Here is a 57,671-nt window from a genome sequence, read left to right as displayed (position 1 = left end):
AAAGGGCTACGTTCGGGTGCGGATGATTATCTGGTCAAACCCTTCTCGTTCCAGGAACTGCATGCGCGAATCGAGGCGCTGCTGCGCCGCCCGCAGGACGCCGAAGAAACACCGACCCTGACCTGCAAGGACCTTGAGATGGATTTGCTGACCCGCAAGGTCACACGCGACGGGCAAGAGATCTCATTGACCCCGCGCGAATTCCAGATCCTTGAATTCTTCCTGCGCCGCAAGAACCGCGTAGTGTCACGGACCATGCTGCTCGAGGGCGTTTGGGACTATCACTTCGACCCGAACACCAACGTCGTGGACGTCCACATCTCGAAACTGCGGCGGCAACTGGACGAAGGCGGAGATGTACCGCTGATTGAAACCGTCCGGGGCGCGGGTTACATGATGTCTGATGGATAACCTTCGGCTTTCGGTAAATAATTCCAGAACAAGACTTGTCGTCGCCAGCATGGTTCTCAGCACCATTCTGACGGCGACGGTGCTGGCTTTGGTCTATGTGACGGCCAATCGCAGCATCGAATCCGAAACACGCTCGGTCGTCTCGGCGGAACTGACCGGGCTTGCCGATGAATATGAGCGGCGCGGTCTCATTGGCCTTATCACCGCCATTGAACGCCGCCTGCCCAGTGCCCCGGAACGCGACGCGCTTTATCTTTTGACCGACCGGTTCGGCAACAAACTGGCGGGCAATCTCAAGCAATGGCCCGAGGACATCACGGCAGGCAGTGGCTGGGTCGATCTTGAGGTGCGTCGCGCCGACAATGACGAGCTGGTGCCCGTTTCTGCCGCCTCGATCCGCCTACCCGGTGGCGAGCGCCTTATCGTCGGGCGTGATGCCGTTGCCCGTCAGCAGTTCGATCGCGTCTTGCTGCGCTCGGTCGCGCTGGCGCTCGGGATTGCCCTGCTCCTCAGCCTGTTGACCGGATGGCTGTTCACCCGGCTGGTGTTTTCGCGCCTGTCCGACATCGCCAGTACGGCAGAGAACATTGTCTCGGGTGATCTTTCCCGTCGGATGCCTATACGCGGCACCGGAGATGAGTTCGATCAGGTCGCCGGGACCTTGAACACCATGCTCGACCGGATTGAAGAGTTGATCAGCAACCTGCGCACGACCTCCAACTCGATTGCGCATGACCTTCGATCCCCTCTTTCCCGGTTGAAACAACGGGTTGAGGCGCTGTCCGACCCCAACAAGAGCGATCTGGATCGCGAGATCGACATCGCTCGGGCCACCACCGAGGTCGATCATGTCCTACGTGTGCTTGGGCAATTGACCGAAATCTCACGCGCCGAGGCCGGGCTGGGGCGCGAACAGTTTGAGGATGTCGATCTGCACCAACTGGTTGCGGATGTCGTGGACCTTTATGAGCCTGTTGCGGCGGATCAAAATGTTCGGCTTGAGGTTTCAGGTCAAGCCAAGCCCATTCAGGGCCACCGCCCCCTGCTGTCGCAGGCCTTGTCCAACCTTCTGGACAACGCATTGCGCTATGCGCCTGAGAACTCGACCATCACCGTGACCCTCGCAGAGGACATCGCCTGCACCCGCGTCAGCGTGCGCGATGAAGGGCCGGGCGTTCCGGAACAGGACCTTCCTCGCCTGCAGCAGCCATTCGTAACACTGGACCCCGCGCGGACAGAGCGCAATGCCGGGCTGGGCCTTGCCTTGGTGGCCGCAATCTCACGGATGCACGGCGGCGCGCTCAAAGCGCGCAACTGCGATCCCGGCCTCGAAACCACGCTGAAACTGGCGCGCTAACTCGGGCGTCCGTTGATCGCCATGTTCTTGTTCTTATAGCGCTTATCCTCGGTCACATCCGCACCGAACCACGCAGGCGGCGTGTAGTTCTGTGCATCTTGTTCCGAGGTGAATTCGACTTCAACCAGACACAGCGGCGCCAGATCGCCTTCGAACACATCCAATTCAAACACATGCCCATCCGGCAGCGTGCCTGTGTATCGCACCTTCTCAACCCGACGCCCCTCGGTCTCGGGCCAGAAGGTTTCGAACTGATCGGCCGAAATCTCGGCCTCCCGCTCAACCCGAGCCAGACCGCCCGCTCCTTTGAGGGTCAGAAAAAAGCTATCATTCTTCTGCCGCAGCCGCATCTCCACCGAGTCCTCACTGGCCGTCAGATAACCCTGCCGCACCACGGCCTTTTTGGTTCCACCCAAATCTGGCAGTTCAGCGACCAGAAACTTGCGTTCGATTTCGATACTCATTTCGATGCAACCACCCCGTTCTCCAATTCATCATAGAGCGCCTGATAGGCCGCGCTGGCGGCACTGCGCGCGGCATAAGTGCTGACCGGAGCGCGGTGCTGGCCCATTTTCTCGATATCCGCGGTGAAGGGAATCGAGGTCTGCAAAAACCGTTTGCGGTACAGCCCGCGCATCTTCTCCATCGTGTCCTGATGCAAAATCTTGCGCTTCTGCACCATTGAGAAGAACGCCCTCAGCTTCCCTTTCCGTAACTTGTGCTCCTCGAAAAAGCCGACCAACTGGTCGAAGGTGCGTTCCGAGAGCGTCGTCGGGATCACCGGCACGACAATCTCATCAGCGGCGCGGAAGATGTTCTCGGACAGGGTCGAGAAGTTCGGCGGGCAATCCAGAAAAATCACGTCATAGTCGCTGCCTGCCGCGACCAGAGCCTTCTTCAAACGCGAGCGCTTGTTGCGCATCCGGGATAGGAACACGTCGAAGTCACGGAATGTCAGGTTAGCGGGCAACACATCCAGACCTTCGAAGTCACTGGCCCGAATGGCCTTGGTAAACCGTTCAACATCCTCAAAAAAACGCGCGTCTTTCAGTTTTTTCGACGGCTTGACCCGGAAATAAAACCCCGAGGCCCCCTGCGGATCAAGATCGCATAAAAGCACCTGCTGACCCGCCTGCGCGTAGGCATAGGCAAGGTTCACCGAGGTCGCGGTCTTCCCGACCCCGCCCTTGTTACTGTAGCAGGCAATGATCTTCATTCCTCACTCCTTTGTGTGGTGAAACAGGCTGCGGAAAAGATGCCGAATCTCCGGGCTGTCGAAATGCTGAAAGTTTGAAATCACGCGCGCACGCTCGGCCTTTTGGCGTTGGTCGAGAACAGCGATTAGGCCACCAGCGGCCAAACCAAGCTGCGCATCCACGCGGCCTTGGGCGGTGCTTTGGTCGGAAACAAACGCCAGCAGCGCCTCTTGCTGGACGGAGTAATCGTTGAACAGACCCAAGTTATCCTGCAGCTTTTTCAGAGGCTTGAGGATCGTTTTGAAATCCTTCGCATTGAACAGAGGCCCGAAGAACTCCATCAGATAGCGCAGTTTCTTGCAGTCGATCCGAAGGTCGTGAACGGTTTGATCCGGCGTCTCTTCGCTGATGCTGCGGGCGAGTTTGCAAGTCTTGCGATAGCGTTTCCAGATCAGCGCGCAGGCATAGCTATAGGCGCCTCGTTCCGCACTTGGGCCAGGCATCAGGGCTTCAGGGGTTGAGAATTTCTGCGCCAGATCGGTCATCGCAATTTCGTAGGCGGAGCTGCGCAAATGGCGGGTCAGACGGGATAGTTCCCTGGCGCGCTCTTGCTCGAACCGGTCGAACATGGCCTGTACACCCGCATGAAGATTTTCCGGTACAAGTCTGAGATACATATCTTTTTCCAGAAGATATACATCCAGATCCCGCAATCGCCCGGTTGGGGCCATAAGGTCCGAGAAGACGCGTTTCAATTCTGCCGTCTGCTGGTCTGAAAACACCCCTTTGAACAGGCTAACGACTGAGCGGATGCGCCGCAAAGACACTCGGTAGTCATGCAGAAATTCGGTATCAATATCCGCCACTATGCCAGCTTCATTCTGACGCGCGACGCTGAGATAGGTCCGGATCAGGTCGGTCGCGACCTCCAAAGAGGGTTCTTGCGTGCCAAGCGCAATCTCGGGCTTGGCACGGTAACGCATCATGTCTGGAAACAAAGCGTCGAACAAGTCGTCAAAACCGCCCGAAGTCATCCCCTCAAGACTCTCACAGGCCGAAACAAAAGCACGATCATAGCCGCGCAGATTTTGCAGCCAGACAAAGGCTACCTGCCCGCGATCCGTGCGCAGCGACAGGATATGCCCCCGAACCTGCGTCTTTTCCAGATCGTCGAGAATCGTGAGCGTGCCTTTCTCAACCTCGCCGGTGCCAATCGGCGTCAGGGCGCGCAAAGTAGGAAAGCCGCTCAGCGCCGCCTTCACTGGTCCTTCAGGCAGGTTCTGTACGAATTGCCCCTTGCCCCTTGCCTGCTGCTCGGAGACCTGCCCCTGCATGGAGACAAGCCGCAAGCTCCCTCTGTTCTCGAGCAATACCCGGCCGGAGCTGCGCAGCGACTGATCGTGACAATCGAGCATAAGGACCGGCGCGGCGGTGCCCATCTGAATATCGACTGAGTGATTGGGCAAAGCGCTCTCGAACGCGGCCTGATCAAGCCCGCCGGGGAGGATGAAGAATCCGTTTGTTCCCTGCGACACGTCTGACCCCTGCCCGATCCTTCTACATATCGTCATGAGACCGTGAATCGCGCCCTGCATCAAGAACAAGATCAACCAAACCGGGGATTTGTGCGGGTGACAGGTCAAAACCGTCCGGCTAAAACCAAGACATGTCTGATCCGGTCTCCTCCATCCGCAACCTCGGCCCCGCCTTTGAACAGGCTTGCGCCCGCGCAGGCATCCATTCGGCGCAGGAGCTGCGAGAGCTGGGCGCCGACGCTGCCTATGCCAAGCTGCTGGTAGCAGGCACAAAGCCGCATTTCATCGGCTACTATGTGCTGGTGATGGGGCTGCAGGGCCGCCCTTGGAACGACTGCAAGGGCGATGAGAAAAAAGCGTTAAGACAACGGTTTGACACGATCAAATCCGGCACCAAGGCAGCCCCGGAAAGCCAAATGGTCTCAGACCTGGATGCCATCGGGGTGCGGGTTGCGGCGCACGATCTGAAGCAGATCTGAAACGAAAAAGGCCGCCCCCAACAGGAGCGGCCCAATCTGTTCACCAAAGTGGCGGCTTAGCCGACCAGTTCGATGCCCGAGAAGAAGTAGGCGATCTCCACGGCGGCGGTTTCCGGAGCGTCCGAACCGTGGACCGAGTTTTCGCCAACCGACTCAGCGAACTCAGCGCGGATGGTGCCAGCTGCTGCGTCTGCGGGGTTGGTTGCGCCCATGACTTCACGGTTCTTTGCAATGGCGCCCTCGCCTTCCAGAACCTGAACAACGACCGGAGCCGACGACATGAATTCGCACAGTTCGTCATAGAACGGACGCTCGGCATGAACTTCGTAGAACTTGCCAGCTTGTTCTTTGGTCATGTGGATGCGCTTTTGCGCAACGATGCGCAGGCCAGCTTCTTCGAACTTGGCGTTGATTTTGCCAGTCAGGTTGCGGCGGGTTGCATCGGGTTTGATGATCGAGAATGTGCGTTCCAGTGCCATGTCGGCCTCTCCTTACAATGTGGCGCGGGGTGTGCGCCGAAATCCATCGCGCGCCGCGTAGCACGGTCTTGGCCATAAGAAAAGGACTATGATCGCCGGATGCTCAGATCGTGTCCGGCAAAGGGTCGCGCCGGTCGACCCAGCGCACATAGAGGATCGACACAAGCCCCGCAAAGCTGCTGGCCCCCATCATCCCCAACACCACGAATGGCGCGTTTTCCGCACTGACCAGCGCGCCGGTGGCCGAGGTCAGCAGCGCCCCCAGCAAAACGGTCAAGGCCCCCGACAGACCCGCAGCGCTGCCTGCAAGCTGAGGCCGGACCGACATCAGCCCCGCCGTCGCATTTGCAACCGTCAATCCGTTGCCGAACCCCACAAAAACGGCCGAGCCAAAGAACGTCCAGACAGTGCCGAAACCGCCCAGGAAGGTCAGGAGGCCGATCATCGGACCCAGCGTGGCGATGCTGCGTCCGATCAGGATCATGGTGTTGAGTTGAAAACGGGCCGCGAACCGTCCGGTCAGGAAGCTGCCCGCCATGAACCCCATGGTGATGATCCCGATCCCCAGCCCAAGCAGGGCCGGGTTCAGATCGAACCACGCACCGGCAACCAGTGGAGCGCCGGTGATGAAGGCATAGAACCCTCCGATCGAGAAGGCCGCGCAGAGGGAATAGCCCCAGAACCGCCGTGCGCTGAACAGTTGCGGGTAAAGCCTCATCTGCGCGGCAAAGGTTGGGGTGGTGTTTGAGTTGGTCTCGCCCATGTCGGCCCAGACGAGCGCCAGAATGCCTGCGCCCAGCAGCGCATAGAGGACAAATGCAGCGCGCCAGCCGAACGCCATCTCAAGCACGCCGCCCAGCATCGGGCCCAGCATCGGCGCAAGCGCCATCGCCATTGAGATATAGCCCAGTTTGCTGGCGGCCTCGTTGGGCGGATACATGTCACGTACCGCCGCGCGGGACAGCACCTGCCCCGCAATAATCGCGCCCTGCAACATGCGAAACCCTAGGAAAACCCAGATCGACTCGGCCAGCGCACAGCCCACCGAGGCAGCGACGAAGATCACCATGCAGAGCAGCAGAACTGGCCTGCGCCCGAACCGGTCCGACAACGGCCCCATGATGAGCTGCAGCACCGCGGACAGGGCCAGATATCCGGCAACCGACAGATTGACTACGCTGTAGTCGGCTTGCAGGTCCTCTCCGATATGCGCCAAGGACGGCAGGAACATGTTCAGCGACAGCACCGACAGCGCGGTCAGCAAGACCAGCGTGATCAATGTCGGGGGTGAGTGTGCCGGACGCATGCGGTATCTCCTGAACCTGTGAACCGCGCTAACACATCGCTGGTCAGTTGAACATGGTTAGCCGCTGGCGGCGGCATCACGGCTCTGCTAAGAGCGCGTCATGCTACGGATCGAAGACATCACTTATGCCGTTGAGGGCCGCCCTCTGTTCGACGGGGCCAGCGCAACCATCCCTGATGGCCACAAGGTTGGTCTTGTGGGCCGCAATGGCACCGGGAAAACCACCCTGTTCCGCCTGATCCGGGGGGAGTTGGCGCTGGAATCGGGCAATATCGCGGTCCCGAAACGCGCCCGGATTGGTGGCGTGGCGCAAGAGGTGCCCTCCTCCGACGTGTCGCTGATCAATACCGTTCTGGCCGCCGACACCGAACGCAGCGCATTGATGGCCGAGGCTGAAAGCGCCGAAGACCCTGCCCGCATCGCAGAGATTCAGACCCGCCTTGCCGATATCGACGCCTGGTCGGCTGAGGCGCGCGCCGCCTCGATCCTCAAAGGTCTGGGCTTTGACGACGACGACCAGCTGCGCCCCTGTTCCGATTTCTCGGGCGGTTGGCGGATGCGCGTCGCTCTGGCGGCGGTGCTGTTTTCACAGCCCGATCTGCTGCTGCTGGACGAACCGACCAACTATCTCGACCTCGAAGGCGCGCTTTGGCTGGAAAGCTATCTGGCGAAATATCCGCATACGGTCATCATCATCAGCCACGACCGCGGGCTGTTGAACCGGGCTGTTGGCTCGATCCTGCATCTGGAAGATCGCAAGCTTACCTATTACGCGGTTCCTTATGACAAGTTCGCCGAACGCCGAGCGGAACGTCTGGCGCAGGCGGAGTCCGAGAATGCCAAGGCCAAAGCCCGCATCGCGCATCTGCAAAGCTTCGTGGATCGCTTCCGCTACAAAGCGTCCAAAGCGGTACAGGCTCAATCGCGCCTGAAGATGATTGAACGCATTCAGCTGGTCTCAACCCCGCAAGAGGCTGCTTTGCGCGCGTTTTCCTTCCCCGAGCCCGAGGAACTGTCGCCGCCGATCATTCAGATCGAAGGTGGCGTGACTGGCTATGGCGAGACCGAGGTTCTGCGCCGCCTGAACCTGCGCATTGATCAGGACGACCGGATCGCGCTGCTCGGCAAGAACGGTCAGGGTAAATCGACCCTGTCCAAGCTGCTGTCCGATCGTCTGCCCCTGATGGCCGGCAAAATGGCCCGCAGCAACAAGCTGCGGATCGGTTACTTCGCGCAGCACCAGGTGGATGAGCTGTATGTGGATGAAACCCCGCTGGACCACCTGCGCCGTCTGCGCCCGGATGAGGCACCGGGCAAATGGCGCTCGCGTCTTGCCGGGTTTGGTCTGAACTCCGATCAAGCCGAGACAGTGGTTGGGCGCCTGTCCGGTGGGCAAAAGGCCCGACTATCGCTGCTGCTGGCTACGATTGATGCGCCGCATATGCTGATCCTCGACGAGCCGACCAACCACCTCGATATCGAAAGCCGCGAGGCGCTGGTTGAGGCGCTGACCGCCTATTCCGGGGCGGTTGTTCTGGTCAGCCACGACATGCATCTGCTGTCGCTGGTGGCGGATCGGTTGTGGCTGGTCTCGGACGGGACGGTCAAGCCGTTCGACGACGACCTCGAGGCCTATCGCGCGATGCTGTTGGCCCGGGACAAACCGGTGAAAGCAAAGCCGCAGGTTACGAAGCCTAAGCGCCCCTCGCGCGAGGCGATGCTGGCCTTGCGCGCCGATCTACGTAAATGCGAAGACCGGATCGAAAAGCTGACGGATATGCACGAAAAACTCTCGGCCAAGCTGGCGGATCCAGCGCTGTACGAGGATGATAGGATCAACGATCTTGAGACCTGGAACCGCAAATTCGCCGAGGTCTCGGAAGCCATGCAAAAAGCCGAGGCCCTTTGGGTGGCCGCAGCGGAACGCCTTGAACAAGCCGAGAATGCCGCATGATGGATCTGGCCTTTTTCATTACCGCCTTCACCACCTTGTTCGTGGTGATCGACCCGTTTGGCACCACGCCGATTTTCGTGGCGCTGACACAGGACATGGATGCGAAGACCCGGCGCAAAACAGCCATTCGCAGCTGCCTGACGGCCGTCTTTATCCTGATCGCCTTTGCCGCTTTTGGCGAGGCGCTGCTGGGCTTTGTCGGGATCTCGATGGCCGCCTTCCGCGTTGCAGGCGGGGCGTTGCTGTTTCTGACCGCGTTGGACATGCTGTTCGACCGCCGCACCAAACGCCGCGAAGACCGGGCCGAGGAAGAGGAACATCCTGACCCGTCTGTCTTCCCTCTGGCCATTCCGCTGATCGCGGGGCCGGGTTCGATCGCGACGATCATCCTGCTGGCCGGCCAGCATCCCGGCGTGCTGGGCATTGTCGAGGCCTGCATCGTCATGCTGGCGGTGATGTCTGTTGTCCTGATCTTCTTTCTGGCTGGCGGGTTGATCGGCCGCATTCTGGGCAAGACCGGGCTGAACGTCCTGACCCGGCTGCTGGGTATGTTGCTGGCGGCCTTGTCGGTTCAGTTCATTCTGGATGGCCTCAAGGCCTTTGGATTCGCGTCCTGACCCCCCATATACTGCTGTGTAGCGAGTAAGGATTTGGGCATGGACACCGACAATGTAATGCGTTTGGTCTACCTCAGCGTGCTGGGCACAGCCGTTGTGTTTTGGTTCCTGGCGCAGAACCGCCAATCGCTGAATAAAACCCTGCAGCAAGTCATGGCCTGGGTGTTCATCTTCGTGGGCGTCGTGGCCGTGGTTGGCCTGTGGGAGGATATCCGTACAACGGTCGGCCCTGCTCCGCAGATGACGGTGACAGGTGAGTCGATCGAGGTGCCCCGATCAGCCGACGGGCATTACTATCTGCCGGTTCAGGTGAACGGAGAACCGATCACCTTTCTGGTCGATACCGGAGCCAGCCAGATCGTTCTCAGCGACAAAGACGCCAGACGTGCGGGGATCGACCCGAACCAGCTGAACTACTTTGGCCGTGCCCTTACCGCCAATGGAGAGGTTCGGACCGCTCCGGTACGGCTGGACACGCTGACGGTGGGGCCAATCACCGACCAGAATGTCTCGGCCTGGATCAACGAAGGTGATTTACACAAGTCGCTTCTGGGCATGGACTACCTGCATCGTTTTTCGAACATCCAGTTCACCGATGGACGTATGATCCTTTCGCGCTAGGCATGTGTAGTGCTTGAGAACAAAATGAGAACATGATATGAGTTACTCATGTCTGTTCAGCTTCTTGGTCAAAAGCCCGCGCGCGCCGCGCCAGGGGTTACGTTACAGGATGGGATCACCCTACAACTGGGGCGTGTACATGAAGGCTGCGGTCCCGCGCGGCGCAGCTTTGCCATGTGGCTGGCCGGTCAGATGCAAGGGCCGGTCCTATGGATTTCCCCAGCTTGGGAACCCGGGCAGCTGAACCCTGACGGGATGATGCCCTTTGCCGATCCCGCCCGGTTCATCTTTGTCCGCCCCACCCGCGCCGAAGACCTGTTGTGGTGCATGGAGGAAGCGCTGCGCAGCGGAGCCATCCCGCTGATCGTCGGGGATCTGCCCGGCGCGCCGGGGCTGACGCCCGTGCGTCGGATGCATCTGGCCGCCGAACAGGGCGGCTCTATGGGGCGGGCCCCGCTAGGCCTAGTGCTGACGCCCGGTGATGGAGGTGCGCAAGGGATCGAGACCCGCTGGCACATGGCCGCCGCGCATCAGGGCGAGGCCCGCCGCTGGACCCTGACCCGCCGCCGCGCCCGTGCTTTGCCTCCGGTCAGCTGGACGGCCACGCAGATCAAACCGCGCGCCGGGCTGCAGCTTGACCAGATCGCCGCCGTGGACTGAGCGCACCTGATCACGCATTTTTTTGTTGGTCCAAGGGGCCGCGCGCCCTAGCGTCCGGTCATGAGAGATTTGACCCGACGTGCCGTTCTTGCGGGGCTGGCGACCCTACCATTCGCCCAAACGCTGCATGCAGCGCTCAGCCCCTATGCCCTGTCGGAAAGCGATACGAAGGTTGGTTTCAGCTTCGATCTGTCCGGCGTCGCGCAAAGCGGTACCATGCCGATCCGGACAGCGGATGTTCAAGTGGATACGACCCGCCTGCAGAACAGCCGGGTTCAGGTGGCATTGGACGTGAGCAAAGCCAAAACCCGCCTGCCCTTTGCGCGCGCGCCCATGCTCAGTCCCAGTGTACTGGACGCCGAAAGCCATCCGACCATCACCTTCGTCTCAACCGAGATCGAACTTGGGCAGGATGGGCGCATCTCGGACGGGGCCCGTATCACCGGGGACCTGACAGTTCGGGGTGTGACGCGTCCGATCACTTTGGAAGCCAGCCTCTACCGGCCACAGGGAACAGCGGCGGGTGATCTGGATCGCCTGTCGATCAGCTTGAAGGGGGCGCTGAACCGGCACGACTTTGGTGCCTCGGGCTATCCCGATCTGGTGAATGACACCGTCACTTTGGACATTCGCGCCAAGATAAGCCGCCTTTGACCAAAGGCGAAAGTTCAAAAACGACTCCTTGACGTCGAATAGCTGCGCGCATTGTCTGAAAGCCTCGCCAAGGTGGACCCATCATGCGCACGATCATTTCCTTTGCCGCCCTATTCCTTTCTGTCATTCTGCTGCAACTGTCGACTGGCGGTGTTGGGCCGCTTGATGCCATTTCCGGCATCACGCTGAATTTCACGACCGAACAAATCGGTCTGTTGGGCTCGGCGCATTTCATCGGTTTCTTTGTCGGCTGCTGGTGGGCTCCGCGTCTGATGGGCAGCGTCGGGCATTCCCGCGCCTTCGCCGTCTGCACCGCGCTGGGCGCGATGGGCCTGATTGGCCATACCCTGACCGAAAACCCCTATACCTGGGCCTTCCTCAGGATTGCGTCCGGCACCTGTGTCGCCGGGTGCTACACGGTAATCGAGGCATGGCTGAACGCGAAAGTCACCAATGAGACCCGTGGGCGTGCCATGGGCACCTATCGGATCGCCGATATGGGTGCATCGCTGTGCGCGCAGCTGATCATCGCAGTGCTGCCGCCCGCCTCTTACGTCTCGTACAATCTGCTGGCGATCCTATGTTGTGCCTCCTTGCTGCCGCTGACCCTGACACGCGCCAGCCAGCCTGCAACCCCCGACGCGCCGCGCCTGCGCCCCAAACTGGCCTGGCGCAGCTCTCCTCTGGCGGTTGCCGGAGTGATCGTTGCGGCGCTCAGCTCTGCCTCGTTCCGTATGGTCGGCCCCGTCTACGGGCAAGAGGTCGGGCTGGGCATAGATCAGATCGCCTTCTTCCTCGCCTCATTTGTTCTGGGTGGCGCGATGGCGCAGTATCCGATGGGATGGCTTGCGGATAAATACGACAGGCGCTGGGTGCTGATCTGGCTGTCCGCCGCTGCGGTGTTGAGTTGTGGGATAACCATGATGGCCAGCAACACAGGAACACTCGGAGTGATGCTGGCGGCATGGGTATTCGGCTTCACCACCTTCCCGATCTTCTCGGTCTCCTCGGCTCACGCCAACGACTTTGCCACCACTGAACAGCGGGTCGAGCTGTCTGCAGCGCTGATGTTCTGGTACGCTCTAGGCGCGATTGCCTCGCCCTACATCTCATCCACACTGATCCAGAAATTCGGCCCGGGTGCGCTGTTTGCCTTTGTCGCTTTTGGTCATTTGGGTCTGATCGTCTTTGGTCTGGCCCGGATGCGTTCACGCCCCACACCGGACGCGCGGACGAACTATGTCTATGCCCCCCGAACATCCTTCACGATCGGGCGCTTGCTGAAACGCTCGCGCGAAGAATAGAGAAAGGGCCGGGAAATCCCCGGCCCTTCAGTTTTTTTACGACTGGTTTGCTGGCGTTTCGTCTTCAACCAGAACCTCGACCTCCGGCTCCGGCGTCGCCTCAAGCGCGCCGTTCACGACGCCACCGACACCGTTCTCCATAGACAGACCCAGCTCTTCGCCCAGCTTTTTCAGGGCCGGCATCTGGACCGCCATTCCCATGATCGAATCCAGTGCCTGATTGACAACGGGCTTGTCGCTGTTGGCTGCCCTACCTGTGGAACCCGCACCGATCCCGCCAACCTGATGGATCTTGATCGAGTCGATCTTTTCAGCAGGCTTGACCATTTCCGAGATGATCGACGGCATGGTCTCGATCCGTGCCATATCGACTTTCATGCGAATCTGAGCGGCGGACAGAGCATTGTCGGCCTCAACAATCGCGCGCTTACCTTCCGCTTCGGCCAGCATGTCGTTCTTCTTGGCCTCGGCGCGAATGTTCAGCGCATCCGCTTCGGCCTGAGCCTCTTCACGACGGGCTTCCGCACGGTCGGCGGCGGCCTCTTTCTCGGCCTGGGCAGCCAGTCGGATCGCGGTCGCCTGGCGTTCGGCCTCACGCGTGGCTTCGATCAGAGCGATTTGCTTGTGACGCTCGGCCTCGGCAACTTCGCGAGCAGTTGCCACGGCTTCGGTCGCTTTGGTCGCTTCGGCCCGGGCCAGATCGGCAGACGCACGCGCGCGGCTTTCTTCCTCGGATTTCTGCGCAATGATGATCTGACGCTCTTGCTCGGCCACTTCGATCTCACGCTCTTTGGCGATCTCTGCATCGCGGATCTTGCGCTCACGCTCAATCTCAGCGGCACGAATGGCCTCTTCGCGGGCAATCCGGGCGCGTTCGGTTTCACGTACCGAGTCTTCGGTTCGCGCCGCGATCTCCGCCTCTTGCGCCACACGCAGGGTTTCAACCTTTTGCGTCTGCTCAATACGGGCCTGCGCCTCGTCCTGCTCGATCAGTAGCTTCTGACGCTCGGCTTCCATCGCTGCGCGGCGCACTTCAACCTCCGCTTCCGCATCAATCTGTGCGCGTTCTTTCTTGGACACGGCGATGACCTCAGCCAATTTGCGCATACCAACGGCGTTGAAGGCGTTGTTCTCGTCCAGAGCTTCAAACGGCGTCTGGTCCAAAGCCGTCAGCGAGACCGACTCCAGCGAAAGACCGTTCTTCAACAGGTCCTCGGACACTGCGTTCTGAACCTCCTGCACAAAGTCAGCGCGGTTTTCGTGCAGGCCATCCATGGTCATCTGAGCGGCCACGGCACGCAGACCGTCAATCAGCTTACCTTCGATCATTTCGCGCAGTTGCTCGACGTCAAAGGTGCGATCACCCAGAGTTTGCGCCGCACGGGCGATGCCCTCTTCGGTTGCCATGACCGAGACGTAGAACTCAACACCAACGTCGACTCGCATCCGATCTTTAGTGATGAGCGCGGCCTCGCCGCTGCGCTGCACCTCAAGGCGCAGGGTCTTCATGTTGACAGGGCTGACCTCGTGCAGCAGCGGAACGATGATGACACCGCCATCCATGATGACTTTCTTGCCACCCGCCCCGGTTTTCACCAGGCTGATTTCGCGGGTTGCGCGTCGATAAAGGCGGCCAAGCACAAGGCCAATAAACAAGAGTACCGCTAAAATAGTCACAACTGTGACGGCCAGGAATGGAAGTTCCATGCAATATCCTCCGGATTGGGGTTGAAAATTGGGTTAGTTAGACATGCCGACCAGAACGAACCGGTCGCGCCGTCGGTCACGTAGAACAAGCACTTCGGTGCCTTGCTCCAGCGAATCTTGGTCCTGAAAAGGTTCTGCGCGCAGGTAGTGTGTGTTGCCGAACCGGTCCATCACGCGCACCTCCGCCGGGCGTCCGCGTGAGGCGGTTCCTTGAGTGATCACACCACGACGACGGGCCAGCATCCGTTCAGACATCGCCTCAGTCTCGGTTTTTGGCAGCAGGCGGGCAAAGACGCCACCAAAGCCACGCGCAAACCACAGGCCAAACGCGCCCGCAGGGATAGCAGCGATCCAACTGGGCAAATCGAAGCCCAACAGATCGCGCATCGCCAGTTGCAGGCCCATACCACTGAGGCCGAACCCGGCCAGCAGAACCACAAGCCAGATCATGAACGGCATCTTGCCGATACCGAGCCAGCCAAACGGGCCAGTAGACGCGACCTCGGGCACTTCGGTTTCGATCTCGGCCAGTTCCAGGTCGCCCAGATCGATATCGGCGTCGATATCCAGATCGAAATCGGCAATGTCCAGATCCGGCGCGTCGACCATATCCAGGTCGACCTCGCCGTCCCCTGCCAGCAGACTTCCCCCCAGAACCAATGCGATCAGTTCCAGCGCCAAAAGGCCGAACAGAAGCGCAAGCGCAAGGGTAAAGGGCACAAATGCGCCCTCAAGTAAAAAGTCAAACATCAGCAAGTTGCCCTCGTTATTGTATACCTTTGTATACACCTGAGATGGGAAGTCATTGATTGAATTTCAAGAAGTTGTGATTCCAAATTTCAACCTATGGGTAGTGCAGCTCTTGACGTATATGCAACTCGCCCTAGCCACCTTTCGTATTATTCCCTCAAATACGCGCTCAAAATGACATGGCAGCGCAAGCCGGGCTTTTGCTGAGCGATGACATAAGGTAGACGGGCGCGCAGACAGTTACGTGGACACGCAAAATGGCTCGGATTCTCATCACCTCGGCGATCCCCTACATCAACGGGATCAAGCACCTCGGCAACCTGATCGGCTCGCAATTGCCTGCCGACCTGTACGCACGCTACCAGCGTGGCCGGGGGAATGAGGTCATGTTCCTCTGCGCCACCGACGAACACGGCACCCCGGCCGAGCTGGCCGCGGCCAAGGCGGGCAAGCCGGTGGCCGAGTACTGCGCCGATATGTATGCGGTGCAGGCCGATATCGCCAAACGCTTTGGGCTGAGCTTCGATCACTTTGGTCGCTCGTCCAGCGAACAGAACCGCCACCTGACGCAGCATTTCGCTGGCAAGTTGGACGAGGCCGGTCTGATCCGTGAGGTCAGTGAAAAGCAGGTCTACTCGAACGCCGATGGCCGGTTCCTGCCGGATCGCTATATCGAAGGCACCTGCCCCAATTGCGGCTACGACCGCGCACGTGGCGACCAGTGCGAGAACTGCACCAAGCAGTTGGATCCGACCGACCTGATCGAGCCGCGCAGCGCGATCAGCGGTTCCACCGATCTGGAAGTGCGCGAGACCAAGCACCTGTATCTGCGCCAATCGGCGATGAAGGATCAGCTGGATGCCTGGATCGACAGCAAGACCGACTGGCCGATCCTGACCACTTCGATTGCCAAGAAATGGCTGCACGACGGAGATGGCCTGCAGGATCGCGGCATTACCCGCGATCTGGACTGGGGTGTTCCGGTCAAGAAAGGCGATCAGGACTGGCCCGGTATGGAGGGCAAAGTCTTCTATGTCTGGTTCGACGCACCGATCGAATACATCGCCTGCGCCAAGGAATGGGCCGACGCGAATGGCAAGACGGATGCGGATTGGGAACGCTGGTGGCGCACCGACAAGGGCGCGGACGACGTGCGTTACGTGCAGTTCATGGGCAAGGACAATGTCCCCTTCCATACGCTGTCCTTCCCGGCCACCATTCTGGGTTCGGGCGAGCCGTGGAAGATGGTCGATCACCTTAAGTCCTTCAACTACCTGAATTATGACGGCGGTCAGTTCTCGACCTCACAAGGCCGCGGCGTCTTCATGGATCAGGCGCTGGCCATTCTGCCCGCCGATTACTGGCGCTGGTGGCTGCTGAGCCATGCGCCGGAAAGCAGCGACAGTGAGTTCACGTGGGAGAACTTCCAGCAATCGGTGAACAAAGACCTCGCCGATGTGCTGGGCAACTTCGTCAGCCGGATCACCAAATTCTGCCGCTCGAAATTCGGCGAATCCGTGCCCGAAGGCGGTACATTCGGCGCGCGCGAACAAGAACTTATCGCGGACATCACCCGCCGCGTTCGCGCCTATGAAGGTCATATGGAGGCGATGGAAGTCCGCAAATCCGCGCAAGAGCTGCGGGCGATCTGGGTGGCCGGTAACGAATACCTGCAATCCGCAGCCCCGTGGTCGACCTTCAAGGAAGACCCCGAGCAGGCGGCCGCACAGGTGCGCCTTGGCCTCAACCTGATCCGCCTCTATGCGGTTTTGAGCGCGCCTTTTATTCCCGACGCTTCGGCCAAAATGCTGAGTGCGATGAACACGCTGGATACAAGCTGGCCCGAAGATGTCGAGGCCGCGCTGAACGCCCTACCTGCAGGTCATGCGTTCTCGGTTCCCGATGTCCTGTTCGCCAAGATCGCCGACGAGGACCGCGAAGAGTGGCAGAAGGAATTTGCCGGTACGCGCGACTGACAACCGCTAAATGTAGTTCTGAAACGGGGGCCTCGACGGCCCCCTTTCCTTTGCGCCCTGCAACCGTGCCCTCACGTAAACCGGCCTGTTTGCAGGGGATTTTCGCAACCCGTCGACTACTCCACCCCTTCAATCATCTTGAGATATCCTCCCAAAACGGCCATCCTGAGCACAAGTTCTGCCGACTCGTCGCGTTTTAACGCTGCGTATTGGCTCAGTTTTTTGAAATGAATGAGGCTTTTGACATGTCCGTCGCTCTGAAGCAGCCCCGCAACCGGTCTCGTGGTGCTGTCACCGCACTGTGCCGCCCTCTGATCATTCTGTCATGCATCGGTTTTGGCCACCCGGCACTTGCGCAGGATGAAAGTGAAGCGCCCGCCGCAAAAGTGTCGATCGCCGCAGCCTACACCGAAGAGATCACTGATGAGGCCAGCTTTATCGGCCGTGCAGAAGCCATCAACAAGGTCGACATCGTCGCGCGTGTCAGCGGATTTCTTGAAAGTCAGGAGGTCGAAGATGGCGCACTGGTGACCGAGGGCGATCTGCTGTTCAAGATCGAACCGGACCTCTATCAGGCAACGCTTGAGGCCCGCAAAGCCGATCTCGACCGCGCCGAGGCCAATCTGGAGCTGGCAAAGGTCGATCTGGCGCGGAAAGAGGAACTCTTCAAGCGCGATGCAACGCCGGAATCAGAACGCGACATCGCGCGCGCCAACGAACTGGTCGCCGAGGCCGAGGTCAAAGCCGCGAACGCCGCCATCCAGCAAGCGGAACTGGACCTCAGTTATACCGAGATCCACGCGCCCTTTACCGGTCGCCTAGGCCGGGTCACCACGAGCGTAGGCGATGTGGTTGGCCCCACGAACCCACCGCTGGTCAATCTGGTCAGCGAGGCGCCGATATATGTAAACTTTTCCTTGAATGAGAAACAGTTTACCTCGGTTCTTCAACAGGTTGGTGAAAGTGCTGCTTCTTTGGCGGAAAGCAACAAAAGCCCCAATGTGCATGTCATTTTGCCGAACGGAACCGAGCTGGATGAAACCGGTGAAATCGTCTTTGTCGACAACCGCATCGACCCGCTGACCGGCGCCATTACGGTGCGGGCCGAGTTTGACAACGCAGATCGCCTGATCATCGATGGTGCCTTCGTGAATGTGCAGATCGAGGCACTGGAGCCGACCCTGCAGGTCCTGATCCCTCAGGCAGCATTGCAGCGTGACCAGCGAGGCGAGTTCGTACTGGTCGTCAATGACCAACAGATGGTCGAGCAGCGCTATATCACGACCGGCGACTCCGTGGGCACGGCCATAATCGTCTCGGAAGGTCTGCGCGAAGGCGAAAGTGTGATTGTCGAGGGCCTGCAACGCGTGCGCCCCGGCGTGGCGGTGGACGCGGTTGTCGCGTCCGAGCAGCCGGGAGAATAAGGCATGTTCTCAGCCCTGTTCATCAGCCGGCCCAAGCTGGCGCTTGTCATTTCTCTCGTCCTGACGATCATGGGCAGTATCGGCTATATGGTTCTGCCGGTCGCCCAGTTCCCGGACATTACACCACCTGTTGTCAGCGTCTCGACCACCTATACCGGCGCCAATGCCGAGACCGTCGAAAACACCGTCGCCGCGCCCATCGAGGCGCAGGTCAATGGTGTGGACGACATGATCTACATGACGTCGACCTCGTCCGACAACGGCTCCTATTCCTTGAATGTTACCTTTGAGGTCGGCACTGACCCGGATATCGCCTCAGTCAACGTGCAGAACCGCGTGGCGCAGGCTATGTCGTCACTTCCGTCCGAGGTAACCTCATCCGGCGTGGTGACCCAGAAGGCGTCAACCAACATGCTGCTGCTGGTCACTCTGACCTCGCCCAATGGCACATATGACAGTGTGTTTCTTTCCAACTATGCCTCGATCAACCTGAAAGACGCTCTGGCGCGGGTTCAAGGTGTGGGTAAGGCGGATGTTCTTACCAATCTGGAATACGCCATGCGGATCTGGATGGATCCCGACCAGATGGCCGCTCTGTCGATCACGCCCGGCGATGTGATCAATGCCATTCGCGAACAGAATATCGAAGTCTCCGCAGGCTCCATCGGTGCGCCTCCGGTGCCTGAGGGGCAGACCTTTCAATACACGATCAAAACCAAGGGTCGCCTGACATCGGCGGAAGAGTTTGGTGACATCGTCATTCGCACAGGCGACGCCGGTTCCATTGTGCGCGTGCGCGATATCGCACGTGTCGAGTTGGGCGCGCAGTTCTATTCGGCCTCGGGTTATTTCGATGCGGTTCCTGCAACTGTGATCGGCATCTACCAAGCCCCTGGCGCCAATGCGCTGGCCGTGTCCGAGCGAGTGCAAGCGGAGCTTGATCGCCTCTCCCGGTCCTTCCCCACAGACGTGGAATACAGTGTCCCCTTCAACACTACCGACTTCGTCGAAGCCTCGCTGAACGATGTGGTCTCGACCCTGATCCTGACCTTCATTCTGGTGATCTCGGTTGTGTTCGTGTTCCTGGGCAGTTGGCGAGCGACAATCATTCCAGCGGTGGCGATCCCGGTCTCGTTGATCGGGACATTCGCCTTCCTACTGGCCTTCGGGATGTCGCTGAACACGATTTCGCTGTTCGCCTTGGTCTTGGCCATCGGGATCGTGGTGGATGACGCCATCGTGGTCGTCGAAAACGTCGAGCGGATCATCGCGGATGAGGGGCTGCCCCCGGCCGAAGCGACCCGAAAGGCGATGGGCCAGATCACCGGCCCCGTCATCGCGACAACGTTGGTTCTGTTGGCCGTGTTCGTGCCGGTTACCTTTATGCCCGGCATCTCGGGCAGACTCTATTCGCAGTTTGCCGTAACGATTTCGACGGCGGTTGTGATCTCATCCATCAACGCCTTGACGCTTTCGCCTGCTTTGTGTGGCCTGGTGTTACGCGCTCGTTCTGGCCCGCCCAAAGGGGTGCTAGCGCTGTTCGAAGGGATGATCGGAACTGTCCGCAACGGCTATGTCGCCATCGTGCGCAAATTGCTGATCCTGCCGATTGTCGCGCTGGGTGTGATTGTCGCTTTGGGAATGGGAACCGGGACGATCATGTCCAATACCTCCAGCGGATTTATCCCGCTTGAGGACAATGGCTATCTATTCGTCGATATCCAACTGCCCGATGCGGCGACGCTGGAACGGACCGAGACGATCTCGGCCCGTGTGGATGACCAGATCCGCGAGATTCCGGGCGTTGCCAGCACCGTTCTGATCAACGGCTTCTCGCTGCTGAACGGCACCACGACCAACGGCGCGGCTATCTTCGTCAACCTCGAAAACTGGGCCGACCGGCAGGAAGAAGACCTGAGTGCCGACGCCATCCTCGCCAAGGTGCTTGCGATTGCGAACGGGGAATCCGCGGCTTCGATCGTGGCCTTCAACCCGCCGCCCATTCAAGGTTTGGGAATGTCGGCCGGTGTTGAGATGGAGGTGCAGCAGACCGGCGGTGGCACGCCTCAGGACTTGGCTTCGGCTGTTGGTTCATTCGTTTACGCGGCGAACCAGCGGCCCGAGATCGGCCAGTCCTATACGACCTTCCGCGCCAACGTTCCGCAGCTTTTTGTCGATCTGGATCGGGAAAAGGCCAAGACCCTGCAGGTCTCGGTCGCCGAGATTTTCCAAACGATGCAGGCGCAGTTGGGGTCTTACTACGTGAACGACTTCAACCTGTTCGGTCGTGTCTATCGCGTGATGATTCAGGCAGATGGCACCTATCGCGACAATGTTGAGGATATCTCGAACCTCTATGTCCGCTCGCAACAGGGTGAGATGGTTCCACTGGGTACGTTGATTGATGTGGAAAACGTGTTGGGGCCGGTCTTGCTGAAGCGGCACAACCTGTTCCGGTCGGCAACGGTGACGGCGGTGCCCGCTCCGGGCCTGTCCACCGGTGACGCGATCAGTGTCATGACCGAGGAATCGGCCACCGCCCTCCCCCCCGGCTATGCTTTCGAATGGACCGGCACGGCCCAGCAGCAGCTGGCCTCGGGCGGATTAGTCATCGTGATCCTTGGGCTGGCGATCCTGTTTGGCTACCTGTTCCTGGTGGGCCAGTATGAAAGCTGGACCTTGCCGGTGTCGATCCTGCTGTCGGTGATTGTCGCCCTGTTCGGAGCGGTCGCTGCCGTCGCGATCGTAGGCAGTGACATCAACCTCTATACGCAGATCGGGATGATCATGCTGGTGGGGCTTGCCTCAAAGAACGGCATTCTGATTGTCGAGTTCGCGATGGAGCAACGCGCCAAAGGCCTGTCGATCAAGGACGCCGCAGCCGAAGCCGCCTATCAGCGTTTCCGAGCCGTGATGATGACGGCGCTGTCCTTCCTTCTGGGGGTTGTCCCGCTACTGGCCGCCAATGGCGCGGGGGCGGCGAGCCAGAAGGCCATCGGTGTTGCGGTGTTCGGCGGCATGCTGGCCGCCACACTGGTCGGCGTGATCCTTGTGCCAGTTCTCTACGCCCTGATGCAGGGGCTGCGAGAATGGATCAAGGGCAGCAAGAATGATCCCGGCCCGTCCGAGGAAACCGCCTAAGAAAAAGCCCCGCCAAATCGGCGGGGCATTTGTTTTCAAGCTGCGTCGTCCTTTTTCAACCGCTCTGACATCCACTGGTCAATGCGCGCGATCTGGTCAGCACTCAAACGCAGCCCCAGCTTGTTGCGACGCCAGACCACGTCCTCGGCGTTGAGGGCGTATTCTTTGTCCATCAGCCATTCGAGTTCTCGCGCGGTGAGGGTTGCACCGAAGTCTTCACCCAAATCAGCAGAGTCTTTTGCTTCCCCCAACATGGTACGCGCCTCTGTCCCGTATGCGCGGATCAGACGGGCGGCCCATTTTTCAGTGAGGAACGGATAGTCCTGGATCAACGTCTGCCTAAGGTCCTGCACGCCATCGACGGGAAAGTCTCCACCCGGCAAAGACACGCCCGCTGTCCAGGGGCCGGGCAGGTTCGGGAAATGCTCGGCTACTTTCTCAAGCGCGCTTTCCGCCAGACGGCGGTAGGTCGTGATCTTGCCTCCGAACACGTTCAAAACAGGCGCCCCGCCCTGCGCATCGACCTTCAAGGTATAATCCCGCGTCGCCGCCGTCGCACTGTTGGCCCCATCATCGTAGAGCGGCCGTACGCCCGAATAGGTCCAGACGATATCGTCCTGCGTCACCGGTTTCTTGAAATACTTGGTTGCGAAATCGCACAGGTAAGTCTGCTCGGCCTCGGTGCAGACCGGAGGCTCAGAGGGATCCGAATGGTCCTGATCCGTCGTACCGATAAGGGTAAAATCCTGCTCATAGGGAATGGCAAAGATGATGCGGCCATCCTCGCCTTGGAAGAAGTAACACTTGTCGTGATCGTAGAGCTTCTTTGTCACGATATGACTGCCGCGCACCAAACGAACCCCCTCGCGTGAGTTCACCCGGATCTTGGTTTGGATGATGTCGCCTACCCACGGGCCGCCCGCATTGATCAGCATTCTCGCACGGATCAGTTGGCTTTCCCCGGCCGCCCGGTCGCGGATGGTGACATGCCACAACTCATCAACACGCTCGGCCGAGACAACTTCGGTCCGCACCATGATCCGCGCACCACGGGATTCGGCATCTCGTGCGTTGAGAACCACCAGCCGCGCATCTTCGATCCAGCAGTCCGAGTATTCATAGGCAGTCTCGAATTTGCCCTGCAAAGGACCACCTTCCGGAGCGCTGCGCAGATCCAGCGACTTCGTTCCCGGCAAAATTTTACGCCCGCCAAGGTTGTCGTACATGAACAGACCCAGACGGATCAGCCACGCGGGGCGACGCCCGCGCATCCAAGGCATGACGGTGCTTAGCAGCTTCGATGTCGGCGTCTCGGAATCAAAGCGCATGTCCTTGTGATAGGGCAGCACAAAGCGCATCGGCCAACTGATATGAGGCATGGCGCGCAACAGCGTCTCACGTTCGATCAGCGCCTCCCGCACCAGCCGGATCTCAAAATACTCCAGATAGCGCAGTCCGCCATGAAACAGCTTGGTCGAGGCCGACGATGTCGCAGAGGCGAGATCATTCATCTCGGCCAAGGTGACAGACAGCCCCCGTCCCGCCGCATCCCGCGCGATTCCGCATCCGTTGATCCCACCGCCGATGATGAACAGGTCGCTGATCTGATCGTCCGTCGCTTGCATGGCTTGTGATTCCCTATCCAATCTGGTTGCGCGCATTAATCAGAACTACATTCGTGTAATCAACGTTTATGTTCTTTTTTTTTCGTTTTGCAACACAACTATGAAAATTCTGCATGGCCGCTTGCTAATTTTGACCAAAAGAAGAAAAACGAAACCAACTTACCTGAATGGGATCCCACATGTCGCTCTCTTTCCGCCAATCCGACATTCTTGAGATCGCCAGCACCGAGGGCCGCGTTACCGTCGATGGTTTGGCCGAGCGGTTTGGCGTGACGGTCCAGACAATCCGCCGCGACCTGTCCGAGCTGGCCGATGCCGGCAAGCTGGACCGCGTCCACGGCGGGGCTGTCCTACGTTCCGGCGTCTCCAACATCGGGTATGAGGATCGCCGCACTCTTAATGCAGACGCCAAGGTCAGAATGGCGAAGGCATGCGCCAATGACATTCCGGACGGCGCATCGGTCTTCATGAATATCGGCACCTCAACCGAGGCCGTGGCGCGGCAGATGCTGAACCACAAGGACCTGATGTTGGTGACGAACAACATGAACGTCGCCAATATTCTCATCGAAAACCCCGATTGTGAGATTGTGGTGGCCGGTGGTGTCCTGCGCCGCTCGGACGGAGGGCTGGTGGGCAATCTCACCGTCTCGACCATCCGTCAGTTCAAGTTCGACTATGCGGTGATCGGCTGTTCCGCGCTGGATCCCGATGGTGATCTGCTGGATTTCGATTTTCAGGAAGTCCATGTCAGCCAGACGATCATCGCGCAGGCCCGACGCACGCTGCTGGTGGCCGACCATTCAAAATTCCAGCGACTTGCCCCTGCCCGCATCACCTCGCTGGCCGAGATTGATAGCTTCTACACCGATCAACCGCTGACCCCCGACCTCTCGGCAAAATGTGCCGAATGGGGCACGGGTCTGATCGTCTGTTCTGACTGATCCGCCCTGCCTCGGGTTCGGAAACGTTAGGTCCCAACACAAAGTCATTGACGAGACAGGGGCCTACGTCTGAGGATGAGACAACCTTCCCTTCAGGAGGCATCGAGCATGGGACTTTTGGGGCAGCCGCTAGGCTACTACGACTATCTGACATTCGTGGCACTGATCCTGCTTTTGGCAGCGGTGATGGCGCTGTTTCTCTTCCTCATGGGGTTGCCCGGACGGATAGCGATCAAGCGCAATCATCCACATGCCGAGGCGGTCAAGATCATGGGATGGATGGGTTTTTTGGCCGTTGTTCCTTGGGTTCATGCCTTCATGTGGGCGTTCCACGATGGCGTGACGGTCGATATCCGCCGTGGCCCGGATGAAGAAAAAGACGCGATCCGCAAGGATATCGAGCGCCTGGGCGGCACCGTCAAAGAAGAATACCAGGCTGCGCCTGACGAGACGCAGAAAAGCTAAGGCCAAAGGAAACACTCAGACATGTTCGTCGCCCTCGGCATTACGCTGTTCTACATCATTTTCGTCTGGTTCATCTTCTTCAAGATGGAGTGGCTCAAGTTCAACATCGCCTGGGGCATTGTGTCCTTCTGGGTCGGTGCGCATTTGCTGCTGATCTTCCTCGTCGCGCTGCGCTTCTTTCAGCCCTTCTCGGTCGACAGCCATGTGGTGCGATCGACAATTCAGATCGTGCCAAAACTGACCCAGCCGACGATTCTCACCGAGGTTCTGGTCGAGCCGAACACACAAATCACCAAGGGCGACCCGCTCTATCGCTTTGACGATACCGTGTTTTCGCTCGCCGTCGACAATGCCAAGGCACAACTGGTTGCCGCCGAGCAGAACGCCAAAATTCTGGAACAGGATGTCATTGCCAAAACCGAAGCCGTCGAGCGCGCCAATGCGCAATTGGCCTATGCGTTGACCGAACAGGCGCGGTACGAAAATCTGGTGCCAGCGGGTGGCGCGCGTCAGGATGAGTTGGATCGCTGGAACGAACAGGTGACCGAGGATACCGCCTCGGTCAAACAGGCCGAGGCCAATCTTGAGAAAGCAAAGCTGGCACTGGCCTCGCAGATCGATGGCGTGAACACCGGCATCTTGCAAGCGCAGGCGCAACTGTCCGAAGCCGAGTACTTTCTGGAAAACACTACGATCTATGCGCCCGAGAATGGCATGATCGTCTCACAACAGGCCCGTCCAGGCTTGGTGGTAGGTGACATTCGTCTCGGTGCTATAGCCAGTTTCGTCACCGAAGACAGCCCCTATCTTCTGGCAACCTTCCGCCAGCAGAACTTGAAATTTGTTGAAGTCGGGCAAGAGGTTGAGGTCGCGTTGGACCTCTATCCCGGTGAAATCCTAACCGGCAAGGTTGAGGCGATTTGGTGGGCCACCCGTCAGGGTCAGTACCTGCCCTCGGGCCGCCTGCCCGGTTTTGAGCTACCCAAGCTGCCGGGACGAATTGCGGTACAGATCACCGTTGATCTGCCCGAAGAGCATATCCTGCCGGCAGGTGGCCACGCGGCGGTGGCGATCTACACCGGTCAGGGCAAAAGCTTTGAGTTTCTGCGGCGCATCAATATCCGCCTGTATTCCTTCGCCAATTTCATTCGACCGCTAGACATTTGAGGACGCGCATCATGACACGGGCCACCCCCTTTCGACACTTGATGGGAACAGCCCTGTGTGCCGCGTTTTTGACGGCCTGCGCGCCGGTTGGTCCTGATTTCGTGCGCCCGAACTCTCCGGTCGTGAAACAGTGGATCGAGGTGAACAGCCCCAGCACCGGGCAAAGCGGCCTGACCTCACGCAGCGCGCCGGTCGTGAAATGGTGGGAGACGTTCAATGACCCCACCCTCAACAAGCTGATCGCTGAGTCCTATGCCCAAAACCTGTCTCTGCAGGTCGCTGGCGCGCGGGTCCTGCAGGCGCGGGCGCAGTTGGGCATCGCCTTTGGCGAGTTGTATCCGCAGTCACAAGTCCTTGGGGCCTCGACCGAGCGGCGGCAGATCAGCGACAATCTTGGCCCAATCGCCGATATCAACCGGATCATTCCGCTGGATACCGAATTCTCGACCTCTCAGGCCGGGTTTGATGCGCAGTGGGAATTGGACGTCTGGGGTGCGCAAAGGCGCGGTGTTCAGGCGGCGCGGTCGAACTTGGCGTTGCAGGTGGCGAACTATGATGACGCGCTGGTGACGCTGACGGGTGATGTCGCCGCGCTTTATGTCAATATCCGTGCCTTGCAGGAGTCGCTGGGCGTTGCGCGTGAAAACATCAAGCTACAGCAGGAATCGGCTGACCTGACCCAATTGCGGTTCAACAACGGGGTCACCACCGAGTTGGACGTGCAGGAATCCACGGCTCTGCTGAACAACACCAAGGCCCTAGTGCCCGAGCTTGAGAGCGATCTTCAACAAACCAAGAACGCTCTGGCCGTTTTATTGGGCACCACCCCATCGCGTATGTCTAGCCTTCTGGGCAATTCCGGTCGCATCCCCTCGGCCCGGTCCAACGTGGCCGTCGGTGTCCCGGCTGAGTTGCTGCGCCGCCGTCCGGACGTGAGGGCCGCCGAGTTGGCCGCAGCCACTCAATCGGCCGAGGTCGGCATTGCCATGGCAGACCTCTATCCGCAGTTCGTTCTGTCCGGCTCGGTCGGGTTGCAGGCCTCGGGCGGGCGGAACCTGTTCAGCTCGAACAGCACAACGGGCCTTGCCAGTGCGGGCGTCGTTTGGAACGTGCTGAACTATGGCCGCATCAAGAACAACGTCCGGGCGCAGGATGCCGCCTATCAGGCGCTGATCGCCAATTATCAGAACACCGTTCTGACTGCTTATTCTGAGGTCGAAAGCGCCATGGTCGCCTATGCGCAGGCGCGCAAGCAGGTCGGGTTTTATCAACAAAGCGTCGATGCCTCGCGCAAGGCTGCGGAGATCGCCGTCAATCAGTATACCGACGGGATCGCCGACTACTCCCGCATTCTGAATACCCAGACAGCCCTATTGAGGTCTCAGGCCAATCTGATCGAGGCGCGTCAACAGGTCTCCAGCAATCTCGTCGCCGTCTACAAAGGCCTTGGCGGCGGTTGGCAAATTCGCGAGAACAGAGAGTTCCTGCCCGACACCGTTTTGGCCGAGATGGCTTACCGCACCGATTGGGGCGATCTGCTGCAGGAAACACCAACCCGCGCCAGCCTGAATTAGAGCGTGTCGGGTTTCACTTAAATCAATGGGCGACGCCAATGTCCCGAGAATGCCGGAGGCATGGCAGGGTATTGGCGTCTCGAACTAAACCCGAAACGCTCGCACTATTTGGTCAGGCCCCGCAGCCCCCCTGAGATCAGGATATTCACCTCATACAGGATACGCGGCGCGGCAAGTCCTCCGGGACTGGCGAGGTAGTTCGGGCTCCATTCCGGATCGAACTTCTGTTTGAACGCGCGCAGCCCTTCGAAGTGATAGAATTGCTCTCCGTGTTCGTAGACGAACCCTCCGATCCGGTTCCAAAGGGAGGCGAGCTGACGGTTCTCGATCCCCGAAAACGGCGCCGCGCCAAGTGAGAACCAGTGGAAGCCCTGCTCGGCCCCCCAGGACATCATCTCGGCGAACAGGGCATCCATAACGAAGCTGGGGCTTTCCGGTTCGTACCGCATCAGGTCCAGAGAAAGCTCGGACTTATTGCCACCTTGAAACAGGTTGGCAAAGGCCATGATCTGACCGGTTTCTCCGTTCCGCAACACGGCGTGATCGAAGTAGGACAGATAGTCATCATCAAATCCACCCAAGGCGAAGCCTTTCTCGGCCCCTGCTTTTTGCTCTAGCCAGTGATCGGAAATCGCCCTCAGTTCCGGCAGGACGGGCGCAAGGTCTTCCTTTGGAATGATCTCGAACACATAGCCTTCCCGCTCGGCCCGGTTCTTGGCCTGACGGAAGCGTTTGCGGGATTTGCCGTCCAGCGAGAAGTCTTGCAGCGGCACGCGTGCGACCTCTCCGATCTTGAGGATCGACAGGCCGAGGTCCAGAAACGTCGGCAGGTACTTGGTCGAAACGCTGTAAAAGGCGCAGAGTTTGCCTTCTCGATCCGCCATTTCGCGCAGTTGCCAGACCAACTGCTTGCCAGCCGCTTCATCGCCCACAGGCTCGCCCTTTGAAATGATGGCATTGCCCGTGTCGGCATAGGCGATGAACGCGGACTCATCAGGTGCGATCAGGAATTGCTTGTCACCAGTCAGGGAAATCTGGGATTCTGTATCTTCGCTTTCCATCACCAGCTTTTCGACGCATTCTGGGATTTCCGTCCGCACAGGCACCGGAATCTCGCGTCCGAACAAGGACGTAACGGCCACAATCCCAAGGATGACCGCCACCACGAGGCTGGAGCGCAGGAAGCGGGAGGCATCGCCATTCCATGCGAACTCCCACCACAGCGCGTTCTGGTATTGCACGTGGGAGTAGGCAAACAGGCCAATCCAGAAGATAACGGCGAGCAGCGCCACAACGCTGACCAGCCAGGGGATGTTCAACCGGAAGATCGACGCGCCGCTAACACGGTAGAACGCACCACGGAACAGCGCCAATACGGCGATTGTGGCCAACATGCCAAGCGCCTCATGCGTGTCCAAACCCTTGGCCAGAGACGCGGCGAAGCCCGCGACCATCAGCAACATCGCGACCACCCACGCACGGTAGAGCTTGCGGAAGAGCCCGCGCGACACGAGCAGCAGCAGCACACCGACGGCACTGCCTGCCAGATGCGAGGCCTCGACAAAGGACAAGGGCAAAACCTCGCGCAACGCGCCGAGGCTTTTGCTGTCCGTCGGCAACGCGCCCCAGACCAGCAGGATGATGCCAGCAACCGCAGTCACCCCGGCTGCAACCATCGGCACAATGGGGCGAATGGCGCGGTACACCCATGTCCCTGCCCCGATAATCCTGTGGCGTTGCGTCAGCGCCGAGGCAACGGCGATGGACAGGCTGGCGATGGCGAAGGGCAGGAACGTGTAAACGACGCGGTAGAGCAGCAGCGCCGCAATAACATCCGACCGACCCGAGGCCCCTAGCCCTGCGATCAGCGTCGCCTCAAATACGCCAATACCGCCTGGCGCATGACTGACGATCCCCACGGCAATCGCGGCGATGAAAATGGTGAAGAAATACGGATACCCAACCCCAAGGTCGTCCGGCATCAGCACGTATAGGACCATGGAGGCCCCGGCCAGATCGCCAATCGCCGCCAGCGTCAGGCATGAGGCCAGCTTGCCGCCCGGCAGTTGGAAGCCAATCCCCAGAACCTCCAGCCGACGCCCACCGGTGGAGAGCCAGACAAAAACGGTGATCAACGCGCCAAGCAGCCCCAAACCGATGACGGTTTCAACCGTCGCGCTGATCGGCAGCGCTTTCGAGATACCGTCAGGATGAAAGGTCAAAAGCAGGCCGAGGACCAAAACCAGCCCCGTCCAGAACGCCACCCAGGACGTGGCTATGACCCCGGCAACGCGGCTCAGATCAAGGCCCAGAGACGCATATATCCGATATCGGATGGCCGTTCCGGTGATGTAGGAAAAGCCCAAACAGTTGGACACCGCATAGCCACTGGCTCCGGCCATTCCTGCAACCGGCAGAGGGACCTCTCCGTCTGCCACGCTTTGAACTGCGAAGACATCGTATAGAGACAGCGAAAAGAAACTGACCGCCGTCCAACACAGAGCATAAAACATCACGCGCCAAGACGTTTCCGAGATGTCCGACTGCACATCCGCCCATTTCACATGCGAGGACAGCTCATGCAGAACCGTCAGCGCGATCAGGGTGACAAAGATCGGGATGGCGATGCGGACCCATGGCTTCTCAAGGAATGCGGTGATCTTTTCGGCCAATTGCACGGCCCGTGGTTCGTGCTGCTGAGTGGTCATATTCGATAAATCCCGCCTGTATCCCCGCCGACTGTCGCACAATTTCCGTGGCCGACAAAGCGTAACGGCCCGTTTCACGCAGCGTTTTCAGAACCTTCCCTTACGCGTGGACAGAAGAAGGTTCGTCTCAGACCGGGTGATCCCTTCCATACGGCGGATCTGGAACAAGACCTCATCGAGTTCGGCCAGCGTGTCCGTACCGATTTCAGCGATCAGGTCCCAGCTTCCATTTGTCGAATGCACGGCGCGCACCTGTCGTAGCGCTCCGATCCGGGCCATAGTGCGTTCTGTCCCGCGCCCCTCGATCTCAAGCATCATCAGGCCCCGAACCGGGCTTTGCGCCACATCGCGCTTGGTTTGAACGGTAAAGCCCACGATCTCGCCCGATTGTTTGAGGCGCTGCAGCCGGCTGCGCACGGTGGTACGCGTGACGCCAAGCGTCTCGGCCAGCTCAGACAGCGACGCCCTTGCGTCCCGATGTAGCGCGCTGAGCAGTCTGTTGTCCAAATCGTCCATGAATAGCTTCCTTTTCGGATATTCACCTTTCTAATTGAGCAATTTGCTCTCTTCACGCAAGACAGACTGTCACGTTACATGAAGCATATGGATACGAAGAACATAGTTTTGGTTGGTGCCCCCATGGACGCGGGCAAGCGTCGGCAGGGTTGCCGAATGGGCCCCGATGCCTACCGTGTGGCCGGGCTGGATCGCGCGCTTACGGATCTTGGTCATACGGTGATCGACTACGGAGATGTCGCCCCGGATGCGGTCGAGATCCCAGACCACTCCCACCTTTTCGCCCTGCCCGAGTGCATTGGGTGGACGCAGGCTTTGGCCCGAGTCGCCGCAGAAGTCTCGCCCCAAGGTGTGCCAATCTTCATGGGCGGCGATCATGCCTTGTCGATGGGAACCGTTGCCGGAATGGCGGATCATGCACAGCGCATCGACCGGCCTCTTTTCGTTCTGTGGCTCGACGCCCATAGCGATTTTCACACCCCCGGCAGTACAGACAGCGGCAACCTGCATGGAACACCTGTCGCCTACTTCACCGGGCAGCCCGGATTCGAAGATTTTCCACCCTTGCCCGCCATGGTTCCAACCAATCGCGTTGGAATGATCGGATTGCGTTCGGTCGATCCCGCAGAACGCGCCGCGCTTGAGAAGAACCACGCCATGCTGGCCGATATGCGCAGCATTGACGAACATGGGATCAAAGCCCCACTCATGGCCTTTCTGGACCGCGTGAGGGCCGAGAACGGCATCCTTCACGTCTCATTGGATGTCGACTTCCTCGACCCCGCGATCGCGCCCGCCGTCGGAACCACCGTGCCCGGAGGCGCCACAGAACGCGAGGCCCATCTGGTCATGGAGCTTCTGCACGAAAGCGGGCTGGTCTGCTCCCTCGATCTGGTCGAGTTGAACCCCTTTCTGGATGAACGCGGACGCACCGCAAAACTCATGGTCGATCTGGCCGCATCCCTGATGGGACGCCGGATCTTTGACCGCCCCACTCGGAGTTTCTGATGACTGCACCCTCAGACAAGGCCCTGGTGCCCTTTGTTTCCGTCGACAACATGATGCGGCTGGTTCACCATGTCGGCGTCGAAAAGATGATCATAAGGATCGCCGAGCAGATCGAGGCCGATTTCAAACGCTGGGAAAGCTTCGACAAGACCCCTCGGATTCCGGCGCATTCCCCGCATGGGGTGATCGAACTTATGCCTACTTCAGATGGTGAGGCCTACGGCTTCAAATACGTCAATGGCCATCCGAAGAACACCTCTGAAGGGTTGCAAACGGTAACGGCCTTTGGCCTGCTCGCGGATGTCTACACGGGCTACCCGACGCTTCTGACCGAGATGACCATCCTGACCGCCCTACGGACGGCGGCGACATCAGCTTTGGTCGGTCGGTATCTCGCCCCTAAAGGTGCGACCACAATGGCCATGATCGGCAATGGCGCGCAGTCCGAATTCCAATGCCTGGCCTTCAAGGCCATGTGCGGTATCGACACCGTGCGGCTCTATGATACGGACCCGAACGCCACCGCCAAATGCGCGGCCAACCTGCAAGGCAAAGGCCTGAACATAGTGCCTCGTAAAACCGCCGAAGAGGCGATTGAGGGCGCGCAGATCATCACCACCTGCACCGCCGACAAGAAATACGCCACGATCCTGACCGACAACATGGTCGGCCCCGGCGTCCACATCAACGCAATTGGCGGCGACTGCCCCGGCAAAACCGAACTGCATCGAGATATCCTTCTGCGCTCGGAGATATTCGTGGAATACCCCGAGCAGACGCGGATCGAGGGCGAAATTCAGGCCTTGGAGGATGACCATCCCGTCACCGAATTGTGGCAGGTCATGACCGGTCAGGCACGCGGTCGGACAGACGATAAGCAGATCACGCTGTTCGACAGTGTCGGCTTCGCCATCGAGGACTTCTCGGCTCTTCGGGTCATCAAGAGCGCGGTCGCGGAGACAGACTTTTTTGAGCCGCTAGATATGCTGGCCGACCCTGACGATCCTCGCGATTTGTTCGGGATGCTCATGCGCGCGGGCTAAACCGCGCCCGATCCTGCACCGGGTCAGTGTCGAAAAGGGGGCTCTGCCCCCGCCGCCCGTTCCGGGCGACTCTCCCGGGATATTTTTGGCCAGATGAAGAAACGGATCGTTAACCTAGCTCAGTACTCTTGTTTTTGCGGTACAGGCGGGGACGCCGATGACCGCGCCAGGTGAAGCTCTCCGACGTTGATGTTGGAGAGCGGATCCCTGCTTCATCTGGCTAAAAATATCCCGGAGCGCGAGGCAGAGCCTCGCAAACTCCTAGCCTGCCAAAGACGGCAAGTAGAGAACGATGCCCGGAAACGCTACAAGCAGCGCAATGGTGGCCGCGTCTGCCAGGAAGAACGGGGTGACACCCTTAAAGACATCCTGAACACTCAGGTCCGGCCGGACCCCGGCAACAACAAAGCAGTTCAGACCGATGGGCGGCGTGATCAGGCAGAACTCGGCCATTTTCACCACCAGAATCCCAAACCAGATCGCGCACATCGGGCCGGACATGCCAAAAGCGCTGTCTGCGGCGCTGACGGTTTCCCCTCCGTTCAGGGCCATGACGGCGGGGTAGACGACTGGCAAGGTCAACAGCAACATCCCGATGGCATCCATGAACATGCCCAACACCGCATAGGCCAAAAGGATGCAGATCAGGATCAGCATTGGCGACATTTCAAGTGAGGTGATCCAATCGGAGAATGCGCCCGGAAGGTCTGCAAAGCCCAGGAACCGCACGTAGATCAGCACGCCCCAGATGATCGAGAAGATCATGGCCGTCAGCTTGGCTGTCTCTAACAGAGCTGATTTGAATTCGGGCCAGCGCATGCCATGAACCAGGGCGAAGCAGAAGACGATGAACGCGCTTATGGCTCCGCCTTCGGTCGGGGTGCCCCACGCCTGTTCTCCGAATGGGTTGTAGACGAAGCAGATGATGATCAGAATGACGGCAACGATCGGGATCGCCCCGGGCAGCGCTTGGAACCGCTGTTTCCAAGTGAAACCGGTGACCGGAGGGCCAACGGATTTGAACACAACCGCGATTCCAACAATGAGCAATCCGTAGATCACGGCAGAAAACGCTCCGGGAATGAAGCCGGCCAGTAGCAGCTTGCCGACGTCCTGCTCGACGATGATGGCATAGATCACAAGGATGGCTGACGGCGGGATCAGCGAGGCCAGCGTCCCTCCGGCGGCAACGACGCCTGCGGCGAAGCGCTTGTTGTAACCAACGCTCAGCATTTCGGGAATCGCGATACGGGCAAACACAGCCGAGGTGGCGACCGAGGCACCAGAGACGGCGGCAAACCCTGCCGTGGCGAATATGGTAGAGACCGCGAGGCCTCCGGGCACCCAGGCGATCCAGCGTTTGGCCGCTTCGAAAAGCGCGCGCGTCAAGCCCGCGTAGTAGGCAAGGTAGCCTATCAGAATGAAGGTCGGGATCAGGCTGAGCGTATGGGCGGCAACCTTAGAATGCGGCACCTGCCCCGCCGTTTTGACGGCAACGGTGAGAGCTTTGCCAAACCGGTCGGGATCGTAGCCGAACTTGGCCCAGAATATCCAAACCAAGCCGAACAGCCCGGCCAGACCTGCCGCAAAGGCCACGCGCATGCCTGTGACCACAAGGACCAGCAGCCCAGCCGTTACCCAAAGGCCGATGTCTATCGTGTCCATCTGCTAGTCCTGCCCTTCGAACTGCTCTGCCTCTGCGGCAGCCTGGGCGGCGGCGTCTTGAATCAAGGGCACCGCCACGGGTGCCTCAAGCCCCAGAACGAACGCGCGGCCATAGCCCCAGATCTGCAACACCAGCCGGAGTGACAAGACCGAGAACGCAACAGGGGCCAGCAGTTTCGCAGGCCAAAGCGGGATGCCGATGTCAATTGAGCTGTCGCGGCTCCACATCGGCGCGCCGAAATCAAAGGATCGGTCGAAATGGGACCAGCTGCCCCAGACCAATGCGAGCATCAGGACAAGGATCAGGACTACCGAGATCAGCTCGAACAGCCAAAGCGCCCGTCCGTGCAGACGCGAGATCACAATGTCCATCCGGATATGGCCGCCATCGCGCTGCACGTAAGAGATGCCGAGAAAGGCGATCAGTGGCATCGCCTGTTCGATCCAGTCCACATAGCCCGGCAACGGCGCGTTTATCGCGTTGCGGCCGCTGACCGAGACGACGGCCAGGACCATCAGCCCAAAGACGGCTATTCCGCTGATCAAGGCAAGAGCCCGCTCTAACTTCAGCAAGTGCTGATCTATCTGGCTGAGGCGACTGCCATCTTCCAGCACCGTGGCCTGTCCCGCCATTCCGGTGATCCCCTTTGTCAAGAAAGGCCGGGCGCAAGGACGCGCCCGGTGAATGTGATCAGTTGCCGCCGCGCTGTTGCGTCAGCGTGGTCTGAACCAGATCGTAGAGGTCCTGCGCTGGCAGGCCTTGCGCGCTCATATCCGCAATCCACTGTTCGCGGATCGGATCAGCCGCCTTGGTGCGGAACTCTTCGATGACCGCATCGTCAATCATCACCTTCTGCACGCCCTTTTCTTCCAGAACACCATCCCATTGCTCCAAAAGCCCAGCATAGTTGGCCAGATAATGCGCGATGGCCTCGTCAATCGAACTGTCGAGCGCTTCGCGGTGTTCGGGTGACAGCGCTTCATACGCGTCGATATTCGCAACTACTGGGCAGTTCACGGTGCCGGGATTAAGGTTTGCAGTCCACCAATCCGCCTCATTGATCGTGCCGAAAGACAGGTGCGCGTGCTGCGCGAAGGCGACGGTATCGACCACACCCGATTCCATGGCGTTGAACGCCTCAGTCGCAGGGACAGAGGTTGGGACACCGCCCACGGCCTCAAACGCTTTGCCCAGACCACCTGTTGCGCGGACACGCATGCCTTCAAACGCGGCCAGATTATCGCGTGGATCGCCGGTGCCGACCAAATTGTACTGCGGCATGGGCGAGGTCATAAGAATACGTGCATTCCATTGCGCCATCTCTTCGGCCACCGCGGGGTGATCATAGACCGCATGGCTGACGGCAACCTCTTCTTCCAGATTGTTCACCCCCAGAAACGGCAGCTCCAGCACGGTAATCGCGCGGTTCTTGTCGCGGTGATAACCGGCACAGAACTGCGCAATCTCGAATGCGCCGATCTCGATCCCATCCAGATTCTCGCGCGGCTTCGACAGGCCGCCATAGCTGACATTGATCGTGAACTCTCCGTCGGTTTTTTCCGAGACCAGCTCGGCCAGCTTTTCGACATGTTCGGTAAAGGCGCGGCGCTTGCCCCAGACCGAGGCGTTCCATTCGGTGGCTGCGGCCTCGGACACGAAGGCAACGCCAAGCGCGGCGACGGCGGCACCGCTCAGCATCTTTTTCATAATATCTTCTCCCTTTGATGCGCCCCCTCCCGAGGCGCTTGGAAAGATGCTAGCGCCAACATGTATATGTGCCAACCCCCGCGGTCCGTCAGGTGATTTTCAGCCGGTCTTTGGGTTTTCCCTATTTCACCACATGCGGGCAGATATGCGCTTGTGATCAGTGTAAATGGCATTACAGGTTTTTCTTTGTTTTTATTTGCCTTTTTCAGTTCATGAAGATTTTATTGACTCTTTGCCTCCTTTTGAAAAAATTTCTTTACAAACAAATTCAAGGAATACGGCAATTTATTTCATTATTTTCTGAACCCCGTCATACTTCGATTGGGGAGGAACGGGATCGACAACGCTCAAAAAACGGGCAAGAGACGTCCCATAGTTATCCAGCCTAGAGGGAGGAGCCTCAACATGACCACCGCTGCCCAGGCAGATGCCAAGACCTATCCGCCAACCGCAGAGACCGTTGCGCGGGCGCATGTCGATGCCGCGAAATATGAAGAGATGTATGCCGCATCGGTTAACGACCCGGACGCGTTCTGGGGCGAACACGGCAAGCGGATCGACTGGATCAAGCCCTTTACGCAGGTCAAGGATGTCAACTACGATTTCGGCTCGGTCAAGATCAACTGGTATGCCGATGGTACTCTGAACGTCTCAGCCAACTGCCTGGATCGCCATCTGGAAACGCGCGGCGATCAAACCGCAATCATCTGGGAACCCGATGATCCAAATGATGCGGCCCAACACATCACCTATGCCGAGTTGCACCGCCGCACCTGCCGCATGGCCAATATTCTGGAATCCATGGGCGTGCGCAAAGGTGATCGCGTCATCATCTACCTTCCGATGATCCCCGAGGCCGCCTATGCAATGCTGGCCTGCGCGCGCATCGGAGCGATTCACTCGATCGTTTTTGCAGGCTTCTCGCCTGACGCTCTGGCGGCCCGTGTCAATGGCTGCGACGCCAAGGTCATCATCACCGCGGACGAAGCCCCACGTGGCGGCCGCAAGACTCCGTTGAAGTCGAATGCAGATGCGGCGCTGCTGCACTGCAAGGACAGCGTCAAATGTCTGGTGGTCAAGCGCACCGGTGGTCAGACCACATGGATCGACGGTCGTGACTATGACTACAACGAAATGGCGCTGGAGGCTGATGACTATTGCGCCCCCGCCGAGATGAGCGCCGAAGACCCGCTGTTCATTCTTTATACGTCGGGTTCGACCGGTCAGCCCAAAGGGGTTGTGCATACGACAGGCGGCTATCTGGTCTATGCCTCGCTGACGCATGAGATCAGCTTCGACTACCACGAAGGCGATGTGTACTGGTGTACGGCAGATGTGGGTTGGGTGACCGGCCACAGCTATATCGTCTATGGTCCGTTGGCCAATGGCGCGACCACGCTGATGTTCGAAGGCGTTCCTACTTTCCCCGATGCGGGTCGGTTCTGGGAGGTCTGCGCCAAGCACAAGGTCAATCAGTTCTACACTGCCCCCACCGCGATCCGCGCGCTGATGGGTCAGGGCAACGAATTTGTTGAAAAGCATGACCTGAGCGATCTGCGTCTCCTGGGCACAGTAGGCGAGCCGATCAACCCCGAAGCCTGGAACTGGTACAATGAGGTTGTTGGCAAGGGCAACTGCCCGATCGTTGACACCTGGTGGCAGACCGAAACCGGCGGCCACATGATGACCCCCCTGCCCGGCGCACACGCGCTGAAACCCGGATCGGCGCAAAAGCCGTTCTTCGGCGTACAGCCCGTAGTTCTGGACCCTCAATCCGGTGTTGAGATCGACGGCAACGGAGTCGAAGGCGTGCTCTGCATCAAGGACAGCTGGCCCGGTCAGATGCGCACCGTCTGGGGCGATCATGAGCGGTTTGAGAAGACCTATTTCTCGGACTACAAAGGCTATTACTTCACCGGAGACGGCTGCCGTCGTGACGAAGATGGTGACTACTGGATCACTGGCCGCGTCGATGACGTGATCAACGTCTCGGGTCACCGCATGGGCACCGCCGAGGTCGAAAGCGCGCTGGTGGCACATGCCGCCGTGGCCGAGGCCGCCGTGGTGGGCTATCCCCATGAAATCAAAGGACAAGGCATCTATTGCTATGTCACTCTGATGAACGACCGTGAGCCTTCGGATGAACTGCTCAAAGAGCTGCGCACCTGGGTCCGGACCGAGATCGGCCCAATTGCCTCGCCTGACGTCATTCAGTGGTCCCCCGGTCTTCCCAAGACACGCTCGGGCAAGATTATGCGCCGTATCCTGCGCAAGATCGCCGAAAACGACTTTGGCTCGCTGGGCGATACGTCCACTCTGGCCGATCCGTCGGTTGTCGACGACCTGATTGCAAACCGAGCGAATAAGTGAGGGCATGATGGACGCTGCGACCATGACAACTCCTGCCGTTCTCATCCTTCTCGGCCCTCCGGGCGCCGGGAAGGGCACTCAGGCGCGCATGCTGGAAGACAAGTTCGGGCTGGTGCAACTCAGCACCGGTGACCTTCTGCGTGCGGCCGTTGCTGCAGGCACCGATGCCGGAAAGGCCGCGAAAGCGGTGATGGAGGCAGGCGAGCTGGTCAGCGACCAGATCGTCATCGACATCCTGCGTGACCGTATGGCGGAACCCGACTGTGCCAAGGGAGTCATCCTCGATGGCTTCCCCCGCACCACCGTTCAGGCCGAGGCGCTGGATGGTCTTCTGGCGGAAAAGGACCAGAAGATCAGCGCCGCGATCAGCCTTGAGGTTGAGGATGCGGAAATGGTGATCCGGATCTCGGGCCGCTACACCTGCGCCGGTTGTGGTGAAGGATACCACGACACGTTCAAGAAACCGTCGGTCGACGGCACTTGCGACAATTGCGGTGGGACCGAGTTCAAGCGCCGGGCGGATGACAACGCGGAAACCGTTGCCTCACGCCTGAGTGCCTATCACGCACAGACAGCCCCACTGATCACCTATTACGACGGGCAGAGCGTTCTGAAGCGGACGAACGCCATGGGCAAGATTGAAGACATCGCGCGCGACCTGGAGGACATCGTCGCCAGCGCGGTGAATTAAGGGAGGGAGACAGGTCGTAAGACCTTGATCCTTAAACAGAATACTTCGATGCACCGCCTTGGCGGAACAGAGGAGTTTTGTCAGATGCCACGGGGTATCTGTCACATTCGAGAAGCGGTCCGGCGCGCTGGAGGAACGAAGCAAAGGACCGCCCAACGAGGAAGCGAAGGAGGAACCCGCAATGGCGGATCAATCTACCAACTCCGCGCAGACTGCCTCAGCCGACAAGGGCTATTGGCAGGCCAACCTGCGCCTCATCTACATCAGCCTCGCGATCTGGGCGCTGGTGTCGTTTGGATTCGGCATTCTGCTGCGTCCGCTGCTGTCCGGCATTTCTGTTGGCGGTACCGATCTGGGCTTTTGGTTTGCTCAGCAGGGATCAATCCTGGTCTTTCTGGTGCTGATCTTCAACTACGCCTGGCGCATGAACAAGCTGGACGCCGAACACGGCGTGGACGAATAAGGGAGCGCGGGGAACATGGATCAGTTTACCATCAACCTGCTGTTTGTTGGCGCATCCTTCGCGCTATACATCGGCATCGCGATCTGGGCCCGTGCGGGTTCCACATCTGAATTCTACGCTGCCGGTCGCGGCGTTCACCCGGTCACCAACGGTATGGCGACAGCGGCGGACTGGATGTCTGCGGCCTCGTTCATCTCGATGGCGGGCCTCATCGCCTTTACCGGCTATGACAACTCGACCTTCCTGATGGGTTGGACCGGTGGCTACGTGCTGCTGGCTTTGCTGCTTGCGCCTTACCTGCGTAAGTTCGGCAAATACACGGTCTCGGAATTCATCGGCGACCGTTTCTACAGCCAGACTGCACGCGTTGTTGCCGTGATCTGCCTGATCGTAGCGTCGGTAACCTACGTGATCGGTCAGATGACCGGCGTTGGCGTAGCCTTTGGCCGCTTCCTTGAGGTTTCGAACACATCCGGTCTGCTGATCGGTGCCTGTGTCGTGTTTGCATACGCGGTGTTTGGCGGGATGAAGGGTGTGACCTACACCCAGGTTGCTCAGTACTGCGTGCTGATCACAGCCTACACCATCCCGGCGATCTTCATCTCGCTGCAGCTGACAGGCACGCCGGTTCCGGCACTGGGCCTGTTTGGAGACACCGCAAGCGGTGAACCTCTGCTGACCAAGCTGGACGCCATCGTGACCGAACTGGGCTTTGCTGAATACACGGCCCACCACTCGAACACGTTGAACATGGTGTTGTTCACACTGTCGCTGATGATCGGTACTGCCGGTCTGCCGCACGTGATCATGCGCTTCTTCACCGTGCCGAAAGTGTCTGACGCACGTTGGTCGGCTGGTTGGACGTTGGTCTTCATCGCACTGCTTTACCTGACTGCTCCGGCTGTTGGTGCAATGGCGCGTCTGAACATCACCGACATGATGTGGCCCAATGGTGGCATCGATGGCGGCGCCGTTTCGGTCGAAGCGATAGATACAGATCCGCGTTATGACTGGATGCAAACTTGGCAGAAAACCGGTCTGTTGGATTGGGAAGACAAGAACGGCGACGGCAAGATCCAGTACTATAACGACAAGTCCGAAGCGATGACCGCCATCGCGGAAGAAAAAGGCTGGGTCGGAAACGAGCTGACCAAGTTCAACCGTGACATCCTGGTTCTGGCCAACCCCGAAATCGCCAACCTGCCGGGTTGGGTGATCGGTCTGGTCGCTGCAGGTGGTCTTGCGGCTGCTCTGTCGACCGCTGCGGGCCTTTTGCTGGCGATCTCGTCGGCGGTGTCCCACGACCTTGTCAAAGGTGCGATCAATCCGAATATCTCGGAAAAAGGTGAACTGCTGGCCGCGCGTATCGCAATGGCCGTAGCGATCCTGGTTGCAACCTATCTAGGTCTGAACCCACCGGGCTTTGCGGCGCAAACCGTGGCGCTTGCGTTCGGTCTGGCGGCTGCCTCGATCTTCCCGGCGCTGATGATGGGGATCTTCTCGACCCGCATCAACAACACCGGCGCGGTTGCTGGTATGCTGGCTGGTCTGGTTGTCACTCTGGTCTATATCTTCCTGCACAAGGGCTGGTTGTTCATTCCTGGCACCAACTCGTTCACCGATGCTGATCCGCTTCTGGGTCCGATCAAGTCGACCTCGTTCGGCGCCATTGGTGCAATGATCAACTTCGCAGTTGCGTATGTTGTTGCCGGCATGACCAAAGAGACTCCGCAGGAGATCAAAGATCTGGTCGAAAGCGTACGCATTCCCCGTGGTGCGGGCGCAGCTCAGAACAAATGAGCCTGATGCGGCCTGAGGTTCTTGCCAATGGCCGCGTCTTTCGATCCACTACTCCCGTCCGGCACACCACCGGGCGGGATTTTTGTTCCACGGAGTATTTAGATGCCCCTGTCCCATGACCAGATCACCCGGTTTTTGGAATCCGTACATCCCTACGACGCCCTGCCCGCCGACGTGCTGGATGAAGTCGCCAGACAGATCGAGGTCTGGGAGGTAGATGAGGACTACCCTGTTTACGATCTGGGCCACAAACTGCCCGGCGTATTCGTGATCTATGAAGGACAGGTTGAAATCACGGATGAGAACGACGAGGTCGTTTCGCATCTGGGATTGCGCAATTCCTTTGGTGAACGCGGGCTACTGAAAAACGGCAAAGCCGCGACAAAGGCCCGCGCCCATACCCCATCTGTGCTGATCGTGCTTCCACCTGAACTGGTACGAGAGTTGATCAACGAGCATGATGTGGTCTCGAAGTTTTTCGATCGCTCACGCGGGGGACGCAGCGGTCCGCAGAGTTTGGCGACCAGCGCCATTGATGTCCTGATGGCGCACAATCCGGCCACCTGCCCTCCGGCCACGACTGTGCGCGACGCCGCGCGCCTGATGCGCGACAAAGGGATTTCGTCGCTATGCGTGACAGAGGCCGAAGGTCTGGTAGGCATCGCCACCCTACGTGATATCTCGGGCAAGTTCGTCGCCGACGCGATGCCGGCGGATACTCCGATCTCACAGATCATGACGCCGAACCCAACCACCCTTTCGCCTTCGGATATCGGCTCGGATGTGCTGCACGTCATGATGGAGCGCGGGATCGGCCACATCCCGATTTGCGAGGGCGGACGTCTGGTCGGGGTCGTTACGCAGACAGACCTGACGCACTATCAGGCCGTGAACTCGGCCGAGCTTGTTCGCCGAATTGCCCATGCCGACAATGCCGAGGTAATGGCCAAGGTCACGGCAGAAATTCCTCAGCTGCTGGTGCAGCTGGTTGCGGGCGGCAACCGGCATGAAATCGTGACACGGCTGATCACGGATATTGCAGACACGGCCACACGTCGGCTGCTGAGCCTTGCTGAAGCCGAACTGGGGCCGCCGCCGGTGCCCTATCTGTGGTTGGCCTGCGGATCGCAAGGACGGCAGGAACAGACAGGTGTATCCGACCAGGACAACTGCCTGATATTGGACGATGCGGTGACCGAAGATGACATGGCCTATTTCACGCAACTCGCCAAATATGTCTCGGACGGGCTGGATACCTGCGGCTATTTCTACTGCCCCGGTGACATGATGGCGACCAATCCGCGCTGGTGTCAGCCGCAGCATGTCTGGCGCGACTATTTCAAGGGGTGGATTGCCAAACCAAATCCCGAAGCGCAGATGTTGGCCTCGGTCATGTTTGACCTGCGCCCTATCGGCGGCGCGTTCGAGCTGTTCGCCGATCTTCAGGCCGATACGCTGAACGCAGCCAATTCGAATTCGATTTTTGTTGCGCATATGATCGGGAATTCTCTGAAACACACGCCGCCTTTGGGTCTGTTACGGGGGTTTGCCACCATACGTTCGGGCGAGCATCGCAATACGCTGGATTTGAAACATAACGGCGTAGTACCCGTGGTCGATCTGGCACGGATTTACAGCCTGCAGGGCAAACTGCCCGAGGCCAATACCCGCGCCCGCCTGAAGGCGGCTGAGGCCGCAGGTGTCCTCAGCCCATCCGGTGCGCGTGATTTGCTGGACGCCTATGATCTGATTGCTGAAACCCGGCTGGAACATCAGGTCGCACTGGTCAAATCCGGGGAAAAACCAGACAATTACTTGCCACCTACAAACCTGTCCGACTTTGAGCGCAGCCACCTGAGGGACGCGTTTGTGGTTGTGAAAACCATGCAATCCGCTGTCGGTCATGGCAAGGGAATGCTGGGTTAGAAACGAGAGATCAGGATCGCCCTCGGCGACCGTATTTGAATTGAAAAGACTGGGCGAGGAACGCCCGAAGGGTGGAGAAGACCAATGTTTCTGGAATTGATCGGTACGATATTTGCGGGCTTTGCCTTTGCCGGGATCGTGCTGGTGCTGAACAAGCTGACCGGCGGGCGGTTGCCCCGGTGGGCCACGCCGGTCGCTGCGGGGCTGGGCATGATCGGAATGACGATCGCCAGCGAATACTCGTGGTACGACCGCACCCGCGAAACGCTGCCGGACAGTGTCAGCATCATCCAAGAGGTCGAAAGCCGCGCGATTTACCGCCCCTGGACCTATGCCGTGCCTTTCGTGGACAGGTTCGCGGCCATCGACACAGACTCGGTGCGCAAGAACGAACAAGTTCCGGATGAACGGCTGGTCGAGCTCTATTTCTTTGGCCGCTGGGCGCCGGTCTCGAAGGTTCCAGTTGTCGTAAACTGCGCCGAAAACCTGCGGGCCAATCTGGCCGACGGGGCCGAGTTTGGCGATGATGGCCGCGTTCTGAATGCCGACTGGATCAAGGCCGGAACCGGCGATCCCATCATTGAGGCCACCTGCGGAGTTTGATCATGCTGACCAAGTTGAGCCTGCGTCTGAGAATCTTTCTGTTCTTCTGCCTGTTAGCGGCGGGTGGGCTGGCGGTCAGCGCTCTGGCGCTTTGGTTCAGCTATGCCCGCGAGGGCAACCCCGCCCTGTTCGACCCGTTCCTTTTTGCCGGGATCGTAATTGCCTTTGGGCTGTTGGCTCTGATCGCCGGTGTCTGGTTGCTGTTTGACGACAATGTCGCAAAACCGATTGAGCGTCTCTCTGCCGAATTGCGCGCGCGCGCTCATGCCGGGGTTAGCAGCAATATGGATGTGCAGACGGCAAAATACCTGGGCGACCTTGCCCCGGCCGCCGCTGGGCTGGCGGATCAGCTGTCGCACAAGACGCTCAGCGTGGCCGAGGCAGTCGCATCCGAGACCGCCCAACTGGCTGCCGAAAAGAACAGGCTAACCGCCCTGTTGACTGAGATTCCGGTTGCCATGCTGCTCGCCAGCCCGAACCACAAGATCGTCCTCTATGATGCGCAAGCGGCCGAGGTTCTGGCCCAGATCGCACATCCCCGTCTGAACGCCGCGCTTGAGGATTATCTACAGCCTGACGCGCTGTATGCCGCTTATTCGAAACTGGTCAAAACCGGTCAGGACGTCACCTGTACGTTGACCAGCATCGACGGAGCTCAGAGCTATTCCGCGCGCGTGAAACCTTTGGGAGATGCGCCCGGATACATGCTGATTTTCGACGACAGCGCTGCGCAGATCGCCCCGGACGCGGCGCGCCCGCTGGTCTATGATTTCGATCTGTTGAACATGTCCGCCTCGGACAGTTTCGAGGGCCAAACAATTGAAGATCTTTGCTTTGTAGTCTTTGACACCGAAACCACCGGTCTTTTGCCGCACAAGGACGAGATCGTTCAGATCGGCGCGGTCCGGGTCGTGAAAGGACGCATTGTCGAAGGCGAGCGGATCGATATGTTGGTCGATCCTGGCATCCCAATTCCAGCAGCCTCGACCAAGGTTCACAAGGTCAGCGACCAGATGGTACAAGGTGCGCCCGACATTGGTGAGGCTGGTCGCATCTTTCATCAATTCGCACGGGACGCCGTGATTGTTGCCCACAATGCGCCATTCGACATGGCATTCCTGCGCCGCCACGCCACGCGGATGGGTGTTGAATGGGATCACCCAATTCTGGACACCGTACTTCTGTCTGCTGTCCTGTTTGGCGCCAGCGAGACGCATACGCTGGACGCGCTATGTGACCGTTTGGACGTAGAAATTCCCGAAGCGCTCCGCCACACGGCGCTGGGGGATGCGGTGGCCACGGCTGAGGCGCTTGTGCGGATGCTGCCCATGCTGAAAGCGCGGGATATCACCACATTCGGCGCGATCATCACCGAGACCCGCAAACACGGTCGCTTGTTGGAGGACCTGAACTGACCTTGGGTCAGGACCCAGTCATCTTGCGCCACTGGTTTGGCTGATTTTGGTTCTGACAAGGCACTTCCCTGCAGGAATAGAGGTTCTATTTCAAAGGGAAGTAACGCAGTTCAAAAGCAAAATCAGCCAAATCCTTCGGACGTGTGAACCGCTGCAAAGCAGCGGCTTTGATCGCTTGGAATTGACACCGCCAGTCCCGGCGCGATCAAAACCACTGCTTTTTTGCCGTTCGCGCGCCAGTGGCGCAAGCTGAATGGGTCCTGACCCTAATTTTCAACGTGATGAACCAAAGTTACCATGGACAATACGGAACGGTCATGGCACCTGACGATCGGGCAGAGAACAGATGTGCAATGACCGAGAAGACTTTTATCCCGACCCCTGATCAAAGCACCGCGTTTCGTGAAGCGCTGGGGTGTTTCGGGACAGGTGTTACGGTCGTCACAACACAGACGGCACTTGGGCCGCGTGCAATCACCGTGAACTCCTTCACCTCGGTTTCACTGGACCCACCGCTGGTCCTGTGGTGTCTGGCCAAGGAATCCAACCGGTTCGGCGCGTTTTCGGACTGCCAGCACTATTCCATCCATGTCATGGCACAAGAGCAGCAGGACCAAAGCCTGCGGTTCGCGCGGGACGGAGAAGATTTCTCTCATGCAGACTGGAGCGCAGATGATATGGGCCGGCCTCAGCTCGCCAATTGCCTCGCACGGTTTGACTGCCATTTGCACGCCTGCCACGAAGCGGGCGATCACCTGATCATGGTTGGCCATGTGGATCAGGTCATGTATCGCACGGGCCAGGGCCTGATCTTCAAGCGCGGTCAGTTCGGCGGATTTGTCGACCTGATCTGACGGCCCTCAGTCGTCCAGCGAGCCGTGAACCGCCAGAGCCTCAAGCTGCGTTTCCTGCGGAGTGATCACGCGGAACGCTTCATGCACACCACTTTCGGTCAATTCACGCGCAACGGTGACCAACGTGTTGGCGGCGTGTTCTTCGCATAGCTCGGACATATGATCTATCTCTGATTGCGCCACACCCAACGCAGCCTCGACCGACGGTGCGCCGTAGAATTTCACGAAATGCTCGGCCAGATTTTCAACGATCTGATCTTTCTCGGCCGGTTCGATCTGGGTGACGGCCACAAAGGTCACACGCCCGAAGGTCTCTAACCCCAGCCAGCCATTGGCGAAGGCCTGACGGGCCTTGCCTTCTAGGTCTCCCTGCCCCCAATTTGAGAACTCAAACCCGCCCGAGATGCACCATTCCCCCGTACGCGCGGGCGAGTGGAACACGTTCATGTCGCTTTCGTCGAAGTGAATCGCGCGGGCCAGTTTCATCAGGTCGCCTCCAATAGGTTTGTGAGCGGGCGCAAGTGAGTCTCATCCTTGTCGCGGATCAGCATGCCGAACCGTTCATCCGTGCCAAGGAACACGCCCTGCCCCTCGATCGGTTCTCCGACGCCGCGCAGAAGGCCAAGCCATTCGCCGTGTAGCGGTGCGTTGCCGTCTTCAGACCAGCGGTTGAGCCAGGTCAGCATATGCCGCGACCAGCTTTCCACCAGTTGGGTTGCCGAAACCTCGGCGCAGCCCTCATCATAAAGCGCGGTGACGTCCGGCGTTTGGCCGGGCGCATCGCTGGTTTGCAGCAGTACCAACTCCCACCCGACGACCAGCCAGTCTGGTATCTGATCGGGATCGCTGGTCGACGCGGCAACATGGAACTGCCCACATTTCGCGCCGTTCACGCAGATCAGGCCATCCCAGCCCAGATGCACCGCCACTTCTGGCGGGGCCAGAGCGCCCAGCGCGTTCTGAAACCCGACGGCACACAGCGGTAGCATCGCCATGGCGTCCTGCAAGACGACCTCGGGCGCGAATACGATGGCCGCGCGCAGGCGATCGGCCTGAATATTGTACACGACCGAACCGGAATCGCAGCCCAGCGCCGCCATGGCCTGGGCCTTTTCGAACGGGTCTTCCCCACCCTTGGCGGGATGACCTGTCAGCAGAGGGGGAAAGACCGGTTCGCTCATGCGTTGCCTTTGGCGATCAGGTCGCGCGCGATCTTGCGGAACGCGTCGGCCTGTGGGCTTTCGGGTTTGCTGACCACGATAGGCGCCCCTCCGTCCGCGGCCATCCGGATATCCAGATGCAGCGGGATTTCACCCAAAAGCGGCACGCCCAGCGCCTCGGCCTCGGAGGCGACACCGCCATGGCCAAAGATGTGTTCCTCGTGCCCGCAGTTGGAACAGATATGGGTCGACATGTTTTCGATCATACCGAAGATCGGTGTCTTGAGTTGGTTGAACATGTCGATCCCCTTGCGGGCGTCGATCAGCGCAACGTCCTGCGGGGTTGAGACTACGATGGCCCCATCCACCTGGAACTTCTGACTGAGCGTCAGTTGCACGTCACCAGTGCCCGGTGGCAGGTCAACGATCAGCACGTCCAACGCGCCCCATTGAACCTGGTTCATCATCTGTTGCAGCGCACCCATCAGCATGGGACCGCGCCAAACGACCGCCTGCCCTTCGTTGGTCATCAGACCCATCGACATCATGGTGACGCCGTGATTGCGCAGCGGCAGGATCGTCTTGCCATCCGGGCTGGCCGGGCGTCCCGAGACACCGAGCATCCGAGGCTGTGACGGGCCATAGACATCCGCGTCAAGCAACCCGACACGCCGCCCCTCGGCCGCCAAGGCACAGGCGAGGTTCGCGGATACGGTGGACTTGCCGACCCCACCCTTGCCCGAGGCAACGGCGATAATACGATCCACGCCGGGAACTGCCTGCGGACCGGTCTGAGAGGGCTTTGGTTTTGGCTTCAGATCCGGTGGACCCTTATCGGAATGCGCGGTCAACATAGCCGACACTTTCGAAACACCCTCGACCATCTGCGCAGCCTGCTCAGCGGCGGCGCGCACAGGCTCCATCCGTTCGGCCTGTTTGGGGTCGATCTCAAGTACGAAGCGCACGGTATCGCCTTCGACATTCAGGGCGCGCACAACACCAGCGCTGACGATATCCTGACCGGAAACCGGGTCGGTAATCTTTTTCAAATTTGCAAGAACCGCGTCACGGACACTCATGCCATCATCCCCATAACCTGCCCCATCGCATGGTTGCTTTTCATTGCATGTGTCTCCGTCTCTTTTCGTTCATTTGACGCATTTGCCTTTTGGCGATTAGGCTTGGGCATGCGCTTTTTCCTTTTGTGCCTCAGCCTGACGCTCTCCGCCACCCCTTCCGGGGCGCAAGACGCGATTGGCCTGGCCAGCCCGAGTGAAGTTTCGAACTCGGGCCTTTTGCAACATATTCTTCCGCGCTTTTCACTCAAGACCGGGATACGGGTAATCAGCGATGCTGAGGGCATTATGTCGTTGAACACCAGTGCCGAGGGCGATCCGGTCTTTGCGCGTGGCGAGATCGTCTATCACCTGCGCATTCAGGACGACCCGAAACAGGCACGCTTTCGCGACTGGCTGCTGTCGGATATCGGCAAGCGTACGATCGAAAGCTTTGCCCCGGATCAAGGCCCGCCCTTTAGTGCCAGTTTCGAGGTTGCCAGCGCCGAGGCCTCCGAAGTCATCGACGGCAATACCGCATTGGGTGAGGAGCTTTCGATGACCCATTGCGGACGCTGTCATGTGATCGGCCCGCAGAACCGCATGAATGGGCTTGGCTCGACCCCCTCTTTCGCCGTGTTGCGCACATTGCCCGATTGGGACGAGAGGTTTCAGGCCTTCTTCGCGCTGAACCCCCACCCGGCCTTCACGCAGATCGAAGGGTTGACGCCCCCTTTCGATCCGACGCGTCCGTCGCCCATACACCCTGTTGAGATGACGCTGGACGATCTGGACGCCATTCTGGCCTTTGTCTCGGTCATCAGCGCAGCGGATCTCGGCGCGCCACTGCAGCATCAATGATCCTTCCGTTTTGAGAAATAGTCATCCGTCGTCACAACCTTGGGCCGCGGATTGGACTGGAACGGATTGTCCTGCATGTTGAACTGCGCGCCCACCCGGCAATTGTCGCACATCTGGATCATCCGCGCCTGCTCGGACGAGGCAAACATCGGGTGTATCCCCGACAGCTTCTCCATGACCCGCTCCACCGTTGACTTCACACCAAACGGGGCACCGCATTCGACACATTCAAAGGGCTCTTCCTCGTTCAACACCTGCTGAGACAACGCCGCATCGCTCAGGTCCAGTTGGGGAACCAGCGCAATGGCATCCTCGGGGCAGATGTTGCGGCACAGACCGCATTGCAAACAGGCGTCCTGCTGGAAGTTAAGCTGCGGTTTGTCCGGGTTGTCGATCAAAGCCCCCGATGGGCAGAGCGACACACAGCTTAGGCACAGCGTACACGCCTCCGTATCCACAGCGACGGCCCCATAGGGTGCGCCTTGTGGCAAAGCCAGAGGTTCCTCGGCCTTAGGGTTCAGAGCCTGCGCCGCTAGCCGGGCGATTTGTCGGCGGTTGCCCAACGGTAGAACCGGGTCGGTCAGTGCCGTAGGTACGTCTTGAGCATAAAGCAGATCGCTCATCGCATCCGGGTCGGCCTCATCAATAAGTCCAAGCCCCGCGACCGGCGCGATCGCCTGTGCAAGCTCCAGCTCGCGGTCCAGCGCATCCCGCTCCGTCTTCGGCGCAAGCAGGATGTCGACCCGTGCAAAACCATGGGCGAATGCTGCCAGCATCTCGGCGTGGCCGAAGCCGGAAATGACGCTCAACTCCATCGGAATGACATCTGCGGGAAGTCCACGTCCGAACCGCGCGGCAAGACGGATCATCTCGGCGCCGTGGGCGTCATGCACCAGCAGACGCGGAGCGGAGCCTCCGGCCCGGCGATAGGTTCGGGCCAAGACGTGCATCCGCGACAGCACCGCCGACACAGGCGGATCCTCGTAAGTGATTGCGGTCGAGGGGCACAGCGCAGCGCACGCCCCACAGCCAGCACAGATCATGGGATCTATGGCAACATGCTCTCCGGCGGGCGTGATGGCCCCGGTCGGGCAGATATCAAGGCAATTGGTACAGGCCACCTGCTCGGCCCGCGAATGGGCACACAGAGTTTCCTCAAGACGCACATAGAGGGGTTTTTCGAACGTCCCCACCAGCTGCGCTGCATCAAACGCCAGTTTGGAGACGGCCAGCGGGTCGCGCGGGTCCGCCCGCAAATAACCTTCGCGCTTGGCCGGAGCTTGAACGAGTGGCGTTTCTCCGGCCACATCAATCAGGATGTCACAGGCCGACTGCGCCCCGTCGCGCGGATCGGTCCAGCCAAACGCCCCACGACCACCCGGGGCAATTTGCTGCAACCCGTCGATCCGCAGGGCAAACCCGCCCAATGCGCCCGAAACCGAGCGGACCTGCCCCCGCACCACGTCAAAGCTGCGGCTGATGGGTGAGGTCTCATCACCCGTCACAACAGTCACCGCCAGCGTGGTCGCCAAACGCTCGGCCAGATCAAAGGCGACCTCGGCCGGACCGACAATACAGCAAGTCCCCTCGCTGATCACATCAACACTGGGCGAAATGGGCATCGGCACCATCGCCTCGACCGCCAGGGCTGCCATCTTGGGGGCCGCATCACCAGATTGGTCAGACCAGCCCGCGCGGTCCCTCAGATCAACAAAGGCGGGTGGTTCAACCTCAAGATCCTCGGCCAGATCGCGGAACACCTCCTGCTCTTGCCCGCAGGCGATCAGCAGTTGGTCATCCCCCTTCATAAACTCCGCGACAACACCCAGCTCTCGTGTGCAAAGGGCGGTGTGTGTTTTGCTGCACTCCAACTCGGTGGCCGCGCCGATACGGTCGGCATCCACCTGCTGCGAGCCTTCGCAGTTACATAGAATAAGTTTGGTGGCCATGTCCCTCCCCCGGACAGCTTCCTGACTTGTTACCTTAGATGGTATCGCCCGGCTGGCAATCCAGTCTTTGCGAAACATGACAGTTCGCAGGTTAAATTCTTTTGGAGCGCTTATTTTCCTGATTCAAATCGTCGGAATTTCACTTGTTAAACTTTAGTCGTACAAGAGGTTTTTCACGCGATTGAGACTTGGCAGAGCCGGCCTATGTGTACCATAGTAGACTTAGGGTAAGGCAGGGGAGAGCCTTACGGGGAGGAGCCAGTGGCCAAGGCCGCAAGCCGTATTGAAATGCCTGTTGGCGTCATCGTGCGCAAAACACCCGGCGTTACTCGCTGGGCGAAGTGGAACTGGCGCGCGGTTGCCGTGCTGCCCGGCGCTGGCCCTGCTGATTGGGTCGAGCTTCGGCGCGAAGGCGATGCCGTAGAATACCACGCCGCCACCCTGCCCCTGACCCTCTGGGCCGATGAGACCGAAGCTTACATGGTCAATCTCTCCGATGGGCAGCCTTCCGTTTATCTGGTTCTGCGCAACGATCTGGACGGCAACCGCCCGATGGATGCGGCGCTGATCACCGCCTCTCCGTTCGAGGGGCAGGATTATGCAGATACCGGCGAAGAGATCGTTGAGAAAATCCCCATGACCGAAGGCCTGATCGCCTGGGTTCGGGATTTCACCTTGGAACACCACCGGGATGAGGTTTTCATCAAACGCCGTCGTGACAAGAAACGCACGGACCTTGTGGAGGACGGCAAGGGGGATGCGCGTATTCGGCAGACCTCGGACGTCTACCGCGCACCGAGGAAGGTGCTGCAATGACCCAACCCCGCGATTTCTGGTCCCGCCGCAAGGCAGCCGTTCGGGCAGAAACCGAGGCCGAAGCGATCGCGGTGGAACAACAAACCATTGCGACGCAACAGGCCGAGTTGGAAGAAAAGAGCGACGCCGAAATTCTGGCCGAGTTCAACCTGCCCGACCCCGATCAGTTACAGGCCGGAGATGATGTGTCGGGCTTCATGGCCAAGGCAGTCCCCGACCGCTTGCGCCGCCGTGCCCTGCGTCGGCTGTGGCGGCTGAATCCTGTGTTGGCCAACGTGGACGGACTGGTTGACTACGGCGAAGACTACACCGATGCCGCTTGTGTGATCGAAAACCTCCAAACCGCTTATCAGGTCGGCAAAGGGATGTTGGCGCATATTGAGGCTTTGGCAGCCGAAGAGGATGAGCCTGAAATCGACGCCCCCGAGCCTGTCGAGGAAGAAGAACCCGCCACCCTCGCCGGACCTGAACCAGCGCCGGAACCGATGGCTCTGGCCGAAGCGGAAGAGCCAGAGGACGAGCCATATACCCCGGCCCCGCGCCGCATGAGATTTGAATTCGAAGGATAACGGATGACCGCAAGCAACGCGCAACACATGGATATCTCGGCCGAGGATCGGCTGCGCGCGGATTTCTACAACTTTCTGGGTCTGCTGCTGGCTGGCCCGCCGGATCAATTGCTGTTGGATCAGATGGCGGGGCTCAGCGGCGATGACACCGATCTGGGTCAGGCCATTCAAGCCATGGCACGGGTGGCCAAAGTGACCAAACCCGCCTCAGCAGAACGCGAGTTCAACGCGCTGTTCATCGGGTTGGGCCGTGGTGAACTGCTGCCCTATGCCAGCTTTTACCTGACCGGGTTCCTGAACGAAAAACCTCTGGCTCAGTTGCGCAATGACATGGCCGTGCGCGGCATCACCCGTGCCAAGAACGTATTCGAGCCCGAAGATAACATCGCCTCGCTGATGGAGATTATGGCGGGCATGATCGTGGGCCGGTTTGGAACCGCTGCCTCACTCGACGATCAAAAAGCGTTCTGGAACAAACATATCGGCCCTTGGGCCGCACATTTCTATTCGGATTTGGAAGCTGCCGAAGCTTCGGTTCTCTATGCCTCGGTCGGGACGGCCGGTCGTGTGTTCATGGAGATCGAGCGTGAGGCGTTCCGAATGACGGCGGCATAACCCGCCACTCACCGGCGCCCAAACAGGCGCCAGATCGCAAATGGGAAAGGAGACACCCATGAGCAAGACCAAGGAAGAAGGCGCAACCCGCCGCGACTTCCTCAAACTGGCCGGAACCGCAGCGCCCGCTGCTGTCGCCGCCGCCAGCCTGAGCGGTCAAGCCGAAGCAGCCGAGCTGCCGACGGACGAGACCCGCATGCAGGACACCGCGCATACCCGCGCGTATCTGGAAAGCGCGCGCTTCTAAGTCACTTGAAAGCGCGCTTTCAGCACGACGACTGCGCCCGGCGCACCAGCCGGACGATGTCAACTACCCGACAGACGGTTGCGATTGGCCCTGATGTCGGTTCGCGAAGTACCAAGCCAGCCGTGGCTGACACGGCGCGCAAGGGAGGAAAACAATGCTTAGGAAAAAGACCAACGGGGTTGCGAGACGCCCCCAGCGGACAAGTATCCTGTCCCAGGTCGGCGAGAAAACCGTCGATCGCCGCGCATTCCTGCGTGGCTCGGGCCTGACGATCGGCGGCCTTGCCGCGATCAGCGCCACGGGTGGAACCGTGACGCAAGCCAGCGCCCAGACGGCGGCAAACCAGGCCGTTGAGAATATCAAATCCGTCTGCACTCACTGCTCGGTCGGTTGTACAGTCGTTGCCGAGGTGCAAAATGGTGTCTGGGTCGGGCAAGAACCCGGTTGGGACAGCCCGTTCAACCTGGGTGCGCACTGCGCCAAGGGGGCTGCTGTCCGCGAACACGCCCATGGCGAACGCCGCCTGAAATATCCGATGAAAAAAGAAGGCGGAGAGTGGAAGCGCATCAGCTGGGACGAGGCGATCAACGAGATCGGCGACGGCATGATGAACATCCGTCAGGAATCCGGGCCGGACAGTGTGTACTGGCTGGGTTCTGCGAAGCACAACAACGAACAGGCCTATCTGTTCCGCAAGTTCGCCGCCTATTGGGGCACGAACAACGTGGACCATCAGGCCCGTATCTGCCACTCGACCACTGTTGCGGGCGTTGCGAACACATGGGGCTACGGCGCCATGACCAACTCGTATAACGACATGCACAACAGCCGAGCCATCTTTATCATCGGTGGTAACCCGGCCGAGGCGCACCCCGTCTCGCTGCTGCATATCCTGCGTGCGAAAGAGCAGAACAACGCGCCTCTGATCGTCTGCGACCCGCGCTTTACGCGCACCGCGGCGCATGCGGATGAATATGTCCGTTTCCGTCCCGGCACCGACGTCGCATTGGTCTGGGGTATCCTGTGGCACATCTTCGACAACGGTTGGGAAGACAAAGAGTTCATCCGCACCCGTGTCTGGGGTATGGACCAGATCAAGGAAGAGGTTGCCAAGTGGACCCCGGATGAGGTTGAGCGCGTCACCGGCACACCCGGTTCGCAGTTGCGCCGCGTTGCCCGGACCATGGTGAACAACCGCCCCGGCACCGTTGTCTGGTGTATGGGTGGCACTCAGCACACCAACGGCAACAACAACACCCGCGCCTACTGCGTGCTTCAGCTGGCACTTGGCAACATGGGCACCTCGGGTGGTGGCACAAACATCTTCCGCGGCCATGACAACGTGCAGGGCGCGACGGACCTTGGTGTTCTGTCCCACACCCTGCCCGGCTATTACGGGCTGTCCGCAGGGGCATGGGGCCATTGGAGCCGCGTCTGGGGTGAGGACATCGATTGGCTGAAAGGTCAGTTCGCCACGATCAAGGACAAGGAAGGCAAGGACAAGCCGCTGATGAATGAGCGCGGCATCCCGGTCTCCCGCTGGATCGACGGTGTTCTGGAAGACCCGGCCAACATGGATCAGGACAACAACGTCCGCGCAATGGTTCTGTGGGGCCACGCGCCCAACTCACAGACCCGGATGACGGAAATGAAGACGGCGATGGAGAAGCTGGACATGCTGGTCGTGATCGACCCGTATCCCACCGTTTCCGCCGTTCTGCAGGACCGTACTGATGGCGTTTACCTGTTGCCAGCCTGTACCCAGTTCGAAACCCGTGGCTCGGTCACGGCCTCGAACCGCTCGCTGCAATGGCGCGACAAGGTGGTGGATCCCCTGTTCGAAAGCTTGCCGGACGAGGTCATCATGGCCAAGTTCGCCAATAAATTCGGCTGGGCGGATCGTCTGTTCCGCAACATCGAGATGGACGACCCGGAAACCCCGAATGTTGAAAGCATCACGCGTGAGTTCAACTCGGGCCTCTGGACCATCGGCTATACCGGTCAGTCGCCAGAACGTCTGAAAAGCCACATGGCCAACCAGCACACGTTCGACAGAACCACGCTGCAAGCCATTGGTGGACCTAACGACGGCGAGTATTACGGTCTGCCTTGGCCTTGCTGGGGAACGCCTGAGATGGGTCATACGGGGACTCCAAACCTCTATGACATGTCCAAGCCGGTGGCCGAAGGCGGCCTGACCTTCCGGGCCCGTTTCGGGGTGGAACGCGATGGTGACAACCTGCTGGCCGAAGGGGTCTACAGCGTCGGATCGGAAATTCAGGATGGTTATCCCGAATTCACGATGCAGATGCTGATGGACCTTGGCTGGGATGGAGACCTCACGGCTGAGGAACGCGCGGCGATCGACGCCGTTGCGGGACCAGAGACCAACTGGAAGACCGACCTCAGCGGCGGTATCCAGCGGGTCGCGATCGCTCATGGCTGTGCGCCCTTCGGGAACGCCAAAGCCCGCGCGGTTGTCTGGACCTTCCCGGATCCGATCCCACTGCACCGCGAGCCGCTCTACACGAACCGGCGCGATCTGGTGGAGGATTATCCAACCTACGAGGACCGTCAGGCCTATCGTCTGCCCACCCTTTACGCTTCGATCCAAAAGAACGACTTTTCAAAGGATTATCCGATAATCCTAACGTCAGGTCGTCTGGTCGAATATGAAGGCGGTGGTGATGAGACACGGTCTAACCCGTGGCTGGCCGAGCTTCAGCAGGACATGTTCGTCGAGATCAATCCGCGCGATGCCAATAACCTTGGTATTCGGGACGGATCGCAGGTCTGGGTCGAAGGTCCTGAGGGTGGCAAGGTCAAGGTGATGGCGATGCTGACCAACAGGGTCGGTGCCGGCGTGGCCTTCATGCCATTCCACTTTGGCGGCCATTTCCAGGGCGAGGACCTGAGGGAGAAATATCCCAAGGGTGCCGATCCCTATGTGCTGGGTGAAAGTACCAACACCGCCCAGACCTATGGCTATGATTCAGTGACCCAGATGCAGGAGACCAAAGCGACTCTCTGCAAGATCTGGTCAGCGTAAGGAGGAGAAGAGAAAAATGGCAGCAAGAGCAAAATTTCTCTGCGACGCTGAACGCTGTATCGAGTGCAACGCCTGTGTCACCGCGTGTAAGAACGAACACGAGGTGCCATGGGGCATCAACCGCCGCAGGGTGGTAACGATCAATGACGGCAATCCGGGCGAACGCTCGATCTCGGTGGCCTGTATGCATTGTTCGGATGCGCCTTGCATGGCGGTGTGCCCGGTCGACTGCTTCTATCAGAACGAAGAAGGCGTCGTCCTGCACTCCAAGGACCTGTGCATTGGCTGCGGCTATTGCTTCTACGCGTGCCCCTTCGGCGCGCCGCAATACCCGCAGGCGGGCAACTTCGGATCGCGCGGCAAGATGGACAAATGTACCTTCTGCGCCGGTGGCCCCGAAGAAACACACTCGACCGCAGAGTTCGCCAAATATGGTCGCAACCGGATCGCCGAGGGCAAACTGCCCATCTGCGCCGAGATGTGCTCCACCAAGGCCCTGCTCGCCGGTGACGGCGATGTCGTCTCGGCCATCTACCGCGAGCGTGTCGTCGCGCGCGGGTTTGGCTCGGGAGCATGGGGTTGGGGCACGGCCTACGACCAGAAAGACGGCTGATCCGTCTTAATAGGAAACAGGTGACCCGCAAATGTGGGTCACCTGCATTGGCATTTTGACCGAGGTTCAGATGTTCCGTCTACTCTTCGCCCTTCTGTTCACCCTTGGGCTGACCCAGTTCGCCCTTGCCCAAAGCACCGAGACCGAGGCCCCTGCCGCGGACGCGCGCGCCTCGACCGGCGGTGCCACGACGCTCGAAGATATTCTGGCGCGACAGCGGGGCGAGAAAGTGGACAACGCCTATCGCTCGGAAAACACCGGTCAGGGCAATGTCGAGGGGCTGCTTGGCCAATTCGGAACAAGGGGCGTCGCCTCTGACAGCGATGTGTATCGCGCTATTCGTTATGGCTCGGCCGATACAACGGTATCGTCTCAAGGGCCTGCCGCTGGTGTCCTGATCCAGGATGGAGGCATGTGGTGGTGGAACTTCAGAACGGGTCCACTGCGTGAATACGGCAGCTACATCATTGCTGGGATGGCGGCCGTCATTCTGTTGTTCTTCCTAGTCCGCGGTAAAATCCGCATTGATGGGGAAAAGACGGGCCGCACGGTTCTGCGCTTCAACAGTTTCGAACGGTTTGGCCACTGGCTGTTTGCCGGGTCGTTCCTGATCCTCGGTAT

51 protein-coding genes (2 of these 51 cut by a window edge) are annotated in these 57,671 nt (G+C 59.4%); 34 read left to right on the top strand and 17 right to left on the bottom strand.

Annotated elements, in window-relative coordinates:
* Both J7394_RS02195 and J7394_RS02190 read left to right on the top strand, forming a co-directional pair.
* Nucleotides 1-411: the 3' portion of a response regulator transcription factor gene (locus J7394_RS02195; RefSeq protein WP_209250618.1), read on the top strand. The gene continues 270 nt to the left of window position 1, outside the view; 411 of the gene's 681 nt are visible here — the last part of the coding sequence; its start codon lies off the left edge, out of view; it ends in the stop codon at nt 409-411.
* Nucleotides 404-1,768 (top strand): HAMP domain-containing sensor histidine kinase, encoded by a 1,365-nt coding sequence (locus tag J7394_RS02190; RefSeq protein WP_209250617.1) that lies wholly within the window; start codon nt 404-406, stop codon nt 1,766-1,768. The genes J7394_RS02195 and J7394_RS02190 overlap by 8 nt, the downstream gene beginning before the upstream one ends.
* Here J7394_RS02190 and J7394_RS02185 read toward each other — a convergent pair.
* From J7394_RS02185 to J7394_RS23095, 3 genes are read right to left on the bottom strand one after another with little or no spacing between them, the layout of a single operon-like run.
* Nucleotides 1,765-2,232 (bottom strand): CYTH domain-containing protein, encoded by a 468-nt coding sequence (locus tag J7394_RS02185; protein ID WP_209250616.1) that lies wholly within the window; start codon nt 2,230-2,232, stop codon nt 1,765-1,767. The genes J7394_RS02190 and J7394_RS02185 overlap by 4 nt on opposite strands.
* Nucleotides 2,229-2,984, bottom strand: coding sequence for a ParA family protein (locus J7394_RS02180; protein WP_209250614.1), 756 nt, complete (start codon nt 2,982-2,984; stop codon nt 2,229-2,231). The genes J7394_RS02185 and J7394_RS02180 overlap by 4 nt, the downstream gene beginning before the upstream one ends.
* A 3-nt stretch (nt 2,985-2,987) precedes the next feature.
* Nucleotides 2,988-4,499, bottom strand: coding sequence for a CHAD domain-containing protein (locus J7394_RS23095; RefSeq protein ID WP_209250612.1), 1,512 nt, complete (start codon nt 4,497-4,499; stop codon nt 2,988-2,990).
* Between the two features lie 131 nt (nt 4,500-4,630).
* Between J7394_RS23095 and J7394_RS02170 the strand changes: the two genes are divergently transcribed.
* Nucleotides 4,631-4,978, top strand: coding sequence for a TfoX/Sxy family protein (locus J7394_RS02170; protein ID WP_209250610.1), 348 nt, complete (start codon nt 4,631-4,633; stop codon nt 4,976-4,978).
* Between the two features lie 56 nt (nt 4,979-5,034).
* On the opposite strand, the gene ndk is transcribed toward J7394_RS02170, so the two are convergent.
* Together ndk and J7394_RS02160 are read right to left on the bottom strand one after the other, a co-directional pair.
* Nucleotides 5,035-5,457 (bottom strand): nucleoside-diphosphate kinase, encoded by a 423-nt coding sequence (gene ndk, locus J7394_RS02165; protein ID WP_155143779.1) that lies wholly within the window; start codon nt 5,455-5,457, stop codon nt 5,035-5,037.
* A gap of 103 nt (nt 5,458-5,560) precedes the next feature.
* Nucleotides 5,561-6,763 carry a multidrug effflux MFS transporter gene (locus J7394_RS02160; RefSeq protein WP_209250609.1) on the bottom strand — a complete coding sequence of 401 codons (1,203 nt, stop codon included), beginning with the start codon at nt 6,761-6,763 and terminating at the stop codon, nt 5,561-5,563.
* Between the two features lie 100 nt (nt 6,764-6,863).
* Between J7394_RS02160 and J7394_RS02155 the strand changes: the two genes are divergently transcribed.
* From J7394_RS02155 to J7394_RS02130, 6 genes are all read left to right on the top strand, one after another.
* A complete protein-coding gene (locus J7394_RS02155; protein WP_209250608.1) occupies nt 6,864-8,717 on the top strand; it encodes an ABC-F family ATP-binding cassette domain-containing protein in 1,854 nt (617 codons plus the stop codon).
* The gene (locus J7394_RS02150) at nt 8,714-9,334 is read left to right on the top strand and encodes a MarC family protein (RefSeq protein ID WP_209250607.1); all 621 of its coding nucleotides are present in this window, start codon (nt 8,714-8,716) and stop codon (nt 9,332-9,334) included. The genes J7394_RS02155 and J7394_RS02150 overlap by 4 nt, the downstream gene beginning before the upstream one ends.
* Before the next feature lie 39 nt (nt 9,335-9,373).
* A complete protein-coding gene (locus tag J7394_RS02145) occupies nt 9,374-9,955 on the top strand; it encodes a TIGR02281 family clan AA aspartic protease (RefSeq protein WP_170660360.1) in 582 nt (193 codons plus the stop codon).
* 48 nt (nt 9,956-10,003) lie between these two features.
* Nucleotides 10,004-10,615: an ImuA family protein gene (locus tag J7394_RS02140; protein ID WP_209250606.1), complete on the top strand. Its 612-nt coding sequence runs from the start codon at nt 10,004-10,006 to the stop codon at nt 10,613-10,615.
* Between the two features lie 60 nt (nt 10,616-10,675).
* Entirely contained in the window at nt 10,676-11,269 is a 594-nt protein-coding gene (locus J7394_RS02135) for a YceI family protein (protein WP_209250605.1), read from the top strand.
* A gap of 83 nt (nt 11,270-11,352) precedes the next feature.
* Nucleotides 11,353-12,573 carry an MFS transporter gene (locus J7394_RS02130; protein ID WP_209250604.1) on the top strand — a complete coding sequence of 407 codons (1,221 nt, stop codon included), beginning with the start codon at nt 11,353-11,355 and terminating at the stop codon, nt 12,571-12,573.
* Nucleotides 12,574-12,609: 36 nt separating this feature from the next.
* Here the strand turns inward: J7394_RS02130 and J7394_RS02125 are convergent, their stop codons facing one another.
* Complete coding sequence (locus J7394_RS02125) at nt 12,610-14,280, bottom strand: flotillin family protein (RefSeq protein WP_209250603.1); 1,671 nt, start codon at nt 14,278-14,280, stop codon at nt 12,610-12,612.
* A gap of 33 nt (nt 14,281-14,313) precedes the next feature.
* Nucleotides 14,314-15,030 carry an OB-fold-containig protein gene (locus J7394_RS02120; RefSeq protein WP_209250601.1) on the bottom strand — a complete coding sequence of 239 codons (717 nt, stop codon included), beginning with the start codon at nt 15,028-15,030 and terminating at the stop codon, nt 14,314-14,316.
* A gap of 257 nt (nt 15,031-15,287) precedes the next feature.
* On the opposite strand from J7394_RS02120, the gene metG reads away from it, so the two are divergent.
* From metG to J7394_RS02105, 3 genes are all read left to right on the top strand, one after another.
* Nucleotides 15,288-17,006, top strand: a complete 1,719-nt coding sequence (gene metG / locus J7394_RS02115) for a methionine--tRNA ligase (RefSeq protein WP_209250600.1) — start codon at nt 15,288-15,290, stop codon at nt 17,004-17,006.
* Between the two features lie 245 nt (nt 17,007-17,251).
* Entirely contained in the window at nt 17,252-18,430 is a 1,179-nt protein-coding gene (locus J7394_RS02110) for an efflux RND transporter periplasmic adaptor subunit (RefSeq protein ID WP_209250599.1), read from the top strand.
* Between the two features lie 3 nt (nt 18,431-18,433).
* Complete coding sequence (locus J7394_RS02105; protein WP_209250598.1) at nt 18,434-21,571, top strand: efflux RND transporter permease subunit; 3,138 nt, start codon at nt 18,434-18,436, stop codon at nt 21,569-21,571.
* Between the two features lie 35 nt (nt 21,572-21,606).
* Here J7394_RS02105 and glpD read toward each other — a convergent pair whose 3' ends face one another.
* The gene (gene glpD, locus J7394_RS02100; RefSeq protein ID WP_209250597.1) at nt 21,607-23,196 is read right to left on the bottom strand and encodes a glycerol-3-phosphate dehydrogenase; all 1,590 of its coding nucleotides are present in this window, start codon (nt 23,194-23,196) and stop codon (nt 21,607-21,609) included.
* Nucleotides 23,197-23,375: 179 nt separating this feature from the next.
* Between glpD and J7394_RS02095 the strand changes: the two genes are divergently transcribed.
* The 4 genes from J7394_RS02095 (at nt 23,376) to J7394_RS02080 (ending at nt 27,346) form a co-directional block, all read left to right on the top strand.
* Complete coding sequence (locus J7394_RS02095) at nt 23,376-24,140, top strand: DeoR/GlpR family DNA-binding transcription regulator (protein ID WP_209250596.1); 765 nt, start codon at nt 23,376-23,378, stop codon at nt 24,138-24,140.
* Nucleotides 24,141-24,248: 108 nt separating this feature from the next.
* The gene (locus tag J7394_RS02090; RefSeq protein WP_170457996.1) at nt 24,249-24,605 is read left to right on the top strand and encodes a DUF3302 domain-containing protein; all 357 of its coding nucleotides are present in this window, start codon (nt 24,249-24,251) and stop codon (nt 24,603-24,605) included.
* Nucleotides 24,606-24,626: 21 nt separating this feature from the next.
* Complete coding sequence (locus J7394_RS02085) at nt 24,627-25,772, top strand: HlyD family secretion protein (RefSeq protein WP_209250594.1); 1,146 nt, start codon at nt 24,627-24,629, stop codon at nt 25,770-25,772.
* Nucleotides 25,773-25,783: 11 nt separating this feature from the next.
* Nucleotides 25,784-27,346: an efflux transporter outer membrane subunit gene (locus J7394_RS02080; RefSeq protein WP_209250592.1), complete on the top strand. Its 1,563-nt coding sequence runs from the start codon at nt 25,784-25,786 to the stop codon at nt 27,344-27,346.
* A gap of 104 nt (nt 27,347-27,450) precedes the next feature.
* Here the strand turns inward: J7394_RS02080 and mprF are convergent, their stop codons facing one another.
* The gene (gene mprF, locus J7394_RS02075) at nt 27,451-30,054 is read right to left on the bottom strand and encodes a bifunctional lysylphosphatidylglycerol flippase/synthetase MprF (RefSeq protein WP_209250590.1); all 2,604 of its coding nucleotides are present in this window, start codon (nt 30,052-30,054) and stop codon (nt 27,451-27,453) included.
* 87 nt (nt 30,055-30,141) lie between these two features.
* Nucleotides 30,142-30,570 (bottom strand): Lrp/AsnC family transcriptional regulator, encoded by a 429-nt coding sequence (locus J7394_RS02070; RefSeq protein ID WP_170469819.1) that lies wholly within the window; start codon nt 30,568-30,570, stop codon nt 30,142-30,144.
* 87 nt (nt 30,571-30,657) lie between these two features.
* On the opposite strand from J7394_RS02070, the gene rocF reads away from it, so the two are divergent.
* Together rocF and J7394_RS02060 are read left to right on the top strand one after the other, a co-directional pair.
* Complete coding sequence (gene rocF / locus J7394_RS02065; RefSeq protein WP_209250588.1) at nt 30,658-31,578, top strand: arginase; 921 nt, start codon at nt 30,658-30,660, stop codon at nt 31,576-31,578.
* A complete protein-coding gene (locus J7394_RS02060; protein ID WP_209250586.1) occupies nt 31,578-32,621 on the top strand; it encodes an ornithine cyclodeaminase in 1,044 nt (347 codons plus the stop codon). The genes rocF and J7394_RS02060 overlap by 1 nt, the downstream gene beginning before the upstream one ends.
* 261 nt (nt 32,622-32,882) lie before the next feature.
* Here the strand turns inward: J7394_RS02060 and J7394_RS02055 are convergent, their stop codons facing one another.
* Genes J7394_RS02055 through dctP form a run of 3 tightly spaced genes read right to left on the bottom strand, consistent with a single transcriptional unit; the run spans nt 32,883 to nt 35,994 of the window.
* Complete coding sequence (locus J7394_RS02055; protein ID WP_209250584.1) at nt 32,883-34,286, bottom strand: TRAP transporter large permease; 1,404 nt, start codon at nt 34,284-34,286, stop codon at nt 32,883-32,885.
* 3 nt (nt 34,287-34,289) lie between these two features.
* Nucleotides 34,290-34,919: a TRAP transporter small permease subunit gene (locus J7394_RS02050; RefSeq protein WP_209250582.1), complete on the bottom strand. Its 630-nt coding sequence runs from the start codon at nt 34,917-34,919 to the stop codon at nt 34,290-34,292.
* A 58-nt stretch (nt 34,920-34,977) separates the two neighbouring features.
* Nucleotides 34,978-35,994, bottom strand: coding sequence for a TRAP transporter substrate-binding protein DctP (gene dctP, locus J7394_RS02045; protein ID WP_209250580.1), 1,017 nt, complete (start codon nt 35,992-35,994; stop codon nt 34,978-34,980).
* Nucleotides 35,995-36,399: 405 nt separating this feature from the next.
* Between dctP and acs the strand changes: the two genes are divergently transcribed.
* From acs to J7394_RS02005, 8 genes are all read left to right on the top strand, one after another.
* A complete protein-coding gene (gene acs, locus J7394_RS02040; protein ID WP_209250578.1) occupies nt 36,400-38,364 on the top strand; it encodes an acetate--CoA ligase in 1,965 nt (654 codons plus the stop codon).
* A gap of 7 nt (nt 38,365-38,371) precedes the next feature.
* Nucleotides 38,372-39,055: an adenylate kinase gene (locus J7394_RS02035; RefSeq protein ID WP_170376643.1), complete on the top strand. Its 684-nt coding sequence runs from the start codon at nt 38,372-38,374 to the stop codon at nt 39,053-39,055.
* A gap of 181 nt (nt 39,056-39,236) precedes the next feature.
* A complete protein-coding gene (locus J7394_RS02030) occupies nt 39,237-39,518 on the top strand; it encodes a DUF4212 domain-containing protein (protein ID WP_209250576.1) in 282 nt (93 codons plus the stop codon).
* Nucleotides 39,519-39,533: 15 nt separating this feature from the next.
* Entirely contained in the window at nt 39,534-41,318 is a 1,785-nt protein-coding gene (locus tag J7394_RS02025; protein WP_209250574.1) for a sodium:solute symporter family protein, read from the top strand.
* 102 nt (nt 41,319-41,420) lie between these two features.
* Nucleotides 41,421-43,244 (top strand): DUF294 nucleotidyltransferase-like domain-containing protein, encoded by a 1,824-nt coding sequence (locus tag J7394_RS02020; protein WP_209250572.1) that lies wholly within the window; start codon nt 41,421-41,423, stop codon nt 43,242-43,244.
* An 84-nt stretch (nt 43,245-43,328) separates the two neighbouring features.
* Entirely contained in the window at nt 43,329-43,847 is a 519-nt protein-coding gene (locus J7394_RS02015) for a hypothetical protein (RefSeq protein ID WP_170376630.1), read from the top strand.
* 2 nt (nt 43,848-43,849) lie between these two features.
* Nucleotides 43,850-45,262, top strand: a complete 1,413-nt coding sequence (locus J7394_RS02010; protein ID WP_209250570.1) for an exonuclease domain-containing protein — start codon at nt 43,850-43,852, stop codon at nt 45,260-45,262.
* 353 nt (nt 45,263-45,615) lie between these two features.
* Nucleotides 45,616-46,116, top strand: coding sequence for a flavin reductase family protein (locus J7394_RS02005; RefSeq protein WP_209250568.1), 501 nt, complete (start codon nt 45,616-45,618; stop codon nt 46,114-46,116).
* Between the two features lie 6 nt (nt 46,117-46,122).
* On the opposite strand, the gene J7394_RS02000 is transcribed toward J7394_RS02005, so the two are convergent.
* The 3 genes from J7394_RS02000 to J7394_RS01990 are packed head-to-tail and all read right to left on the bottom strand — an operon-like array spanning nt 46,123 to nt 48,355.
* Nucleotides 46,123-46,602 (bottom strand): DUF6505 family protein, encoded by a 480-nt coding sequence (locus tag J7394_RS02000; RefSeq protein ID WP_209250567.1) that lies wholly within the window; start codon nt 46,600-46,602, stop codon nt 46,123-46,125.
* Entirely contained in the window at nt 46,602-47,297 is a 696-nt protein-coding gene (locus J7394_RS01995; RefSeq protein WP_209250565.1) for a biotin/lipoate--protein ligase family protein, read from the bottom strand. Before J7394_RS01995 ends, J7394_RS02000 begins: the two co-directional genes overlap by 1 nt.
* Nucleotides 47,294-48,355, bottom strand: coding sequence for an Mrp/NBP35 family ATP-binding protein (locus tag J7394_RS01990; protein ID WP_209250563.1), 1,062 nt, complete (start codon nt 48,353-48,355; stop codon nt 47,294-47,296). Before J7394_RS01990 ends, J7394_RS01995 begins: the two co-directional genes overlap by 4 nt.
* A 108-nt stretch (nt 48,356-48,463) precedes the next feature.
* On the opposite strand from J7394_RS01990, the gene J7394_RS01985 reads away from it, so the two are divergent.
* Nucleotides 48,464-49,192: a cytochrome c gene (locus J7394_RS01985; RefSeq protein WP_209250561.1), complete on the top strand. Its 729-nt coding sequence runs from the start codon at nt 48,464-48,466 to the stop codon at nt 49,190-49,192.
* On the opposite strand, the gene J7394_RS01980 is transcribed toward J7394_RS01985, so the two are convergent.
* Nucleotides 49,186-51,141 (bottom strand): 4Fe-4S binding protein, encoded by a 1,956-nt coding sequence (locus J7394_RS01980; protein WP_209250559.1) that lies wholly within the window; start codon nt 51,139-51,141, stop codon nt 49,186-49,188. The genes J7394_RS01985 and J7394_RS01980 overlap by 7 nt on opposite strands.
* 261 nt (nt 51,142-51,402) lie before the next feature.
* On the opposite strand from J7394_RS01980, the gene J7394_RS01975 reads away from it, so the two are divergent.
* From J7394_RS01975 to J7394_RS01945, 7 genes are all read left to right on the top strand, one after another.
* Nucleotides 51,403-51,957: a DUF3305 domain-containing protein gene (locus J7394_RS01975; RefSeq protein WP_170469868.1), complete on the top strand. Its 555-nt coding sequence runs from the start codon at nt 51,403-51,405 to the stop codon at nt 51,955-51,957.
* Nucleotides 51,954-52,526 carry a DUF3306 domain-containing protein gene (locus tag J7394_RS01970; RefSeq protein WP_209250557.1) on the top strand — a complete coding sequence of 191 codons (573 nt, stop codon included), beginning with the start codon at nt 51,954-51,956 and terminating at the stop codon, nt 52,524-52,526. Before J7394_RS01975 ends, J7394_RS01970 begins: the two co-directional genes overlap by 4 nt.
* A gap of 3 nt (nt 52,527-52,529) precedes the next feature.
* Nucleotides 52,530-53,141 (top strand): molecular chaperone, encoded by a 612-nt coding sequence (locus J7394_RS01965; protein ID WP_209250555.1) that lies wholly within the window; start codon nt 52,530-52,532, stop codon nt 53,139-53,141.
* A 58-nt stretch (nt 53,142-53,199) separates the two neighbouring features.
* Nucleotides 53,200-53,388, top strand: a complete 189-nt coding sequence (locus tag J7394_RS01960) for a ubiquinol-cytochrome c reductase iron-sulfur subunit N-terminal domain-containing protein (RefSeq protein WP_170376587.1) — start codon at nt 53,200-53,202, stop codon at nt 53,386-53,388.
* 154 nt (nt 53,389-53,542) lie between these two features.
* Nucleotides 53,543-56,437 (top strand): formate dehydrogenase subunit alpha, encoded by a 2,895-nt coding sequence (locus J7394_RS01955; protein WP_209250553.1) that lies wholly within the window; start codon nt 53,543-53,545, stop codon nt 56,435-56,437.
* Between the two features lie 16 nt (nt 56,438-56,453).
* Entirely contained in the window at nt 56,454-57,050 is a 597-nt protein-coding gene (gene fdh3B / locus J7394_RS01950) for a formate dehydrogenase FDH3 subunit beta (RefSeq protein ID WP_170376582.1), read from the top strand.
* 70 nt (nt 57,051-57,120) lie between these two features.
* Nucleotides 57,121-57,671: the 5' portion of a formate dehydrogenase subunit gamma gene (locus J7394_RS01945; RefSeq protein WP_209250717.1), read on the top strand. The gene runs 655 nt beyond the window's last position; only the first 551 of its 1,206 coding nucleotides appear in the window; its start codon is at nt 57,121-57,123; its stop codon lies off the right edge, out of view.

It is taken from the genome of Ruegeria sp. R13_0 (genome assembly GCF_017743995.1).
Taxonomy (GTDB): Bacteria; Pseudomonadota; Alphaproteobacteria; order Rhodobacterales; family Rhodobacteraceae; genus Ruegeria.
This window is presented reverse-complemented; position numbering and strand designations above follow the sequence as displayed.

Bases quoted from the DNA above. Each gene is read 5' to 3' on its own strand.
- rocF (WP_209250588.1), top strand. From the start codon at position 30,658: ATGGATACGAAGAACATAGTTTTGGTTGGTGCCCCCATGGACGCGGGC.
- J7394_RS02080 (WP_209250592.1), top strand. From the start codon at position 25,784: ATGACACGGGCCACCCCCTTTCGACACTTGATGGGAACAGCCCTGTGT.
- fdh3B (WP_170376582.1), top strand. From the start codon at position 56,454: ATGGCAGCAAGAGCAAAATTTCTCTGCGACGCTGAACGCTGTATCGAG.
- J7394_RS02120 (WP_209250601.1), bottom strand. From the start codon at position 15,030: ATGTTTGACTTTTTACTTGAGGGCGCATTTGTGCCCTTTACCCTTGCG.
- J7394_RS02155 (WP_209250608.1), top strand. From the start codon at position 6,864: ATGCTACGGATCGAAGACATCACTTATGCCGTTGAGGGCCGCCCTCTG.
- J7394_RS02090 (WP_170457996.1), top strand. From the start codon at position 24,249: ATGGGACTTTTGGGGCAGCCGCTAGGCTACTACGACTATCTGACATTC.
- mprF (WP_209250590.1), bottom strand. From the start codon at position 30,054: ATGACCACTCAGCAGCACGAACCACGGGCCGTGCAATTGGCCGAAAAG.
- J7394_RS02070 (WP_170469819.1), bottom strand. From the start codon at position 30,570: ATGGACGATTTGGACAACAGACTGCTCAGCGCGCTACATCGGGACGCA.
- J7394_RS02140 (WP_209250606.1), top strand. From the start codon at position 10,004: ATGTCTGTTCAGCTTCTTGGTCAAAAGCCCGCGCGCGCCGCGCCAGGG.
- J7394_RS02025 (WP_209250574.1), top strand. From the start codon at position 39,534: ATGGATCAGTTTACCATCAACCTGCTGTTTGTTGGCGCATCCTTCGCG.
- J7394_RS02135 (WP_209250605.1), top strand. From the start codon at position 10,676: ATGAGAGATTTGACCCGACGTGCCGTTCTTGCGGGGCTGGCGACCCTA.
- J7394_RS02030 (WP_209250576.1), top strand. From the start codon at position 39,237: ATGGCGGATCAATCTACCAACTCCGCGCAGACTGCCTCAGCCGACAAG.
- J7394_RS02160 (WP_209250609.1), bottom strand. From the start codon at position 6,763: ATGCGTCCGGCACACTCACCCCCGACATTGATCACGCTGGTCTTGCTG.
- J7394_RS01970 (WP_209250557.1), top strand. From the start codon at position 51,954: ATGACCCAACCCCGCGATTTCTGGTCCCGCCGCAAGGCAGCCGTTCGG.
- J7394_RS02145 (WP_170660360.1), top strand. From the start codon at position 9,374: ATGGACACCGACAATGTAATGCGTTTGGTCTACCTCAGCGTGCTGGGC.
- J7394_RS02055 (WP_209250584.1), bottom strand. From the start codon at position 34,286: ATGGACACGATAGACATCGGCCTTTGGGTAACGGCTGGGCTGCTGGTC.
- J7394_RS01995 (WP_209250565.1), bottom strand. From the start codon at position 47,297: ATGAGCGAACCGGTCTTTCCCCCTCTGCTGACAGGTCATCCCGCCAAG.
- J7394_RS02095 (WP_209250596.1), top strand. From the start codon at position 23,376: ATGTCGCTCTCTTTCCGCCAATCCGACATTCTTGAGATCGCCAGCACC.
- J7394_RS02015 (WP_170376630.1), top strand. From the start codon at position 43,329: ATGTTTCTGGAATTGATCGGTACGATATTTGCGGGCTTTGCCTTTGCC.
- J7394_RS02170 (WP_209250610.1), top strand. From the start codon at position 4,631: ATGTCTGATCCGGTCTCCTCCATCCGCAACCTCGGCCCCGCCTTTGAA.
- J7394_RS01980 (WP_209250559.1), bottom strand. From the start codon at position 51,141: ATGGCCACCAAACTTATTCTATGTAACTGCGAAGGCTCGCAGCAGGTG.
- J7394_RS01960 (WP_170376587.1), top strand. From the start codon at position 53,200: ATGAGCAAGACCAAGGAAGAAGGCGCAACCCGCCGCGACTTCCTCAAA.
- metG (WP_209250600.1), top strand. From the start codon at position 15,288: ATGGCTCGGATTCTCATCACCTCGGCGATCCCCTACATCAACGGGATC.
- J7394_RS02110 (WP_209250599.1), top strand. From the start codon at position 17,252: ATGTCCGTCGCTCTGAAGCAGCCCCGCAACCGGTCTCGTGGTGCTGTC.
- J7394_RS01990 (WP_209250563.1), bottom strand. From the start codon at position 48,355: ATGAGTGTCCGTGACGCGGTTCTTGCAAATTTGAAAAAGATTACCGAC.
- ndk (WP_155143779.1), bottom strand. From the start codon at position 5,457: ATGGCACTGGAACGCACATTCTCGATCATCAAACCCGATGCAACCCGC.
- J7394_RS02085 (WP_209250594.1), top strand. From the start codon at position 24,627: ATGTTCGTCGCCCTCGGCATTACGCTGTTCTACATCATTTTCGTCTGG.
- J7394_RS01985 (WP_209250561.1), top strand. From the start codon at position 48,464: ATGCGCTTTTTCCTTTTGTGCCTCAGCCTGACGCTCTCCGCCACCCCT.
- J7394_RS02005 (WP_209250568.1), top strand. From the start codon at position 45,616: ATGACCGAGAAGACTTTTATCCCGACCCCTGATCAAAGCACCGCGTTT.
- acs (WP_209250578.1), top strand. From the start codon at position 36,400: ATGACCACCGCTGCCCAGGCAGATGCCAAGACCTATCCGCCAACCGCA.
- J7394_RS02050 (WP_209250582.1), bottom strand. From the start codon at position 34,919: ATGGCGGGACAGGCCACGGTGCTGGAAGATGGCAGTCGCCTCAGCCAG.
- J7394_RS02010 (WP_209250570.1), top strand. From the start codon at position 43,850: ATGCTGACCAAGTTGAGCCTGCGTCTGAGAATCTTTCTGTTCTTCTGC.
- J7394_RS02060 (WP_209250586.1), top strand. From the start codon at position 31,578: ATGACTGCACCCTCAGACAAGGCCCTGGTGCCCTTTGTTTCCGTCGAC.
- J7394_RS01965 (WP_209250555.1), top strand. From the start codon at position 52,530: ATGACCGCAAGCAACGCGCAACACATGGATATCTCGGCCGAGGATCGG.
- J7394_RS02000 (WP_209250567.1), bottom strand. From the start codon at position 46,602: ATGAAACTGGCCCGCGCGATTCACTTCGACGAAAGCGACATGAACGTG.
- J7394_RS02150 (WP_209250607.1), top strand. From the start codon at position 8,714: ATGATGGATCTGGCCTTTTTCATTACCGCCTTCACCACCTTGTTCGTG.
- J7394_RS02185 (WP_209250616.1), bottom strand. From the start codon at position 2,232: ATGAGTATCGAAATCGAACGCAAGTTTCTGGTCGCTGAACTGCCAGAT.
- J7394_RS02180 (WP_209250614.1), bottom strand. From the start codon at position 2,984: ATGAAGATCATTGCCTGCTACAGTAACAAGGGCGGGGTCGGGAAGACC.
- J7394_RS02130 (WP_209250604.1), top strand. From the start codon at position 11,353: ATGCGCACGATCATTTCCTTTGCCGCCCTATTCCTTTCTGTCATTCTG.
- J7394_RS01955 (WP_209250553.1), top strand. From the start codon at position 53,543: ATGCTTAGGAAAAAGACCAACGGGGTTGCGAGACGCCCCCAGCGGACA.
- dctP (WP_209250580.1), bottom strand. From the start codon at position 35,994: ATGAAAAAGATGCTGAGCGGTGCCGCCGTCGCCGCGCTTGGCGTTGCC.
- J7394_RS02035 (WP_170376643.1), top strand. From the start codon at position 38,372: ATGGACGCTGCGACCATGACAACTCCTGCCGTTCTCATCCTTCTCGGC.
- J7394_RS02020 (WP_209250572.1), top strand. From the start codon at position 41,421: ATGCCCCTGTCCCATGACCAGATCACCCGGTTTTTGGAATCCGTACAT.
- glpD (WP_209250597.1), bottom strand. From the start codon at position 23,196: ATGCAAGCGACGGACGATCAGATCAGCGACCTGTTCATCATCGGCGGT.
- J7394_RS02105 (WP_209250598.1), top strand. From the start codon at position 18,434: ATGTTCTCAGCCCTGTTCATCAGCCGGCCCAAGCTGGCGCTTGTCATT.
- J7394_RS02125 (WP_209250603.1), bottom strand. From the start codon at position 14,280: ATGGAACTTCCATTCCTGGCCGTCACAGTTGTGACTATTTTAGCGGTA.
- J7394_RS02190 (WP_209250617.1), top strand. From the start codon at position 404: ATGGATAACCTTCGGCTTTCGGTAAATAATTCCAGAACAAGACTTGTC.